At 63.8% G+C, this 50,718-nt stretch carries 46 protein-coding genes, 1 tRNA gene and 4 pseudogenes (1 of these 51 cut by a window edge); 27 read left to right on the forward strand and 24 right to left on the reverse strand.

The window, feature by feature from the left end; genetic code table 11:
- From XI05_RS02480 to XI05_RS02495, 4 genes are all read left to right on the forward strand, one after another.
- Positions 1-265, forward strand: partial view of a DUF1501 domain-containing protein gene (locus XI05_RS02480; protein WP_271498388.1) — the end only. Its footprint begins 986 nt before the window's first position; only the last 265 of its 1,251 coding nucleotides appear in the window; its start codon lies off the left edge, out of view; its stop codon occupies positions 263-265.
- Between the two features lie 175 nt (positions 266-440).
- Positions 441-1,610, forward strand: coding sequence for a serine hydrolase domain-containing protein (locus XI05_RS02485; protein WP_271498389.1), 1,170 nt, complete (start codon positions 441-443; stop codon positions 1,608-1,610).
- A gap of 168 nt (positions 1,611-1,778) precedes the next feature.
- Entirely contained in the window at positions 1,779-2,291 is a 513-nt protein-coding gene (locus XI05_RS02490; protein ID WP_271498390.1) for a septal ring lytic transglycosylase RlpA family protein, read from the forward strand.
- A gap of 100 nt (positions 2,292-2,391) precedes the next feature.
- On the forward strand, positions 2,392-2,547 hold the full coding sequence (locus tag XI05_RS02495; RefSeq protein ID WP_172787410.1) for a hypothetical protein: 156 nt from the start codon (positions 2,392-2,394) through the stop codon (positions 2,545-2,547).
- A gap of 269 nt (positions 2,548-2,816) precedes the next feature.
- Here XI05_RS02495 and XI05_RS02500 read toward each other — a convergent pair whose 3' ends face one another.
- The 3 genes from XI05_RS02500 to XI05_RS02510 all read right to left on the reverse strand — a co-directional run bounded on the left by XI05_RS02500 (position 2,817) and on the right by XI05_RS02510 (position 4,586).
- Positions 2,817-3,122: a hypothetical protein gene (locus XI05_RS02500; protein WP_172787409.1), complete on the reverse strand. Its 306-nt coding sequence runs from the start codon at positions 3,120-3,122 to the stop codon at positions 2,817-2,819.
- Positions 3,123-3,206: 84 nt separating this feature from the next.
- Positions 3,207-3,479 carry a hypothetical protein gene (locus XI05_RS02505; RefSeq protein WP_172787408.1) on the reverse strand — a complete coding sequence of 91 codons (273 nt, stop codon included), beginning with the start codon at positions 3,477-3,479 and terminating at the stop codon, positions 3,207-3,209.
- 141 nt (positions 3,480-3,620) lie between these two features.
- The gene (locus XI05_RS02510) at positions 3,621-4,586 is read right to left on the reverse strand and encodes a LysR substrate-binding domain-containing protein (protein ID WP_271498391.1); all 966 of its coding nucleotides are present in this window, start codon (positions 4,584-4,586) and stop codon (positions 3,621-3,623) included.
- 60 nt (positions 4,587-4,646) lie between these two features.
- Here XI05_RS02510 and XI05_RS02515 point away from each other — a divergent pair, with 60 nt between their 5' ends.
- Complete coding sequence (locus XI05_RS02515) at positions 4,647-6,035, forward strand: MFS transporter (protein ID WP_271498392.1); 1,389 nt, start codon at positions 4,647-4,649, stop codon at positions 6,033-6,035.
- Positions 6,036-6,121: 86 nt separating this feature from the next.
- Here the strand turns inward: XI05_RS02515 and XI05_RS02520 are convergent, their stop codons facing one another.
- Positions 6,122-8,806 (reverse strand): flavin-containing monooxygenase, encoded by a 2,685-nt coding sequence (locus tag XI05_RS02520; protein WP_271498393.1) that lies wholly within the window; start codon positions 8,804-8,806, stop codon positions 6,122-6,124.
- 191 nt (positions 8,807-8,997) lie between these two features.
- Here XI05_RS02520 and XI05_RS02525 point away from each other — a divergent pair, with 191 nt between their 5' ends.
- The gene (locus XI05_RS02525; protein WP_333939811.1) at positions 8,998-9,246 is read left to right on the forward strand and encodes a hypothetical protein; all 249 of its coding nucleotides are present in this window, start codon (positions 8,998-9,000) and stop codon (positions 9,244-9,246) included.
- A 76-nt stretch (positions 9,247-9,322) separates the two neighbouring features.
- Positions 9,323-10,804 (forward strand): carboxylesterase/lipase family protein, encoded by a 1,482-nt coding sequence (locus tag XI05_RS02530; RefSeq protein WP_271498395.1) that lies wholly within the window; start codon positions 9,323-9,325, stop codon positions 10,802-10,804.
- A gap of 6 nt (positions 10,805-10,810) precedes the next feature.
- Here the strand turns inward: XI05_RS02530 and XI05_RS02535 are convergent, their stop codons facing one another.
- On the reverse strand, positions 10,811-10,990 hold the full coding sequence (locus XI05_RS02535; protein ID WP_172787402.1) for a hypothetical protein: 180 nt from the start codon (positions 10,988-10,990) through the stop codon (positions 10,811-10,813).
- A gap of 156 nt (positions 10,991-11,146) precedes the next feature.
- On the opposite strand from XI05_RS02535, the gene XI05_RS02540 reads away from it, so the two are divergent.
- Positions 11,147-11,941, forward strand: a complete 795-nt coding sequence (locus XI05_RS02540; RefSeq protein ID WP_271498396.1) for a DODA-type extradiol aromatic ring-opening family dioxygenase — start codon at positions 11,147-11,149, stop codon at positions 11,939-11,941.
- A gap of 111 nt (positions 11,942-12,052) precedes the next feature.
- On the opposite strand, the gene XI05_RS02545 is transcribed toward XI05_RS02540, so the two are convergent.
- The 3 genes from XI05_RS02545 to glgC are packed head-to-tail and all read right to left on the reverse strand — an operon-like array spanning position 12,053 to position 15,068.
- Positions 12,053-12,313 (reverse strand): SemiSWEET transporter, encoded by a 261-nt coding sequence (locus tag XI05_RS02545; protein ID WP_271498397.1) that lies wholly within the window; start codon positions 12,311-12,313, stop codon positions 12,053-12,055.
- Between the two features lie 38 nt (positions 12,314-12,351).
- Positions 12,352-13,809 carry a glycogen synthase GlgA gene (glgA, locus tag XI05_RS02550; RefSeq protein ID WP_271498398.1) on the reverse strand — a complete coding sequence of 486 codons (1,458 nt, stop codon included), beginning with the start codon at positions 13,807-13,809 and terminating at the stop codon, positions 12,352-12,354.
- A complete protein-coding gene (gene glgC, locus XI05_RS02555; RefSeq protein WP_271498399.1) occupies positions 13,806-15,068 on the reverse strand; it encodes a glucose-1-phosphate adenylyltransferase in 1,263 nt (420 codons plus the stop codon). Before glgC ends, glgA begins: the two co-directional genes overlap by 4 nt.
- A 341-nt stretch (positions 15,069-15,409) precedes the next feature.
- Between glgC and XI05_RS02560 the strand changes: the two genes are divergently transcribed.
- Complete coding sequence (locus XI05_RS02560) at positions 15,410-15,850, forward strand: hypothetical protein (RefSeq protein ID WP_271498400.1); 441 nt, start codon at positions 15,410-15,412, stop codon at positions 15,848-15,850.
- 123 nt (positions 15,851-15,973) lie between these two features.
- On the opposite strand, the gene XI05_RS02565 is transcribed toward XI05_RS02560, so the two are convergent.
- Complete coding sequence (locus XI05_RS02565) at positions 15,974-16,954, reverse strand: ABC transporter substrate-binding protein (RefSeq protein ID WP_271498401.1); 981 nt, start codon at positions 16,952-16,954, stop codon at positions 15,974-15,976.
- A gap of 475 nt (positions 16,955-17,429) precedes the next feature.
- On the opposite strand from XI05_RS02565, the gene XI05_RS02570 reads away from it, so the two are divergent.
- The 9 genes from XI05_RS02570 to XI05_RS02610 all read left to right on the forward strand — a co-directional run bounded on the left by XI05_RS02570 (position 17,430) and on the right by XI05_RS02610 (position 26,367).
- The gene (locus XI05_RS02570; RefSeq protein WP_271498402.1) at positions 17,430-18,530 is read left to right on the forward strand and encodes an ABC transporter substrate-binding protein; all 1,101 of its coding nucleotides are present in this window, start codon (positions 17,430-17,432) and stop codon (positions 18,528-18,530) included.
- A complete protein-coding gene (locus tag XI05_RS02575) occupies positions 18,508-19,530 on the forward strand; it encodes an ABC transporter permease (RefSeq protein ID WP_271498403.1) in 1,023 nt (340 codons plus the stop codon). The genes XI05_RS02570 and XI05_RS02575 overlap by 23 nt, the downstream gene beginning before the upstream one ends.
- Positions 19,524-20,321 (forward strand): ABC transporter ATP-binding protein, encoded by a 798-nt coding sequence (locus XI05_RS02580; protein ID WP_271498404.1) that lies wholly within the window; start codon positions 19,524-19,526, stop codon positions 20,319-20,321. The genes XI05_RS02575 and XI05_RS02580 overlap by 7 nt, the downstream gene beginning before the upstream one ends.
- The gene (locus tag XI05_RS02585; RefSeq protein ID WP_271498405.1) at positions 20,315-21,487 is read left to right on the forward strand and encodes an acyl-CoA dehydrogenase family protein; all 1,173 of its coding nucleotides are present in this window, start codon (positions 20,315-20,317) and stop codon (positions 21,485-21,487) included. Before XI05_RS02580 ends, XI05_RS02585 begins: the two co-directional genes overlap by 7 nt.
- A gap of 20 nt (positions 21,488-21,507) precedes the next feature.
- Complete coding sequence (locus XI05_RS02590; RefSeq protein ID WP_271498406.1) at positions 21,508-22,608, forward strand: LLM class flavin-dependent oxidoreductase; 1,101 nt, start codon at positions 21,508-21,510, stop codon at positions 22,606-22,608.
- Positions 22,605-23,543: an ABC transporter substrate-binding protein gene (locus XI05_RS02595; RefSeq protein WP_271498407.1), complete on the forward strand. Its 939-nt coding sequence runs from the start codon at positions 22,605-22,607 to the stop codon at positions 23,541-23,543. Before XI05_RS02590 ends, XI05_RS02595 begins: the two co-directional genes overlap by 4 nt.
- 347 nt (positions 23,544-23,890) lie before the next feature.
- Positions 23,891-24,736 (forward strand): CmcJ/NvfI family oxidoreductase, encoded by an 846-nt coding sequence (locus XI05_RS02600; protein WP_271498408.1) that lies wholly within the window; start codon positions 23,891-23,893, stop codon positions 24,734-24,736.
- A 101-nt stretch (positions 24,737-24,837) separates the two neighbouring features.
- Complete coding sequence (locus XI05_RS02605; protein WP_271498409.1) at positions 24,838-25,152, forward strand: septal ring lytic transglycosylase RlpA family protein; 315 nt, start codon at positions 24,838-24,840, stop codon at positions 25,150-25,152.
- Between the two features lie 45 nt (positions 25,153-25,197).
- A complete protein-coding gene (locus XI05_RS02610) occupies positions 25,198-26,367 on the forward strand; it encodes a Gfo/Idh/MocA family protein (RefSeq protein ID WP_271498410.1) in 1,170 nt (389 codons plus the stop codon).
- 183 nt (positions 26,368-26,550) lie between these two features.
- Here XI05_RS02610 and XI05_RS02615 read toward each other — a convergent pair whose 3' ends face one another.
- The 4 genes from XI05_RS02615 to XI05_RS02630 form a co-directional block, all read right to left on the reverse strand.
- The gene (locus XI05_RS02615) at positions 26,551-27,861 is read right to left on the reverse strand and encodes an ABC transporter substrate-binding protein (RefSeq protein WP_271498411.1); all 1,311 of its coding nucleotides are present in this window, start codon (positions 27,859-27,861) and stop codon (positions 26,551-26,553) included.
- Between the two features lie 164 nt (positions 27,862-28,025).
- Complete coding sequence (gene uvrA / locus XI05_RS02620; RefSeq protein ID WP_271498412.1) at positions 28,026-30,536, reverse strand: excinuclease ABC subunit UvrA; 2,511 nt, start codon at positions 30,534-30,536, stop codon at positions 28,026-28,028.
- 146 nt (positions 30,537-30,682) lie between these two features.
- A complete protein-coding gene (locus XI05_RS02625) occupies positions 30,683-31,867 on the reverse strand; it encodes a hypothetical protein (RefSeq protein ID WP_271498413.1) in 1,185 nt (394 codons plus the stop codon).
- A gap of 219 nt (positions 31,868-32,086) precedes the next feature.
- Positions 32,087-33,319: an SMP-30/gluconolactonase/LRE family protein gene (locus XI05_RS02630; RefSeq protein ID WP_271498414.1), complete on the reverse strand. Its 1,233-nt coding sequence runs from the start codon at positions 33,317-33,319 to the stop codon at positions 32,087-32,089.
- Positions 33,320-33,499: 180 nt separating this feature from the next.
- Between XI05_RS02630 and XI05_RS02635 the strand changes: the two genes are divergently transcribed.
- The 5 genes from XI05_RS02635 (at position 33,500) to XI05_RS02655 (ending at position 38,181) form a co-directional block, all read left to right on the forward strand.
- Positions 33,500-33,769, forward strand: coding sequence for a hypothetical protein (locus XI05_RS02635; protein ID WP_271498433.1), 270 nt, complete (start codon positions 33,500-33,502; stop codon positions 33,767-33,769).
- Between the two features lie 480 nt (positions 33,770-34,249).
- A complete protein-coding gene (locus tag XI05_RS02640) occupies positions 34,250-35,812 on the forward strand; it encodes a 2-isopropylmalate synthase (RefSeq protein WP_271498415.1) in 1,563 nt (520 codons plus the stop codon).
- 317 nt (positions 35,813-36,129) lie between these two features.
- Positions 36,130-37,134 carry a TRAP transporter substrate-binding protein gene (locus XI05_RS02645; RefSeq protein WP_271498416.1) on the forward strand — a complete coding sequence of 335 codons (1,005 nt, stop codon included), beginning with the start codon at positions 36,130-36,132 and terminating at the stop codon, positions 37,132-37,134.
- A 196-nt stretch (positions 37,135-37,330) separates the two neighbouring features.
- Entirely contained in the window at positions 37,331-37,939 is a 609-nt protein-coding gene (locus XI05_RS02650; RefSeq protein WP_271498417.1) for a Spy/CpxP family protein refolding chaperone, read from the forward strand.
- Positions 37,940-38,105: 166 nt separating this feature from the next.
- Positions 38,106-38,181 (forward strand) — tRNA-Lys (locus XI05_RS02655).
- 192 nt (positions 38,182-38,373) lie between these two features.
- On the opposite strand, the pseudogene XI05_RS02660 reads toward XI05_RS02655, so the two are convergent.
- The 3 genes and pseudogenes from XI05_RS02660 to XI05_RS02665 all read right to left on the reverse strand — a co-directional run bounded on the left by XI05_RS02660 (position 38,374) and on the right by XI05_RS02665 (position 39,473).
- A pseudogene (locus XI05_RS02660) lies at positions 38,374-38,883 on the reverse strand (RraA family protein).
- Entirely contained in the window at positions 38,865-39,038 is a 174-nt protein-coding gene (locus tag XI05_RS39460) for a hypothetical protein (RefSeq protein WP_333939812.1), read from the reverse strand. Before XI05_RS39460 ends, XI05_RS02660 begins: the two are co-directional and overlap by 19 nt.
- A 21-nt stretch (positions 39,039-39,059) precedes the next feature.
- The gene (locus XI05_RS02665; protein WP_271498418.1) at positions 39,060-39,473 is read right to left on the reverse strand and encodes an aminotransferase class I/II-fold pyridoxal phosphate-dependent enzyme; all 414 of its coding nucleotides are present in this window, start codon (positions 39,471-39,473) and stop codon (positions 39,060-39,062) included.
- Positions 39,474-39,654: 181 nt separating this feature from the next.
- Here XI05_RS02665 and XI05_RS02670 point away from each other — a divergent pair.
- A pseudogene (locus XI05_RS02670) lies at positions 39,655-39,738 on the forward strand (co-chaperone GroES); the annotation flags it as partial.
- 204 nt (positions 39,739-39,942) lie between these two features.
- Here the strand turns inward: XI05_RS02670 and XI05_RS02675 are convergent.
- The 8 genes and pseudogenes from XI05_RS02675 to XI05_RS02715 all read right to left on the reverse strand — a co-directional run bounded on the left by XI05_RS02675 (position 39,943) and on the right by XI05_RS02715 (position 47,405).
- Complete coding sequence (locus tag XI05_RS02675; RefSeq protein ID WP_271498419.1) at positions 39,943-40,119, reverse strand: hypothetical protein; 177 nt, start codon at positions 40,117-40,119, stop codon at positions 39,943-39,945.
- 25 nt (positions 40,120-40,144) lie between these two features.
- Complete coding sequence (locus XI05_RS02680; RefSeq protein WP_271498420.1) at positions 40,145-40,669, reverse strand: hypothetical protein; 525 nt, start codon at positions 40,667-40,669, stop codon at positions 40,145-40,147.
- 66 nt (positions 40,670-40,735) lie between these two features.
- Positions 40,736-41,017, reverse strand: a complete 282-nt coding sequence (locus tag XI05_RS02685) for a hypothetical protein (RefSeq protein WP_271498421.1) — start codon at positions 41,015-41,017, stop codon at positions 40,736-40,738.
- Positions 41,018-42,236: 1,219 nt separating this feature from the next.
- Positions 42,237-42,401 (reverse strand): hypothetical protein, encoded by a 165-nt coding sequence (locus XI05_RS02695; RefSeq protein ID WP_271498435.1) that lies wholly within the window; start codon positions 42,399-42,401, stop codon positions 42,237-42,239.
- Between the two features lie 23 nt (positions 42,402-42,424).
- Positions 42,425-42,568 (reverse strand): annotated as a pseudogene (locus XI05_RS02700) (DNA ligase); the annotation flags it as partial.
- 865 nt (positions 42,569-43,433) lie between these two features.
- Positions 43,434-45,821 (reverse strand): peptidase domain-containing ABC transporter, encoded by a 2,388-nt coding sequence (locus XI05_RS02705; protein WP_271498423.1) that lies wholly within the window; start codon positions 45,819-45,821, stop codon positions 43,434-43,436.
- A 3-nt stretch (positions 45,822-45,824) separates the two neighbouring features.
- A complete protein-coding gene (locus XI05_RS02710; protein ID WP_271498425.1) occupies positions 45,825-47,075 on the reverse strand; it encodes an HlyD family secretion protein in 1,251 nt (416 codons plus the stop codon).
- Positions 47,076-47,207: 132 nt separating this feature from the next.
- A complete protein-coding gene (locus tag XI05_RS02715; protein ID WP_271498427.1) occupies positions 47,208-47,405 on the reverse strand; it encodes a hypothetical protein in 198 nt (65 codons plus the stop codon).
- A gap of 855 nt (positions 47,406-48,260) precedes the next feature.
- Here XI05_RS02715 and XI05_RS02720 point away from each other — a divergent pair.
- The 3 genes and pseudogenes from XI05_RS02720 to XI05_RS02730 form a co-directional block, all read left to right on the forward strand.
- Entirely contained in the window at positions 48,261-48,878 is a 618-nt protein-coding gene (locus XI05_RS02720) for a sigma-70 family RNA polymerase sigma factor (RefSeq protein ID WP_271498429.1), read from the forward strand.
- Between the two features lie 138 nt (positions 48,879-49,016).
- A complete protein-coding gene (locus XI05_RS02725) occupies positions 49,017-49,580 on the forward strand; it encodes a hypothetical protein (RefSeq protein WP_271498431.1) in 564 nt (187 codons plus the stop codon).
- A 73-nt stretch (positions 49,581-49,653) separates the two neighbouring features.
- Positions 49,654-50,718, forward strand: a pseudogene (locus XI05_RS02730) (hypothetical protein); the annotation flags it as partial.

Here is a 50,718-nt window from a genome sequence, read left to right on the forward strand (position 1 = left end):
CGGCACGCAGGGGACGGACCATGGCACGGGCACGGTTGCCTTCCTCATCGGCGGCGGGCTCGCCGGCGGCCGCGTGATCGCGGATTGGCCGGGCCTGAAGGCGGCGCAACTGCTCGACGATCGCGATCTCAAGCCGACCACGGATCTGCGTGCCGTGCTGAAGGGCCTGCTCAGGGATCATCTGCGTGTCGAGGAGAAGATCCTCGCCGAGACGGTCTTCCCCGATAGCGCCGAAATCAAACCGATGGGAGGCCTCGTGGCCTAAAGAGCGATGTGCACATTGACGCAACGCGAACTTGATTTTCTTGCCAGTCTGAAGACCAGCTGGCGACAGCTCTATTGGCGTGAATTCGCGCGCATCCTTCGAGAGAGCGCGCAGTCGGGCTACGCCAGCGCCGAAATTTGCTCGGCGCCGCGACAGGGGTGACGGGAGACTTCGAATGCGGCGGCGCCAATTCCTTTCACTCCTCGGCGGAGCCGCACTCGCGCCGCTCTCTGCGTTGCCGGTCTACGCGAACCCGCCGGAAGGCTGCAGTGGTCCGCTTGAGCGGGGCGACGGCTGGCCGGTCGGCTCCGTCAACGACAACAGTCTCGTCAATCGCGAGGCGCTGTGCGGGATGGCGGATCGCCTCGTCTCCAGCGATGCCAACATCCATGCCGTGCTGGTCGCCCGCAATGGCAGGCTGGCGTTCGAGAGCTACTTCAAGGGAGCCGACGAAATTCCCGACCCGATCTACGGCCGCCGTGTGGAAACTCTCGCCTTCGATGCCGACACGCTGCACAACGTGAAGTCGGTCTCGAAGAGCGCTGCGTCACTCGCCGTCGGGATCGCGATCGATCGCGGGCTGATCCGCAGCGTCGACGAACCGATCTTCAGCTTCTTCCCCGAACTGTCCGACCTGCGGTCCCCCGAAAAGGATCGTATCCGGTTGGTGCACGCGCTGACCATGTCGATGGGCCTGAAGTGGATCGAGGCGACTCCTGCAACGGGCGACTACGACAACGACGAGTCGCGCATGCATATGGCATGGGATCCGTGTCGTTACGTTCTCGGTCTTCCCGTGACGGCCGCGCCGGGGCAGGAATTCTTCTATAACACCGGCGCACTCACTCTGGTGTCGGCCATCATCCGCAAGGCGACCGGACGTCCTCTCGATGAATTCGCGCGTGAGGCGTTGTTCGAGCCTTTGGGAATCACCAGCACGACGTGGGGTCGGTACCGTGGAGACACCGATGCGGGAGGAGGGTTGCGACTGCGGCCGCGCGACATGGCGAAGATCGGCCAGCTGGTCCTTGCGGGCGGCCGCTGGAACGGCCGCGGGATCGTTTCCAAGGCCTGGATCGACGCCTCGACTGCTGAGACGATCAAGGGGACGGACAATCAATCCTACGGATATCTGTGGTGGCTCGGCCAAGCGCGCGTCAACGACCGGAAGATCAACTGGATCGGTGCACTGGGGCGCGGCGGGCAGTCGATCCGCATCGTGCCGGAGCTCGATCTCGTCGTCGCCGTGACGGCGGGCTACTACCAGGACTACAGCCCGCAAGCGTTTCGATTGCAGTTCGGCGTTTTCAGGGACGTCTTGCGCGCGATCCCGCCTCCGGCCTGAGCCGCAGCTGCCGACTCCGACGGCGGGTTCTGTCCCGATTCAGGGCAGTCACTGTGGTGGAATCGTCACAGCTGGCGCGAAACGGCCGCGGCCTCAGAGCCGCTTTTGTTCCGACAAGGTTCTGCCCTCATTCCCCACGGAAACTCGGGGTTGTTCGGAGGGCGCATCATGTCTCGCATTGCAAGTGCCGAAACTGCCCGGATGTCGCTGGCTAGCTCGGGCCGGCTATTGCTCGCGGTCCTGGGGGCCGCATCGCTCGCCGCCTGCGCGCAATCGCCGGTCGGCCGTCAGAAAGCCGATCTGGCCGGAACGACCCGGCAAGCCGCGGTGGAGCGCCCGCACAGGGTGGCGGCGCTGCATCCACGCCCGATCAGCCGGGCGCGCAGCTCCGAGGGTAAGCAGACGGCTTCGCACGGTGTCGCCAGCTTCTATTCGGATACGGAGACCGCGAGCGGCGAGAAGTTCGACAAGAACGAATTGACCGCGGCGCATCCGACCCTGCCTTTCGGCACCAAGCTGCGCGTCACCGAGACCTCCTCCGGCCGCTTCGTCACGGTCAGGGTCAACGACCGCGGACCCTTCGTGCGCGGACGCGTGGTCGACATCTCGCCTTCCGCCGCCGAGGCGCTCGGCATGGTCGACAAGGGCATCACCAATGTCAGGCTCGAGGTCGTGCGATAGGGCACGCGTTGCGAACGATGCGGCGCGCTTAACCGGCTGTTAGCGGCTTTTCGAGCACCATGGCTGTCCGCACAATTCGGGGCTTTGGGGGAGGCGGCGCTTGAACACGATCCAGCATCTCGAAGATCAGGCTGCGCGCGCCGAGCGGCTCGCCAAACGGATCACCGATACGCTGACGATCGAAAAGCTGCTGACCTTCGCGGGCGAACGCCGCCGCGAGATCGAGGTCATCGCCGGCAAGCACCGCCGCAACTAAGTCCCGCGTTCCATGCTCCGATCGCATCCGGCCTCGCTGGAAGGCGCGGAACTTCTCCTTTTTCCCGGCGTCATTCCGGTGATGCAAGAAGGAGGAGGACATCATGGGTTTTGGACGAGGTGCTTTGCTTTGGTTGCTTGGCGTGCCGCTGCCGATCGTTCTGCTGCTGGCATTGTTCTGGCACCACTGAGGTGACGACACGAAAAGCGCCGCGGAAGCGGCGCTTTTTTGTTGGGTGCGATGTGCAGCGTTTGAGGTGCGAAGCGCCCTCAGCTATGGCTCTCGACGAAGTCGCTGAGATAGTCGGGCAACTCTATGCCATAGATGTCGCAGCGTGCCTTTATCGCGCCGGCGACCTCGGTCGAGATGTCCTTGATCCAGTGTTCGAGCGTGTTGAACGAGATCACCTTGACGGGATCGTTGAAGCAGCCGGCGACGAACTCGCCGATGGTGGCTTCGAGATCGCTGCGCTCGATGCGGATTTCAGTCGCAATGTCGAGACGGTCGACGACGACGAAGAGGGTTTGGTCCGCGCCATAGGGCACGACGGGAGATGCAACGCCAGCTTCAAGCATGTGAGGCGCTCACGAGTTGACTTCCGATCTCCGACAACGGGAAAAACCGGAAGAAGGTTCCTACGCACGTGCTTGTGAAGGCCGTCAGAGAAATTCCCGCCAGCGTGATAGCTCGATGACGTGTTCGGGGGAGAGAACGGCGGTAACCAGCGGCGGCTGCGGCGCCGTGCGGATCTCATAGAGATGCCGGGTCGCCGCCGGCTTTTGCATGAAGGCCGAGATGCATTGGTCGAGCGTCCCCTCGCTCACCTGGTAGGGCTCGCGGTCCGGTCGGCGCTGGTTGCCGAGTGACGGCCATTTATGCAGCGCCGCAAGCGCGCCGAAATCGACTTTTGACTCCGCAACAACGTCCCCCATCGGCCTGCCTCACGCAAAAGACGACCCCAGCACACGTGCTCGCGTGCCGGGGCCCATACACCTGTCGCTGCATCTCAATGCCACCAGCCCCAACGCGGCATCCGGGAAAAGGTTCCCGGCTCATCGGCTACGGCGCGGGGCTCAAGCGCTCGGGATCTTCGGAATTTGCAATATCCAGCCGACAAACGCCATTACGCGGGGATCTTTGGCCATTGCCGCGGGCCAGCGCACGATTTGAGCCTTGCTCGACGGCAAGTCCCACGATTGCGGAAGCACCCGTACCAGCCTGCCGTCCTTGAGCGCATCCTGGACCAGCAGCGAACGCGCGAGCACGATCCCGTTGCCGGCCAGGGCCGCGGCTATGGCGGTGGCTATCGTTGCAAAGCGTATCTCGGCGGGTGGCGGGCGGCCGAGGCCCAATCGTTCGAACCAGGAGGTCCACGACCATTCGACCCCGCGGTCTTCGCCGATCCGGCCCTTGTGCAGGAGCGGCAACGATTTGAGGCGCGTCACGTCGGTCAGTGGTTGCTGGCCAGGCAGCAGGCGTGGGTGGCAGACGGGGTAAACATGCTCGCGAACCAGCAAACGCTGCGTGGACGTTGGCCTCAAGCCCGCTGCTGGTTGCCACACCACCGCGACGTCAAGATCGGTCGACCTCGCATGTGCGTCGGCTTCACGTACGGCCAGCTCGACCGGTATGCCGGGATGTGCTTGCGCAAAATCGGGCAAGCGGCGCACGAGCCAATAGTCGGCAAGCGCTGCACCGACGCCGACTTTCAAGGCCGGAGGCGGAGCGGCGGCGCGACAAAGCGCACGAAAATCCGCCATCCTGTCGAGCAAACCGGCCAGCTCGTTCGAGAGGGCAATACCGGCGGGCGTGGCGCACAAGCCGCTCGGCTGCCGAATGAGGAGGGGCGTCCCGACGAAGTCCTCGAGCTTGCGGAGCCGATGGCTGACCGCGCTCTGCGTGAGCCCGAGCTCCGCGGAGGCGCGCGTGACGCTCGCATGTCTCAAGGCTGCCTCGAACGCAATCAGACCGTCGAAGGGAGGAAATGAACGCATTGCATCATCATGAAACATTTTCATGACGATGTGAATGCATTGCATTGGCGCAGGCCTCGCCCCGGCATGCATATCGGTACCTGACGCTTTCACGATGGGGCAACGATGATCACGCCTGAACCCCACATGCAGTCCCCACGTCGTTGGCACGACCTGCTGCCAGCGATGGTGCTCGGCATGGCGGCCTTTCTGACGCAATTCGACGTAACCGCGGTTGTTGTCGCGATGCCGGCCATGGCCGCCGAACTCGGTTTCGGCGGCGCTGCCTATGCCTGGGCGATGGATGCCTACAGCCTGGCATTTACCGGTGGGCTGCTCGCCGCGGGCGCGCTGGCCGACAAGTATGGACGCCGACGCGCTCTGCTTGGCGGCAACGTCGTGTTCCTGGTCGGATCGATCATTTGCGGCTTCGCGGCGGGCGGTCCGATGCTGTGGGGCGCGCGGGCAATTCAAGGCCTCGGCGCGTCGTTCGTTATCACCGGAGGCATTGCGCTGCTTGCGAGTGCCTATGTCCGGCCCGACGAGCGCGCCCGTGCCTTTGCGTTCATGGGCGTGCTCTCAGGCATCGCCATGGCGCTCGGTCCAGCGCTCGGGGGACTTGTCTCGGCCTGGTTCGGATGGCGCTGGATCTTCCTGGCCAATATCCCGCTTTGTCTGCTCACGCTTCTGGCCGTTCCGCGGCTGGTCGTAGAATCGCGTGATCCTGCCGGCCGCCCGCTGGACTGGAGCGGCGTCGTGCTTCTTACGTTTGCGCTGGGTATTGCGATCGAGAGCCTGCTGAGTGGAGGTGCAATGCCGGCCCGGATTGCAGCGGGCCTCGGGCTGAGCGCCTGTCTGCTCGCCATCTTCGTGATGCAGCAGCGGCGCCGGGCCGTGCCGATTTTCGACCCCGCTGTGTTCATTCGGCCGGTCATGGTCGGCATTTCCTCGCTGCTGATTGCTGTTTCCGTTGGATACTGGGCGGTTCTCGTCTATCTGCCTCCGTTCCTGAGCGCAGCGTTCGGTTGGTCAGGCCCGACCGTTGGCTTTGCAATGCTCTTCGCGACGTTGCCGATGCTTCTGCTGCCGCCCTATGGTGCTCGTCTCGCAACACGCTGGGGCTGGCGCCGGCTGTTCGCGACGGCGATGCTGGCGCTGCTGGCAGGCGATCTCATTCTGGTCCTGGCGGCGAGCGGCTGGCTCGCGAACGCGCAAGTCGTTCTCGCTGCGACGGCAACCGGAATGCTGTTGGCCGGGATTGGCGCAGTGCTGGCGCATCCGCAACTGTCGAGCGCTGTCGTTGCGTTGGTGCCTCCGGACCAAACGGGCATGGCCTCGGCGGTCACCGTGGTCATGCGGCAGGCCGGATTTGCGCTCGGCATCGCAATGCTCGGTGCGATCCTATCGGACGAAGCTACGGCTGCCGGTTACGCGTGGCCCTGGCTTGTTGCAGCGATTGGATCAGCAGGCGGCTTCATCGCCGCATCGATGTTGCTGCCTGACCATCAGCCGTAGCTGTATCTGGCAGATACAGCCCGGCTGCCGCGATGACATCAATCGCCACGCGGCCGGGAGAAGGGTCCCGGCCGCGCCGTTTCCGTTCAGCTCGCGGCGGCCGCGATCCTGCGCCCCGGGCTGTCATGCTCCTGGCTGCTCTCGCCGCGGCGGACCTCCGGCGGCAGCCCGGCAAAGCGCCGCAAGGCCTCCGCCATCTGCACCCGGCCCGACACGCCTGTGATCACCACGTCCACCATCGCAAAGGACGAGTGGAAGTGGCCGCGCGCCTTGAGCTGCTCGACCGGGACGCCGGCGGCCGCCATTGCCTCGGCATAGGCGATACCCTCGTCGCGCAGCGGATCGAACTCGCAGGTGACCACGAGGGCCGGCGGCAGGCCGGCGACCTTGCCGCGCAGCGGCGAGACCCGCGGATCGGTGCGGTCCGCCGGCGAGCAATACAGGTCCCAGAACCAGTACATCAGCGAGCGCGTCAGGAAGTAGGCGGTCCCATTTTCGTTGTAAGAGGGCCGATCGAAGCTGCAGTCGGTGACCGGACAGACCAGAAGCTGGCCGGCGATGGCAGGCCCGCCGCGGTCGCGCGCGAGCTGGCAGGTGACGGCTGCGATGTTGCCGCCGGCGCTCCAGCCGGCAACCAGCACCGGGCCCGGCTTGCCGCCGAGCTCGGCGGCGTGCTCGGCGATCCAGCGCGTGGCCGCATAGCCGTCTTCCGCCGCGGTCGGGAAGCGATGCTCCGGCGCGTGGCGATAGCCGACGCTGACGAACATCATGCCGGTCCGCCGCACCATGTCGCGGCAGAACGGCTCGTCCGACTGCTCGTCGCCGAGCACCCAGCCTCCGCCATGGAAATAGACCACGACAGGATGCGGTCCCGGCGTGGCCGGCTTGTAGACACGGTAGGGCAACGTACCGTCGGCGACGGGCAGGGTACCGTCGACGATCTCGCCGATTGGCCGCCCCGCAGGCCGGCCCTTGTTGAACTCGTTGACGAAGGCACGGGCGCCTTCCGCGCCCATCGACTCGATCGGCGGCAGGTTGAGCGAGGCGAGCAGGTTCAGCACCAGCCGCACGTCCGGCTGCAGGCGCACCACCTCGCCGTCATTGCATTGCGAAGCACCATCGGGGCCGGTGAGCTTGAAGCCGAGCATGCCGCGGCCGACGACCTCGTCGCAGATGCTGCGATAGGGGCCGACGCCGCCGGTATAAGGCATCAGCCCCTGCACCTTGCCGGGCACGTTGGCGCCGGTGTACCAGGTGTTGGCGAGCCGGTGCAGCGTCAGCGTCGAGCAGTCGGCCATGTGCCGGCCCCAGCCCTCCTGCGCCGTCGCAGTCGGCTCCATCGTGGTGAGGCCGGCATCGCGCAGCGCGGCAAGGCGATCGACCACCCAGTCGACATGCTGCTCGATCGACACCGCCATGTTCGACAGCACCGACGGGCTGCCGGGGCCGGTGATCATGAAGAAGTTCGGAAAGCCCTCGACCGTGAGGCCGAGATAGGTCTGCGGCCCCTGCGCCCAGACATCGGACAGCGACTTGCCGCCGCGGCCGGTGATCGGATGCACGGCACGGATCGCGCCGGTCATCGCATCGAAGCCGGTTGCGAACACGATGACGTCGAGGTCGAAGCTGCGGCCGCTCGTGGAGATGCCGCTCGCGGTGATCGCCTTGATCGGCTCCTTGCGCAGATTGACCAGCGTGACGTTCGGCCGGTTGTAGGTCGCGTAATAGTTGGTGTCGAGGCAGGGGCGTTTCGCACCGAACGGATGGTCGTCAGGCATCAGGGCCGCGGCGGTCTCGGGGTCCTTGACGGCGGCGCGGATCTTCTCGCGGATCAGGTCCTGGACGATCTTGTTGCCGTCGAGGTCCACGGCCTGGTCGGCCCAGAGCTGCGTCAGGATGTGGACGAGGTCGCCGGCGGCCCAGGCGCGCTCGAACCGCTCGCGACGCTCGGCATCGCTGAGCTGCCAGCTCACGACCGTCTGCTGCGGGTAGGGCACGCCGGCCATCGACTGCCGTGCCTGCTCGCGATAGGCCGCGCGGTCGCTCTGCAGCAGGCTCATGCGGTCCGCGGGCGCCGGGCCGTTATGCGCCGGCAATGCGAAATTCGGTGTGCGCTGGAAAACGGTCAGATGCGCGGCCTGCTCGGCGATCAGCGGAATCGACTGGATCGCCGAGGAGCCCGTGCCGATCACGGCGACGCGTTTTCCTGTGAGATCGACGCCGTCATGCGGCCAGCGTCCGGTGAAATAGACCTCGCCCTTGAAGTCCTTGACGCCGTCGATCTCCGGCGGCTTTGGCGCGGAGAGACAACCGGTCGCCATGATGTAATGGCGGCACGAGACCGGCGCGCCATTGTCGGTGGTGATGAGCCAGCGCTCCGCCGCTTCGTCCCATCTGGCTTCGGTGACCTTGGTCTTGAAACGGATATTGCGGCGCAGATCGTAGCGATCGGCGACGAAGCCGAGGTAGCGCAGGATCTCGGGCTGGGTCGCGTACTTTTCAGACCAGGTCCAGGCGGTCTCGAGCTCCGGATCGAATGTGTAGCTGTAGTCGATGGTCTGGATGTCGCAGCGCGCGCCCGGATAGCGGTTCCAATACCAGGTGCCGCCGACATCGCCGGCCTCGTCGAGCCCGACCGCCGAGAACCCTGCCTTGCGCAGGCGATGGAGAAGATAGAGGCCGGCAAATCCGGCGCCGACCACGGCGACATCGACCTTTTGAGCGGTTCCGCGCTCATCGGAGGCACGTGTGGCGACCATTGCGTCAGGCATGGTGTTCCTCCCGTAGGTTTTGTTTTGGCGGCAGGCTATCGCCGCAGGCTCAGCTTGTCATCAGAGCAAGTGCAATCTTAGGGTGGTCGTTTGCGGCGGCTTCGTGACCGCGCGAATGTTGCGGCACCACACGCACCGCGATGCACAATGGCCGTGATAGCCCGGGGTAATCAGCCATCATCCTTCTGTGTATGCTTGCGCTTACAAGCCACGCGTACCGCCCGGGCGTCATGACAGAGTTGAGTGAGCGAACCAAAGCGAACATGGACGTCGTTCTCGAGCAGACATGCCGGCAACTGCCGCATGGCGGCGATCACGACAGCCGCAGGTTCATCGCCGAGCGCCTGATCGAGGCGGCGCAATCCGGCCACTCCACGCTGGGCGAGCTCGGCATCGTCGCGCGCCGCGCGCTCTCGGAGCTGATCGGCAAAGGCGGTTAGGCGCAGGCGCGAGGCTTGCCTCGCCGACGGCTCCGGACATAACCTGCCGGAATCCTTCATCGAGATCGTTTCGAAGATGCGGGCCCTGCTTGCATTCGTTGCGGCTATCGCAGTCCTGTGTGGCCTCGGCGCGGCCGTCGCCCAGTCGGTCGGACAATTTCCATTCGCGCTGACGCGGGAAGGGCAGATGCTCGGCGCGGTGGAGGGCGAGGTGGCCTCGTTCAGGGGGCTGGCTTACGCGGCGCCGCCGGTCGGGGCGCTGCGCTGGCAACCGCCGCAGCCGACGACCGAAAGCTCGGAGATGCGCACCGCCTACGACTACGGCGCGCCGTGCCTTCAGCCGGCCTTGCCGGCGGCGAGCGAAGATTGCCTGACGCTGAACGTGTTCCGTCCTTTCGGGGTCGATGGCCCATTGCCGGTCATGGTGTTCATCCATGGCGGCGCGTTCGCCACGGGGACCGCGAACGATCCGCTGTTCGATGGCGCCAAGCTGGCGCAGGCGGGCCTCATTGTCGTCACCGTGAATTATCGCCTCGGCGCGCTCGGCTGGCTCACGTATCCCGCGCTGTCGGACGCCGGCTCCGGAAATTTCGGCCTGATGGACCAGGTCGCCGCGCTGCATTGGGTGCACGACAACATCGCGGCCTTCGGCGGTGATCCGGGCAACGTCACCCTGTTTGGCAGCGATGCAGGGGCGACATCGATCGCGCTGCTGATGCTGTCGGCGCCAGCGCGCGATCTCTTTCACAAGGCCATTCTGCAATCGGTGCCAGGCCGCGCGCGGCTGGGTTCGGCAGAAGAGGCCGAGGCGATCGGCCGGCTCTTCGTGGCCGCGCTCGGGCCGAAGACGGATCTGCACGCAGTCGAGCCGCGGCGCCTGCTGGCTGCCGAACAGCAATTGCTTGAGAAATCACCGCGCAGCTTTGCACCGATGATGGATGGACGTCTCCTGACCGAGGACCTCGCCGCAGGTTTTGCGGCCGGACGCCAAAGCCGCATTCCCTTGATCATCGGCTCGAACGACGACGAGACCGGCTCGCAGAACGAGACCGCGATCAAGGAGGAGCTTGCGCCGGGCACGAGTAGCGAGGAATTGCGCAAGCTCTATCCCGATCTCACCAGACCGTCGGATCTCGCGGCAAAAGTCTACACCGACAAGGTCTTCTCCGAGCCGGTGCGGCTGCTGGCCCGCCTGCACGCGGCAAGCGGCGCGCCGACCTTTCGTTACCGCTTCGCCTATATGCCGGAAGCGCGCCGCGCCAATCCGGACGCCGGCCACGGGCGCGAGCTGCAGTTCATCTTCGGCGCGGAAGGCGTGCCCGGTGCGGGCATCCTGTCGCGGCGCGACCGCGAGGTCGCAAGCCGCTTGCGCGCCTACTGGATCAATTTCGCCAGAAGCGGCGATCCCAATGGCCCTGACCTCAATGGTCCCGTCCTGCCGCGCTGGGACGCGGCGGGCGGCGATCGCCTGCTGCTGATCACGAACGACGGCATCGCGAGCGGCGACGATCCGATCGCGGAGCGTCTCGACCGGCTGGCAAATGAGGGCAGGAGATGATCGGATTTAAGCCGCGAGCTCGACGCGCGGCGCCGGGCTGAGCCGGTCTTCCTCCAGGTAATCTATCGCGCCGTCCTTCTCGACGGCATAGAATTGCAGGCCATCCCGCGACTTGAAGGCGGCGCGGACGACACCGCGGCGGCCCTTATCACTGTTGACGACGTCCCCCAGCGCAAACTTCCTCATCGCACGTCTCACTTGTCTTCAAGCCGACTGCTTCGGCCCCGCCGGGGATTCTGGGCGGCAAATCGTTAACGACTTGCTAACCATGCTGCTTTGCCTATGCTCACCGCCAATCGTGCGGACCGTAAGCACGCGCCTGTTGTCAACGAGACGAGCCCGATGACGCGATTTCCGACCCTGTTCCTGTCGCATGGCGGCGGCCCCTGGCCTTTCATGGAGGACAGGCGGGTGCAATATGCCAAGACCGCCGAGGCGTTCGCGAACTTGCCGCAGCTTCTGCCCGAGAGGCCGAAGGCCGTGCTGGTCATCACCGGTCACTGGGAAGCCGACGCGTTCACTGTGTCGACCTCGCCGCACCCGCCGATGGTCTACGACTATTACGGTTTCCCCGAGCATACCTACCAACTCAAATATCCCGCGCCGGGCAAGCCCGAGCTTGCCGCGCAAGTGAAGGCTCTGCTCACGCATGCCGGCCTCGATTGCCGCGAAGATCCCGATCAGGGTTTTGATCACGGCACGTTCGTTCCGCTCGGGCTGATGTATCCGAACGCCGACATGCCGATCGTGCTGCTGTCGCTGAAGTCCAGCTATGACGCCGCCGAGCACGTCAAGGTGGGGCAGGCGATCGCATCCTTGCGCGACGAAGGCATCCTGATCGTCGGCAGCGGGCTGACCTATCACAACATGCGCGGCTTCAACCGTCCGGAGTCCAAGCCCGTCTCGTATGATTTCGAAGCCTATCTGAACGAGGCGATCAGCAACCCCGATGCGGCGCGCCGCAACGCGATGCTGGTCGATTGGGAGAATGCGCCGAGCGCACGCCTTGCGCATCCGCGCGAGGATCATCTGCTGCCGCTGATGGTGGCGGCCGGTGCGGCCGGATGCGACGTCGGACGCCGCGTCTTCGTCGACGAGGTCGCGCAGGTGGCGATGGCGTCGTATGTGTTTGGGTGACTCGTAGGGTGGATTGCGCGAAGCGCAGTCCGCTGGCGTAATCCACCGTCGTGCCGCAGCAAAGGTGGCGGATTACGCCTTCGGCTGATCCGCCCTACGCGTCGCGCAGCCTCACCCGTATCGCAGCTTCATCACCAGGATGCCGCCGGCGAGCAGCATGGTGACGGCGTTCGCGGCGACCAGCGGGGCGTCACCCGAGAGCAGGCCGTAGATCAGCCAGAGCGCGAGGCCCAGCATCAGGACCAGGAACATGCCGAGCGAGATGTCGCCGGTGGAACGGGTCTTCCAGACCTTGATGACTTGCGGCGCATAGGCCGCAGTGGTGCAGGTGGCAGCGGCAAAGCCGAGCAGCTTGATGGCAAGGGATTCCATGCCGGCCCCTATAGCATGGATTCGATGACGGACATCTGCTAGGCGCGATGGGATGCCATGAGATTGCGGTAGAGCGCGGCATATTCGCCCGCCCGGTTGCGCCAGGAGACGTCGGTGGCAAGGCCGCTGCGTTGCAGCCGGCGCCAGGTCAGCTTGTCGTGGAAGGCAATGTTGGCCTTGCGCAGCGTGCCGGCGAGGGCGTCCGCCTTCACGGGGCCAAACTTGAAGCCGGTGGCATCGTGGCCGGACGTGTCGGCCTCCCCGATATCGACGATGGTGTCTTCGAGGCCGCCGACGCGGGAGACGATCGGCACCGCGCCATAGCGCAGCGCGCAGAGCTGGGTCAGGCCGCACGGCTCGAAGCGCGACGGCACGATCAGCGCGTCCGAACCGGCCTGGATCAGATGCGCCAGGATCTCGTCATAGCCGATCACGACGCCGATCCGGCCGGGATTGGCGCGGGCCGCGGCCTGATAGCGATCCTGCAGATCGCGGTCGCCGCTGCCGAGCAGGGCGAGCTGCATGCCTTCGCGCAGGATGGTCGGGATGGCTTCCAGCAGGAGATCGAGCCCCTTCTGCCAGGACAGCCGGCTGATGACGCCGAGCAGCGGCGCTTCGTCAGAGGTATCGAGGTTGAACTGCTGTTGCAGCACCGCCTTGTTGGCGGCCCGAAACGTCAGGTCCTCGGCGCCGAAGCGATAGGCGATGTGCGGATCGGCTTGCGGATTCCAGACCTCGGTGTCGATGCCGTTGAGGATGCCGCTCAGCACGTCCGATCGTTCACGGAGCAGACCGCCGAGCCCCATGCCGCCTTCGTCGCTCTGGATTTCCTTCGCGTAGGTCGGCGATACCGTGGTGATGCGATCGGCAAGTCGCAAGCCGGCCTTCAAGAAGCTGATGCCGCCAAAATATTCCAGTTCGTTGACGTTGAAGGCGTGCCAGGGCAGGCCGATCGATCCGATCAGCTCAGGGGCGAACTTGCCCTGATAGGCCATGTTGTGAATGGTCATCACGGTGCCGGGCCGCGGACGATTGTCGTAATGCAAATAGGCCGGCGCAAGCCCCGCCTGCCAATCGTGGGCGTGCACCACGTCGGGCACGAAGGCCGGCACGAGGCCGAGGCCGATATCGGCCGCCACGCGCGACAGCGCGGCGAAGCGCACGCCGTTGTCCGCCCAGTCGACGCCGTCGCTTGTGACATAGGGGTTGCCCGGCCGTGCATAGAGATGCGGCACGTCCAGCACGAACAGGTCGAGCCCGGCATGCGAGCCCGCCAGCAGCCGTCCGGGGCCGCCGAAATAATCCGGCCAGCGCTGCAGCTCCTCCGTGCCCGAGATCAGGCGCATCACCTCGGGATAGCCCGGCAGCAAGGTGCGCATCTCGACGCCATGCGTCTTCAGCGCAACCGGCAGCGCGCCGGCGACATCTGCGAGGCCACCGGTCTTGACGAGGGGATAGACTTCAGAGGCGACCGCGAGGACGCGAACAGGCATCATGTATTGAGCCTGTCGATCATCGGCTGCGTGATCAGCGAGATGCCCTGCTCGGTGGTGCGAAAGCGCTTTCCGTCGACCTCGGGATCCTCGCCGACGACGAGCCCTTCCGGGATCTCGACGCCGCGGTCGATCACGACGTTCCTCAAGCGGGCGCCGCGGCCGACACTCACGTAAGGCATGATGACGGCGTTCTCGACGTTGGCGTAGGAATTGATGCGCACGCCGGTGAACAGCAGCGAGCGGCGCAGCGAGGCGCCGGAGATGATGCAGCCGCCTGAGACCAGCGAGCTCACCGCCTGGCCGCGCCGGCTCTCCTCGTCGTGGACGAATTTCGCCGGCGGGGTAATCTCCGCATACGACCAGATCGGCCAGGCGCGGTCGAACAGGTCGAGCTCGGGCACCACGTCGGTGAGGTCGATATTGGCGGCCCAATAGGCGTCGACCGTGCCGACGTCGCGCCAATAGGCGCGGGTGTCGCTGCCGGAACGAACGCAGGAGGTCGAGTACTGGTGCGCCATCGCGCGGCCGTTCTTGACGAGGTAGGGAATGATGTCCTTGCCGAAATCGTGGTTCGAGTTCGGATCCTCTGCGTCGCGCTTGAGCTGGTCGAACAGGAACTTCGCGTCGAACACGTAGATGCCCATGCTGGCGAGCGAGACGTCCGGCTTGCCCGGCATCGGCGGCGGATCTTTCGGCTTCTCCAGGAACTCCTGAATCCAGCCGTTCTCATCGACATGCATGATGCCGAAGCCGGAGGATTCCGTCCGCGGCATTTCGAGGCAGCCGACGGTGACGTCGGCGCCGCTCTCGACATGCTGGCGCAGCATCACCTCGTAGTCCATTTTGTAGATGTGGTCCCCGGCCAGCACCACGATGAAGCGGCAGGCGTGGGATTCGATGATGTCGATGTTCTGGTACACCGCGTCTGCCGTGCCGACATACCACATGGTCTCGGAGACGCGCTGGCTGGCGGGGAGGATGTCAAAACTCTCGTTGCGTTCGGGGCGGAAGAAGTTCCAGCCCATCTGAAGGTGCCGGATCAGGCTGTGCGCCTTGTATTGGGTCGCCACCGCGATGCGGCGGATGCCGGAGTTCACCGCGTTCGACAGCGCGAAATCGATGATGCGGGACTTGCCGCCGAAGTAGACCGCCGGCTTGGCGCGGCGGTCGGTCAGCTCCAGCAGACGGCTGCCGCGTCCTCCGGCCAAGACAAATGCCAGCGCTTGACGGGCAAGCGGCTCGGGTCTCGCGGCACTCATGTGATCCTCCCACAACTCTGGCGCTCGCCAGAAGCCTCCCCGGCCGCGCACCTTGGAACCGATAGTAATGGTACGAATAGTAAATCGTGAAGGTGGTTGTTGGTTGCGAATGCACGGGAAGCTTAATGCTTTGCCGGGCGATCGGGCCTCAACCACCGTCGTGCGGGTGTCACAGGCGACGACGTCGCCCGGCACCGGGTTGATCAGAACGGAGGCAAGCGTCTTGTGCGGTGCACGCAAGCTCCAGGCTTTGAAATTCTACGCTTTGACTTGGCGCAAGGATGCCCGATCATGGCGCTGCGATCCTTTTCCAAGCGAAAGGACAGACAGGGAGTAAGACGATGAGGATCTGGAAGACGGCAATTGCCTGTTCGCTGGCCGGCGCGGTCGTGGCGGCCCAGATCGGGCAGGCCAATGCGGCCCCGATGCCGACCAATGTCGCGGCGATGAAGGCTGCGGCCGGCGACAACGTCGCGCAGGTGCATTGGCGTGGCGGCGGATGGGGCTGGGGTCTTGGCGGTCTCGCGGCCGGCGCGATCATCGGCAGCGCCATCGCCGCGGGGTCTCCTTACGGCTATTACGGCTACGGCGGCCCCTATTACGGCGGCTACGGCTACGGATATCCGGGCTACGGCTATGGTTACGCCCCGGCCTATTACGGCGGCTACGGCTACGCCCCGGTCTATCCGCGATATTATCGGCCCTATCGCCCGTACTACAGCTATGGCTACTACCGGCCGTACCGCGTCTATCGCCGCCACTATTACCGCGGATATTGGTGAGACCGCACGGCTAGAACGTGAGCCACACGATCAGGCTCATGCACGCAGCATGCATGAGCACGATCGCGGCGAGATGCAATGGGCCGGGCTTGAGGCGAAGCCGGTGCATCCCACCGCCTCCGCCTAATTCGATCCCGCGGCCGCAGCCGTGAAGCTGCGGTCGACGGCTTTGCTGACGTCGAGCTTCTTCGGCAGGATGCGGTAACGCGTCGAGCGGTCCGAGGCTTCCTGCACCTCCTTGACCACGTTCTCGTCGATCACGATCGGGCTGGTGCGCTGCGCGGTGTAGGCCGACAGCAGCACGTCCTCCGGCAGTTTGGTCAATTCGGCCGTGTTCCTGGCGTATTCGGCAACATGGTCCAGCGACCACAGCCGCGCCTTGTTCAAGCGCTGCACGAGATCCTGCACCGCCGCGCGCTTGGTGGCGATGGCGTTGTCGGAGGCGACGATGAAGGTGATGGTCGGCGTCAGCCCTTCGCCGTCGGCGATGACGCGGGCCTTGTCCTTCAACCTCGCGAACGAGACGTAGGGCTCCCACACCGCCCAGGCGTCGATCGAGCCGGCGAGCAGCGCGATCTTGGCATCGACCGGGCCGAGCGGCGCGAAGGTCGCGTCCTCCAGCTTGATCGCTGCCTTCTCCAGCGTCGCGTCGATCAGGAACTGGCCCCAGCCGCCGCGTGTGCCGGCGAGCCGCTTGCCCTTGAGGTCGGCGGCCGATTTGATCGGCGAATCCTGGCGCACCAGGATGGCCTGCGTCTTCGCCTCCGAGCGCGTGCCGCCGACCGCCTTGATCGGCGCGCCGGCGGCGTAGACCGACAGGAACGAGAGATCGCCGGTGTAGCCGACGTCGAGCGCGCCGGCATTGAGCGCTTCAAGGATCGGCGCGGCCGCCGGGAATTCCGACCACTCGATCTTGTAGGGCAGGTCCTTCGCATAGCCGGAGATTTCGAGCAGCGAGCGATTGCCGCCTTTCTGGTCGCCGACGCGCAGCACGATGGTGTCGGCGGCGAGCGATGCGGCAGCTGACGATAGCATGATGGCGGCGGCGAGCAGCGATGTGGCGAGCCGGCGCGTGATGGAATGGTCGTGAGAGTTGATGCTCATTGGATCCGTCTTGTTGCGTCGCTCACGATGCGTGAGCGGACGATGCAGCGAGACGCTCGAGTCTATGAGCGCGCGGTACGCCGTCAATGAAATGGCCAACCGTATTGTGCGTGCTTCAGGCAATGACGTTTCAGCGGGACGTCGCTTTCGAGAATGCGCAGCGTGCGCGGCCGAAGCTGCACAGGGCTGCGGCAGCCGATGGGGTCGCGGTTTACCTTGCGTGCCGATGCATCCGCGAAAATCCTTTCATCGCTGCCGCATGCGCGGGTGGAGAGAATGACCTCCCTTCGCGCAACATTCGAAAATCCATTTCATTGACGATGCAGCGAACGCGCCGCATGATTTGCGCATCGCATCAACGCGGCGCGGGAAGCGCCGACGGAACAATTTTCTCTCAACGCAGCTCCGCACGGAACATGCGCAACGCGACCCGTTGCGCACACGGCGGAGCCGTGCCAGCAGGAGCCAGGGGCAGATGACCAACGACAACGAGCGCAGCGGATCGAAACTCGACCGGCGCCACCTGCTTCAGGCAGGGCTCGCCGCCGCCTTCGCGGCGCCGCTCGGCGCGCTGGGCGCGCAGGCTTTTGCGCCGCGCGGCATCGCGCCGGGGATCGACCTTTCCGAGTTTCCGCTGTGCCGCACGGCCTCCGACGCGCCCGCGCTCACCGGCGCGCCGCGCAAGCTGAAGCTGTCGTGGAATGCCGGCGCCGTCTGTCTCGCGCCGGTGCCGGTCGCGATCGAGCACGGCTTCTTCCAGAAGCACAATCTCGACGTCGAGCTCGTCAACTATTCCGGTTCGACCGACCAGCTGCTCGAGGCCATCGCGACGGGCAAGAGCGATGCCGGTCTCGGCATGGCGCTGCGCTGGCTGAAGCCGCTGGAGCAGGGGTTCGACGTCAAGATCGCCGCCGGCACCCATGGCGGCTGCATGCGCGTGCTGTCGCGCACGGATTCCGGCGTCTCGAAGCTTGCCGACCTCAAGGGCAAGATCGTCGCGGTCGGCGATCTCGCAGGGCCCGACAAGAACTTCTTCTCGATCCAGCTGGCCAAGCTCGGCATCGATCCGGTCAAGGACGTTGATTGGCGCGCTTATCCCGGCAACCTGCTCAATGTCGCGGTGGAGAAGGGCGAGGTGCAGGCGTTCCTGTCGTCCGACCCGCTCGCCTATCTCTGGCTCAAGGACACGCAATACAAGGAGGTCGCTTCCAATCTCGACGGGGAGTACGGCGAGAAGAGCTGCTGCATCCTCGGCCTGCGCGGCTCGCTTGTGCGCGAGGAGCCTCAAGTCGCGCGCGCCATCACCCAGGCGCTGCTCGATGCGGCGATGTTCACCGCGCAGAATGCGACGGTCGCGGCGAAATCGTTCCAGCCCTATGCGCCCAAGGCGGCGACGCTGGCCGATATCGAGGGCATGGTGCGCTACCACACCCACCATCATCATCCCGTCGGCGACATCCTGAAGCGCGAGCTCAAGGCCTATGCCGACGATCTCAAGAGCGTGCAGGTGTTCAAGCAGAGCACCGACACCGCCAAATTCGCGGAGCGCATCTATGTCGACGTATTCGCTGTCTGACGGCCTCGCCTCCGGCGCGCCGCGCACCTCGCGCGCGCCGCTGCTGGCGAGCTGGATCCGGGAATCCGGCGTCGGCGCTCTCGCCAGCATCGCCTGGATCGCCTTCGGGCTATCCTGCCTGTGGTGGCAGGATGTCGGCGACTGGTCGCGCACGCATTCGCTCGGCATTGCCGCCTTCATCATCGCGGCGATCGCGCTGTTCGGCACCGTCGGGGCCGACTATCTGGGAGCGGCGGGGCAGGCATTGCACAAGCGCGCGCCGTGGCTGGTCGCGCTCGGGGTGTTCCTGACGGTCTGGGAGGTTGCGACGGCAAAATTCGCCTGGCTGCCGCTGCCGTTCTTTCCGCCGCCGCAGGCGATCATCGAGGTCTATACCGACGATCTGCCGAAGCTGCTCGACAGCGTGTTCGCGTCCGTGAAGCTCCAGCTCGGCGGCTATCTGGTCGGCGCCACGATCGGCTTTTTGACCGGCGTCTCGATCGGCTGGTCGCGCGCGGTCGGCTATTGGGTGCATCCGGTGCTGCGCTTCATCGGCCCGCTGCCGGCGACCGCCTGGCTGCCGATCGCCTTCTTCACCTTCCCGTCGAGCTGGAGCGCCTCGACTTTCCTGATCGCGCTGGCGACGGGGTTTCCCGTGACGGTGCTGACCTGGTCCGGCGTCGCGAGCGTCAGCAACGCCTATTATGACGTCGCGCGCACGCTGGGAGCAAAGCCGTCATTCCTGGTGCTGAAGGTCGCGATTCCGGCGGCGCTGCCGCACGTCTTCGTCGGCCTGTTCATGGGGCTCGGCGCGTCCTTTGCCGTGCTCGTCGTTGCCGAGATGATCGGCGTCAAGGCCGGGCTCGGCTGGTACCTGCAATGGGCGCAGGGCTGGGCCGCCTACGCCAACATGTACGCGGCGCTGATCGTGATGTCGCTGCTCTGCTCCGGCGCGATCACCCTGCTGTTTGCGATCCGCGATCGTCTCCTGGTCTGGCAGAAGGGGACCGTCAAATGGTAGCCACGGCTCTTGCCGAAGCGGTTACGCATCCAGCCGCCGGCGCCGCGCTCGACATCGAGCAGGTCAGCCACGCCTTCGACATCGACGGGACCGAGTTGCCGGTGCTGAGCGATGTTTCGATTTCGGTCGAGCCCGGCGAGTTCGTCGCGCTGCTCGGCCCGTCCGGCTGCGGCAAGTCGACCCTGCTCCGGCTCGTTGCCGGGCTCGACAAGCCGAAGGCAGGAAGGCTGCGGGAGGACGAGGCGCGCATCAGGAGCCCGCATCCGTCGCGCGTCGTCGTGTTTCAGGATCCGACCCTGTTTCCCTGGCGGTCGGTCTGGGACAACGTCGCCCTGGGCCTCGAGGCCCAGGGCATCCTTAGGAGCCAGCGCCAGCGCGTCGATGACGCGCTCGATCTCGTCGGGCTTTCGTCGTTCCGCAACGCCTATCCGCACCAGCTCTCCGGCGGCATGGCGCAGCGCGTCGCGCTGGCGCGGGCGCTGGTCAACGATCCCAAGATCCTGATCCTGGACGAGCCCCTGGGAAAACTGGACTCGCTGACCCGCATCACCATGCAGGCCGAGCTCGTCGCGCTATGGCAGCGCAAGGGGTTTACCACGCTGCTGGTGACGCATGATGCGGAGGAGGCGCTGGTGCTCGCCAACCGCGTCATCGTGTTCAGCGAGCGTCCCGCGCGGGTGAAGGCCGACATCCGCGTCGACCGTGCGTATCCGCGCCATCGCGGCGATCCGTATCTTGCGGATTTGCGCCGCCAGATTCTCGGCCTCCTGGGATTAGATGCCACATGGTGACTTCTGTAGCCAAGGGGCGCACGGCCCATAGCGAACCCGATTACATCGCGCGCGCCGAGGCGCTGGCCGAGAACTTCGCCGCGCGCGCGGCCGAGCATGACCGCACCGGCAGCTTCCCCTTCGTGAATTTTCGCGAGCTGTCGGAGGCGGGCTTGCTGTCGCTGATTGTGCCGGCGGTCCATGGCGGCGCCGGTGCCGGCGCGCGGTATGCCGCGCGCGTGCTCGGCATCCTCGGCAAGGCCGATCCGTCGACCGCGCTGGTGCTGTCGATGCATTACATCAATCATCTCGTGATGGCGCGCAGCCCGAATTGGCCGGCGCGGCTGTCGCGCAGGCTCGCGCGCGAGAGCGTCGAGGGCCTTGCACTCATCAACGCGCTGCGCGTGGAGCCGGAGCTCGGCTCGCCCGCACGTGGCGGCCTGCCGGCGACGATCGCGCGGCGCACCGAAACCGGCTGGCGCCTTTCCGGCCACAAGATCTATTCGACGGGATCGCCGATCCTGAAATGGTACCTGGTCTGGGCGCGCACCGACGAGGCCGAGCCGCGGGTCGGTCAGTTCCTGGTGCCCGCGGGCCTGCCGGGCACCCGCATCGTCGAGACCTGGGACCATCACGGCCTGCGCGCCAGCGGCAGCCACGACGTCATCTTCGAGGACGTCGTGATCCCGCTCGATGCCGAAGTCGACGTGCGCAAGCCGGCGGACTGGCGCACGCTCGACGTCACGCAGGCGACCGTCCACACCGTCTTCGTCGCCGCGATCTATGACGGCGTTGCGCGTGCCGCGCGCGACTGGCTGATCACGTTCCTGAAGCAGCGGGTGCCTGCCAGCCTCGGCGCGCCGCTGGCGACCTTGCCGCGCGCGCAGGAGATCCTCGGCGCGATCGAGGCGCGGCTTGCGGTCAACGCGCGGCTGATCGACACGTTCGCCCGAGACTTCGATGACGGCGTCCAGCTCGCCGCGAGCGAGTCCAACGTCATCAAGCTCACCGTGACCAACAATGCCGTTGCCGTGGTCGAGGATGCGCTGTCGCTCACCGGCAATCACGGCCTGTCCCGCGCCAATCCGCTGGAGCGGCATTATCGTGACGTGCTGTGCGGCCGCGTGCACACGCCGCAGGACGATTCCACGCGCATCGGCCTCGGCCGCCTCGCACTCGGCCTCTAGGAATCAACAGGGAGACGATCATGTCGATCGAGTTCATCGGCTTCATCAGCAACAACAATTCGTCGGAAACCGTCGTCCGCCAGGGGCCGGTCCTCAACCCCACCCACATCGAGACGGTGGCGAAGGCGCACGAGAATGCCGGCTTCGACCGGGCGCTGCTGGCGTTCCATTCGACGTCGCCCGACGCGCTCCAGGTCGCCCAGCACGTGCTGAGCCACACTGAGCGCCTCAACGTGCTGATCGCGCAGCGGCCCGGCTTCACCGCGCCGACATTGCTGGCGCGGCAGTTCGCCGTGCTCGACCAGTTTTCCCGCGGTCGCGTCGCGCTCCATGTCATCACCGGTGGCAACGCCACCGAACTGCGGCAGGACGGCAACACGCTCGACGACAAGGACGAGCGCTATGCCCGCACCTCCGAGTTCCTTGACGTGCTCAAGCTGGAATGGACCAGCGACAAGCCGTTCACCTACAGGGGCAAATATTACCAGGTCGAGAACGCGTTCTCGCAGGTGAAGCCCTATCGTCCCGAAGGCATCCGCGTCTATTTCGGCGGCGCCTCGGATGCGGCGATCGACGTCGCCGGCAAGCACGCCGATACCTTTGCGCTGTGGGGCGAATCCTATGCCCAGGTGCGCGACGTGACCTCGCGCGTCCATAACGCGGCGGTGCGGCAGGGGCGGCCGACGCCGCGCTTCAGCCTGTCGGTGCGGCCGATCATTGCGCCGACCGAGAAGCAGGCCTGGGAGAAGGCCGAGGAGATCCTGGCGCGCGCCACGGCGCTGCAGGACAAGACCGGCTATCGCAAGCCCGCCGACGGCCATGCCACGGCCGGCGCCCGGCGACTGCTCGCGCTCGCCGACCAGGGCAGCCGGATCGACAAGCGGCTCTGGACCGAGATCGCAAAGCTCACCGGCGCCAACAGCAACACCACGGCGCTGGTCGGTACGCCCGAGCAGGTCGCGGAGGTCTTCGGCGATTATTACGATCTCGGCATCAGCCATTTCCTGATCCGCGGCTTCGATCCGCTGATCGATGCCATCGACTACGGCCGCGAGCTGATCCCGCTGACACGCGAGCTGGTCGCCAAGCGCCAGGCCATTCGCGGCGAGGCCGCGGAATGATCCGCCTCATGTTGGCCGGCGCGCTGCTGTTCGCTTCGCTTGAAGTTGCAGCCGCGCAAACCACCTTGCGCGTCGGGGATCAGAAGGGCAATGCGCAGGCCGTGATGGAAGCGGCCGGCGTGCTCAAGGACGTCCCCTACAAGATCGAGTGGAAGGAATTTCCGGCGGCGGCGCCGCTGCTGGAGGCGCTCAGTGCCGGCGCGATCGAGACCGGTCTCGTCGGCGATGCGCCCTTCACTTTCGCCGCCGCCTCGGGCGCGCCGGTGAAGGCGATCGCGGCTATCCGGCAGACGCGCGAGGGGCTCGCCATCCTCGTGCCCGAGAACTCGCCGATCAAGAGCTTTGCCGATCTCCGCGGCAAAAAAATCGCGACCGGTCGCGGCTCGATCGGCCACCAGCTGATCCTCGCCGCGCTGGAGAAGAACGGCTGGAGCGCGAGCGACGTGCAGATCGCGTTCCTGGCGCCGTCCGACGCCAAGATCGCCTACACGCAAGGCTCGGTCGATGCATGGTCGTCCTGGGAGCCGTATGTCAGCCAGGAGGAGGTGCTGTTCAGGTCGCGGCGCATCATCACCTCGGAAGGGCTCACACCAGGGCTGAGCTTCCAGGTGGCGCGGCCCGACGTGATCAGGGACAAGCGCACCGAGCTGACGGACTTCATCCGCCGCCTCACCGCGGCGCGGGCGTGGTCGCTGAACAATGTCGACAGCTACGCCGCGACCTGGGGCAGGCTGATGAACATCCCGACGGCCGTGCCGCAGAACTGGCTGTCGCGCGCAAAAATCCGCATCGCGCCGATCGATGACGGCGTGATCGCCGACGAGCAGGCGACGATCGACCTCTATTTCCGCTGGGGACTGATCAAGCAGAAGCTCGATGCCGCGGAGATCGTCGATCGCTCGTTCACGGATGCTATCGCCAAGGCGGGGTTGTAGCAAAAGGGCACGCTCTCGTGTCCCGGACCCGGTGCAGCTCCGTCGTCATTCCGGGGCGCGACGAAGTCGCGAGCCCGGAATCCATTCATCGACAGACATTGCGGCTCGATGGCTTCCGGGCTCGCCCTTCGGGCGCCCCGGAATGACGACTGTGGGTGTAAGAGCTCACGAGCAACTCAAGCATCCGTGAAGCGGAAGAGCACGTTCCGGCGCAATCGCCTTCTTCGAAATATTCCTTCTGCATTCTCTCCGCGCGACAACAGCTCCATTGCTATTTGCACCGCACCTCTTGTGCTGTGGTGCACTCGCGCAAAGATCAATCCGACGACCACATCGGGAGACCGGCCATGGGCCTGCAAGAAACAAAAATCGAATCGCTTCCCTTCGTCACTGCCGAACTCAACTATCTCGCACCAATCGACGGCAAGCCGCGCACTTACGCGTTCGATCCGCCGCCGGGGGAGCCGAAAAGCACCTCGCTGCCGGAGCCGCGTCAGGTCCCGATCTTCGATGCGCGGCTGATCGCGCAGAATTTCTCGCTGGATCGCGAGGGCTTTGCGCTGGTGCGTCACCCGACGCAGGTGAAGGATTTTTACAACGACGAGGAAATCCGCAGCGTTTACTATCCAGCGGTCGAAGCGTTCCTGCGCGCGACGCTGAAGGCCGACCGCGTCTTCATCTTCGACCACACCGTGCGCAAGCGTGTCGAAGGCGCGCCTGATATCCGTGACGGCGGGCCGCGCCAGCCGGCCACGCGCGTCCATGTCGACCAGACCGCAATCTCCGGTGCCAACCGCGTGCGCGAGCATCTGCCCGATGAGGCCGAGGAACTGCTGAAGGGCCGCGTGCAGGTGATCAATCTGTGGCGGCCGATCCGCGGCCCCTTGCGCGATTCACCGCTCGCCATGGCCGACGGCACGACGGTGGCGCCGGAAGACCTCGTCGCCTCCGACCTGATCTATCCCAACCGCCGCGGCGAGACCTATTCGGTGAAATACAATCCGAACCACCGCTGGTTCTATTTCCCGGAGATGACGCCGGACGAGGCGCTGCTGCTGAAGTGCTACGATTCCGCAACCGACGGCCGCACCCGCTTCGGGCCACACACCGCGTTCGTCGATCCGACCACGCCGGCCGATGCGGCGCTCCGCGAAAGCATCGAGGTCCGCACGCTGGTGTTCCACCGGCAGTAACAAAGTGTGATGGCATTGCCGGGCATCGCCCGGCAATGTTCCTGGAACTTTGAGGAACAAGGCGACGTTTGCAGGGCCGGGCAGGGAACCGGGAGGGTGCCGTGCAAGCGCAGACGACGCTATTGGTAGCTCTGGCCAGCTTTTTGCTTTTTGCCTTTTCTGTTGCCCACGCTGAAACCGGGCTTGCTTCTTACTACGGATACGCAAGGGCCGGCAAAGGCGGCGAGCTGACGTGCGCCCACCGCACGCGCCCGTTCGGCACCGTGCTCAGGGTGTCCTACAGCGGACGCACGATCCAGTGCCGCGTCAATGATCGCGGCCCGTTCATCCGCGGCCGCATCGTCGATCTCTCGGTGCCCGCCGCCCGCGCGCTCGGCATGATGAGCGCCGGCGTGGTGCGCGTCTCGGTGGATTAGGCCTCCAGGCGCGCTATAGTGCCGCCCATTGCAAAAGGGGGCGCTATGGCCAGGATCAGGGTGGGACTCGTCGGCTGCGGCTTCGTGTCGGAGCTGCACATGTATGCGTTCCGGCGCGTCTATGGCGTTGACGTCGAGGTCGCGGCGGTCGCTGCCCGCGGCGACAAGGTTGTCGTGTTCGCCCGCCATCACAACATCCCGCGTGTTTACCGCAGCTTCGCCGAGCTGATCGCAGACCGCGATCTCGATGTCGTCGACATCTGCACCCCGCCCAATCTTCATGCCGAGATGATCGTCGCCGCCATGCAGGCCGGCAAGCATGTCATCTGCGAGAAGCCGTTCGCCGGCTATTTCGGCCGCGAAGGCGATCAGCAGCCGATCGGCAAGCACGTGCCGAAGGCGCTGATGTATGAACGCGTGATCGAGGAGATGGACAGGACGCGCGCCGCGATCGAGCGCACGGACAAGCTCTTCATGTATGCCGAGGACTGGATCTATGCGCCGGCCGTGACCAAGACCGCCGAGATCATCAAGGCGACCAAGGACAAGATCCTGTTCATGAAGGGCGAGGAGAGCCATTCCGGCTCGCACGCCGCGCATGCTGCGCAATGGGCGATGACGGGCGGCGGCTCTCTGATCCGCATGGGCTGTCATCCGCTCTCCGCCGTGCTGTATCTGAAGCAGGTCGAAGCCAAGGCGCGCGGCGAGCGCATCCGTGTCGCCAGCGTCACCGGCGACGTCGGCAACGTCACCGCCGGGCTGAAGCCGGAGGAGCGCAGCTACATCAAGGCCAATCCCGTCGACGTCGAGGATTGGGGTACGCTCACCGCAACCTTCTCCGACGGCACCAAGGCCACCGTGTTCTCCGGCGACATGATCATGGGCGGGGTGCGCAATCTGATCGAGACGTATACGAGCGGCGGCTCCCTGTTCGCCAACATCACGCCGAACAATCATCTGATGAGCTATCAGACCAGCGAGGAGAAGCTCGCGAGCGTCTACATCACCGAGAAGGTCGATCGCAAAACCGGCTGGCAATATGTCTGCCTCGAGGAGGAATGGACGCGCGGCTATTTGCAGGAGATCCAGGACTTCATGGAATGCGTCGCGGCCGGACGCCAGCCGCTGTCGGACCTCGCGCTGGCCTATGAGACGATCAGGGTGAATTACGCGGGATATTGGGCGGCGGAGGAGGGGAGACGGGTGGTGTTGTAGGGGGAGATCGTCGCCGCGACGGGACCCGCGCTCCCTCGCCCCGCTTGCGGGGAGAGGGTTGGGGTGAGGGGGAGTCTCCGCGAGGACGGTGACAGAGGAGTTCGCGGAGAGTCCCCCTCACCCGGAATTTGCTGCGCAAATTCCGGCCTCTCCCCGCGAGCGGGGAGAGGCGAAGAACCCCCCTCACGCCCCGTAGGTAGAGCCCTTCGGCAGCGGGAATACCGGGTCCTGCGTACGAATGTTCGTCGGCCACACCACGGAGATGTGCTCGCCGGCGTTCTGCATCACGACCGGCGTCGAGCGTTCGTTCTGGCCGGAGAGCGGCGTGCCCGGCGGGAAGAACTTCACGCCGTAGCCCTGGATCGTGCCGCCGGCGGGGATGTCGACGTCGAGCGCCGCTTTCCGGATCGCCTCGGGCTCGAAGCTGCCGTACTTCTCCTTGGCGACCGGCAGCACGTGGTTGAGCAGCACCCAGGTCTGGTTGAAGCCCATCGAGCAGTGTGGCGGCACGTCGGTGGCGCCGGTCTTGGCCTGGTAGCGACTGACCATGGTCTTGATCAGATCGCCCATTCCGGGCGCGAGCTTGGCGGGATCGAGCAGCTGCGCCGGCACCGGGTCGATGTTGCAGAAATTGTCGATGTCGGCCCCGAAAGTGGCGCGCAGCTTGTCGAGCTGGCTGTAGCCGGCGCCGGCTCCGAACAGCATCTTGAAGCGCAATCCGCTCTCGCGCGCCTGGCGCAGGAACAGGGTGATGTCGGGGTTGTAGCCCGCATGCGAGATCACGTCGGCCTTGGCACGCTTGATCTTCGTCACCAGCACCGACAGGTCGGGCGCGGACGCCGAATAGCCCTCGCGCAGCACGACCTGGATTCCGGCCTCCTTGGCGTAAGTCTCGTCGGCAGAAGCAACGCCGACGCCATAGGGGCCGTCCTCGTGGATCAACGCGACCTTGACCTCCTTCGGGTCCATGCCGAGCTTGGCTTTGGCATGCTCGGTGAGGAAGCTTGCAAAGGCTTGGCCGTATTGATCCGAATGGATCTGCGCGCGAAACACGTATTGCAGGTTCTTGTCCTTGAACACGGCGGTCGAGACCGCGGTCGTGATCCAGAGAATCTTCTTCTGCTGCTCGACCTTGGCCGCGAGCGGCACCGCATGCGAGCTCGCATAGACGCCGTTGAGGATGTCGATCTTTTCCTGATTGATCAGGCGTTCGGCCTCGTTGATCGCAACGTCGGGCTTGCTCTGCGAATCCGCGGCGACCGGAGCAACCTTGTATTTGCCGCCGACACCGCCTTTCTCGTTGACGAGATCGATGGCGATCTGCGCCCCGATCGACGAGGCGACCGAGCCGCCGGCGGCGAAGGGGCCGGTGAGGTCGTAGACCAGGCCGATGCGTAAATTCTCGGCTTGTGCCTGGGCGCGTGTCCAATCGAGGCTGAGTGCGGCGGCGGCAGCCGCCGAGGTCTTCAGCAGCTGCCTGCGTGAAGTCGGCATCCTATCCTCCCTCAAAACCGTCGTTCGATCTTGTTGTTGTCGCGAAGTATGGGGAGCGGGACGGAGGAAAGTCAACATCGCGAAAGTCGAGGTCCGCCGCTCGCGGCATAGAACGCAATTGCGAGATGACCGCGAGGCGACCGTGCCGACGATCGCTGCGCGCGCTATTGCGCCAGGCGCCGCGCCAGATAAGGCGCGGTCTTTCCGCCGGCCTTGGCGACCTGCTCGGGCGTCCCCGATGCGACGACACGGCCGCCTTCGTCACCGGCGCCAGGCCCAAGATCGATGATCCAGTCGCTGTGCGCCACGACGTCCATGTCATGCTCGACCACGATCACGCTGTTGCCGCCGTCCACGATGCGTGCGAGCTGCGCGATCAGGCGCTCGACGTCGCGCGGGTGAAGGCCGGTGGTCGGCTCGTCCAGGACATAGAGCGTGTGGCCGCGTTGCGGACGCATCAGCTCGGTCGCGAGCTTGATGCGTTGGGCTTCGCCGCCCGACAGCTCGGTCGCGGACTGGCCGAGGCGGATATAGCCGAGCCCGACCTCGCGCACGACCGACAGCGACCGGTTCAGCGCGGAATCGCCCTCGAAGAACTCGAAGGCCTCGTCGACGCGCATCGCCAGCACGTCCGCGATGGATTTGCCGTTGATCTTCACCTCCAGCGTCTTGTCGTTGTAGCGCGCACCCTTGCAGGTCGGGCAGGGCGCGTAGACGCTGGGCAGGAACAACAACTCGACGCAGACGAAGCCCTCGCCCTCGCAGGTCGCACAGCGGCCCTTGGCGACGTTGAAGGAGAAGCGGCCGGCGTCGTAGCGGCGCGACTTTGCCTGCGGCGTCGCCGCGAACAGTTTTCGCACGTGATCGAACAGACCGGTATAGGTCGCAAGGTTGGAGCGCGGCGTGCGGCCGATCGGCTTCTGGTCGACGACGACGAGGCGGTTGACGTGGTCGAGGCCGGCTACGATCTTGCCGCCCAGCGTCTCGACGGTCGGCGCCAGGCTGTCGTCGTCGGCGTCGGTGGCAAGCGAATGGCCGAGATGCGCGGCCACGGTCTCGACGAGGAATTGGCTGATCAGGCTGGATTTGCCGGAGCCCGACACACCGGTGATGCTGGCGATGATTCCGAGCGGAATGTCGACGTCGAGGCCGCGCAGATTGTTGCGGGTCACGCCCCTGAGCTTCAGATGTCCTTCCGGCTCGCGGCGGACCGTCGGCAGCTTCTTGCGGGGATGCGCGAGATAATGCGCGGTCCGCGATTGCGCGATCGCGCCGAGCCCCGCCGGGGGCCCGCTGTAGAGAATGAGCCCGCCGCCGTCGCCGGCGTCCGGGCCGACATCCACCAGCCAGTCCGCGTGCCTGATCACTTCTATCTCATGCTCGACCACGAAGATGGAGTTGCCGGCACCTTTCAGCCGGTCCAGTGCGCGCCGCAGCGCCTCAGTGTCGGCGGGATGCAGGCCGGCCGACGGCTCGTCGAGCACATAGACGACGCCGAACAGGTTGGAGCGGACTTGCGTCGCCAGACGCAGCCGCTGCAATTCGCCCGGTGACAGCGTCGGCGTGCTGCGTTCGCAGGCGAGATAGCCGAGGCCGAGATCGAGCAGGACGGCGAGGCGCGCCGACAGATCCTCGCAGATGCGCCTCGCGACGACCGTCTTCTCCGATTTGTCCGACGAAGCTCTCGCAAATGGCTTGATCACCTCGTGCAACTGCTTGAGCGGCAGGTGCGACATCTCGGCGATGTTGAATCCTGCGAACCTCACCTTGAGCGCCTCGGGCTTCAGCCTTGTGCCGTGGCAGGTCGGGCAGTCCCGCGTGATCATGAATTGCGCGACGCGGCGCTTCATCATCGCGCTCTCGGACTTGGCGTAGGTCTGCATCACGTAGCGCTTGGCGCCGGTGAAGGTGCCCTGATAGCTCGGTTCCTCCTTGCGGCGTAGCGCCCGTTTGACCTCAGCGGCATCGTAGCCGGCATAGACAGGAACGGTCGGCTGCTCCTCGGTGAACAGGATCCAGTCGCGGTCCTTCTTGGGCAATTCGCGCCAGGGCTTGTCGACGTCGTAGCCCAGCGTCGTCAGGATGTCCCGGAGGTTCTGGCCCTGCCAGGCACTCGGCCAGGCCGCGACAGCGCGCTCGCGGATCGTCTTGGTGTCGTCGGGTACCATCGACTTCTCGGTGACGTCGAGCATCCGGCCGATGCCGTGGCAGGTCGGGCAGGCGCCCTCCGGCGTGTTGGGCGAGAACGCCTCCGCATAGAGCATCGCTTGGCCGCGCGGATAGTCGCCGGCGCGGGAATAGAGCATCCGGAGCAGGTTCGAGATGGTGCTGACGCTGCCGACCGAGGACCGCGTCGTCGGCGCCCCGCGCTGCTGCTGCAGCGCCACCGCCGGCGGCAGGCCTTCGATGTCGTCGACCTCGGGGATCTGCATCTGGTGGAACAGGCGCCGCGCATAGGGCGACACCGATTCCAGATAGCGCCGCTGCGCCTCGGCATAGATCGTGCCGAAGGCGAGCGAGGATTTCCCGGAGCCCGACACGCCCGTGAACACGACGAGGACGTTGCGCGGAATGCGGACGTCGACATTCCTAAGGTTGTGCTCGCGCGCCCCCCGGACCCGGACGAACCCGTCATCCTGCGTCAGGCTTTCGGTCTGCTTTGGTCGATCGTCCATCTCGCGCCTCTCACCCAAACAGAGGTAACGGCAAGATCGCAGGATAGGTCCTCCCATGCCAGCGTGGCGCCTGCGGTCTGCACGAAGAGAAGGCCCGCCGCGGGGATCGCGGCGGGAGCGATGCGAGGCCGCGGTCTCACCGCGCGTCAGATGATGAAATCCGTGGCCTTGAGATCGGCGGCGTGGATTCCGTTCAGCGTGATCGTGTCATCGGTCGTCAGGTGGATCACGGCGTTGCCGGAGCCGTCGTTGCCGATCAGGCTCTTCAACGCACTCCATCCCGCCAAGCCGTAATCTTGCAGGTCGATGACGTCGTGCTCCGCTGCGGTGCTGCCCGCAGCCGCGTTGCCCTGATCGAAATCGTTGATCACGTCCTCGCCCGAAACCGTGTTGAAGACGAACAGATCGTTGTTCGGTCCGCCCCAGATCTGATCGTTGCCGCCGCCGCCGTTGAGGACGTCCCGGCCGCCTGCGATCGAGCCGCCCACGGCGGGGGCGTAGGTGCGCGCATCGCCATAGAGCCAATCGCCGCGATTGCTCCCGTAGAGGATGTCGTTGCCACCCTGTGCGTTGCCGGACATCTGCGAGGCATCGCCGACCAGCGCGATGGAGATCGAATCGGGATTGCCGTCGACGGTTGCGATCAGGACGTCGTCTCCGCCGCGGGTATTGTCGCTCATGTAACCGCCGTCGCCGAGAAGCGATGCGCCGCCGGACCGTGCGTCGACAGCGGCCGTATAGATCAGCATGTCACTACCGCCGCGCGCATTGCCGATCATGGATATCAAGGCATCACCGGACATCGACACGTTTCCAGAGAGGCCGGCCTGGACCACGCTGATGACGTCGTTGCCGCCTTGGGCGTTGTCGCTCATGAGCGATCCGGAATCGCCGCTGAACGCACCATACGATCGGTCGTCCATCTCTGCCGTGATGAGGTCATTGCCGCCCTTGGCTTCACCGGTCATGGCGATTTCGGCGTCCCCCGAGAGATAGACGCTTGCAAAGGTCGCGCGCGAGGCCTCGACATGCAGCACGTCGTTGCCGCCGTGGGCCTGGCCGGACATGATCTGCGCGTCCCCGTCGAGCTGTGTATAGTCCAGGCGGCCCTGGATGGTCGCGACGAGAAGGTCGTTGCCGCCATGCGATCTGCCCTCCAGGACCGCCTCGTCACCGACGAACAGCAGGCTGCTGGGCCCGTCATCGACCGTTGCGATCATGATGTCGTTGCCGCCATGGCCGTCGATTTGAAGTCCGGGGTCTCCGGACTCGGTCACGAGTTCCTGGCTTCCAACGCTGACGATGATCGTGTCGTTTGGCATGCGGCGCATTGCGCAACTCCCACTTCATGCCCGAGGCGGCTGGAGCTAGCGTCATGCTTTCACGCCGCGCCACGGTTCTGCTGCGCGACCTATCTTCGTTGCTATGATGGCGGAGATTTGCTCAGCGGTCGGAAAACGACGATCGGCGTGTCGTGGTATCGTCACAAAACGCAAATTGACTCCGCGCCGGCGCTTTACGCCGGCGCGCTCGCTCGTGGAGGGTGTCGCTCAGCCCGGCCCGGCGCCTTGCGTCGCCGTGTACACGGCGTAGAGCGATTGGCTCGCGGCCATGAACAGGCGGTTGCGCTTGGGGCCGCCGAAGCAGACGTTGCCGCAGACTTCCGGCAGGCGGATGCGCCCGAGCAGCTTGCCCTCCGGCGACCACACCGTCACGCCGCTATAACCCACGGCGCGTCCGGCATTGCTGGAGGCCCAGAGATTGCCGTTGACGTCGCAGCGCAGACCGTCCGGTCCGCATTTCACGCCGTCGATCACGCAATCGCTGAACTTCTTCAGGTTCGACAACTTGTTGTCGCTGCCGACGTCGAACACGAAGATCTCGCCCTTGCCGCCGGCGCCGGTGTCACCCGGTCCCTTGCCGGTCGAGGCGACGTAGAGCTTCTTGTAGTCGGGCGAGAAGCAGAGCCCGTTCGGGTCCGGCACCTGGTCCTCGGTGACGACGAGGTCGATGCGGCCGGAAGGATCGATGCGGTAGCAATTGGTCGGCAGCTCGCGCTTGCCCGGCACGAAGCCGGCCGGCTGACCGATCCGCGGATTGAGCTTGCCGCCCGTATTGCTCGGACCACCCGCGACGTCGGGCTCGCCTTCGTAGAGCTGGCCGCCATAGGGCGGATCGGTGAACCAATAGCTGCCGTCGGGATGTGCGGCGATGTCGTTCGGCGAGTTCAGCTTCTTGCCCTGATAGGACTCGGCGAGCACGGTGGCGGTACCGTCATGCTCGTAGCGCGTCACCCGCCGCGTCAGGTGCTCGCAGGAGAGCTGGCGGCCCTGGAAGTCGAAGGAGTTGCCGTTGGAGTTGTTGGAGGGCGAGCGGAATACGGTGACGCGGCCGTCATCCTCGGTCCAGCGCATCTGCCGGTTGTTGGGAATGTCGCTCCATAGGAGATAGCGGCCCTGCGCGCTCCACGCCGGGCCTTCGGCCCAGAGCAGGCCCGTATAGAGACGCTTGATCGCGGTGTTGGGCTGGGCGAGGTCGTTGAAGGACGGATCGACCGCGATGATGTCGGGGTCCCAGAAATAGGTCGTCGGCGCGCCGCCCGGGCCGAAATCGCGCGGCGGCGTCGTGATCGTCGTCGGCGGTGCGGCAGGCCCGGTCTGGGCCAGCGCGGGGCCCGCCAGCGTGGCCGCGGCGCCGAGCGCCAGTCCCCCGACAAGCGTTCGTCGTGAAAGCGCAGCATTCTGCGCACGCTGCTCCTGCTCAGGAGCCTCCTGGCGTGTCATCGTATCCTCCCGGTTATGTTCGGCCGGCCGGTTGATCCGGCCAAGCGAGGCGGAGGTTAGTCCGGTCCGCGTCCGGTTGCGAGGGGTTGACTTGAAACCGCTGTGTGATCGCAGGTCGCAATTTCGTCACCTTCGAGTGCGTTTGGAGTGCAGGGCGCGAGGGGGATAAAGCTGGAGCTCATTGTGCAAGCCGTCGTCCTGGTTGTCCTTGTCTCGTTCGCGTTTGCTGCTGGCTATTTCACGCGGGACCACGTCTCTCGAAAAAGGCGGGCGGAGGCGCGCCGCTGGCGCGAGTACACGGAGCCGGACTGGCTCTCAGCCAACGCGCCGGCCAACACCAACGAGATCTTGAAGGCCGGCACGGCTGCGCCGGTGGCGACCGGCGAGCTCGGCCAGATGCTGAACCGCTGGGAGAGTAGGGCGCGCGCCCGCCGCACCGGCACCGCGTAGGCGTCTCCCTCGCAAATCTTGCAGCCTGGATGAAGCGGAAGCGAAATCCAGGACCGTGTTCCCGCATTGCGCGTCGCTCCATGCGGGCCAGGCCCTCGTGCAGCGGCGGTCGAGCTATTAGGTCACGTATGTTGACCATCTTTTGGCGTTGCAGTTGCGGCCATTTCTCGTCTAGAAACGGGCGCATCGAGCCTCCCGGCAACCAACCGTCAACGGTTTTGCCCGAGGATTTGAGGCTCAAACGGGTCCGGCAATGCTGATTCGCGGCCAAATCGAGGGGATTTCGGGGGAGGTGGCTCAGGCCGCCGCCACGATCCCGGCCGTGTCGCTGCCCACCCTCCTTATTGGCGGCCTTCTTCTTACTTGCCCCTGAGGGCCGGCTGGGCGCACGCGCCTGGGCGCTCAGGGGTTGGTCGAGATCACCGGACACCTCAAGCGCCAAGGAATGAACGGCGCAAACGCTCAAAAGGAAATCTAGGAATGGCCACCGTGAACAAGTCCGAGAAGGACCGCGTCATCATTTTTGACACCACGCTGCGCGACGGCGAGCAGTGCCCCGGCGCCACCATGACCTTCGAGGAGAAGCTCGAGGTCGCCGAGCTTCTGGATGATATGGGCGTCGACGTCATCGAGGCCGGCTTCCCCATCACCTCGGAGGGCGACTTCCAGGCCGTCAGCGAGATTGCCCGCCGCTCCAAGAATTCGGTCATCGCCGGCCTCTCGCGCGCCCATCCCGCCGACATCGACCGCTGCGCCGAGGCGGTGAAGTTCGCGAAACGCGGCCGCGTCCACACCGTGATCGCGACCTCGCCGCTGCACATGCGGGTGAAGCTGAACAAGACCCCGGAGCAGGTGATCGAGACCTCGGTCGCCATGGTCGCGCGCGCCCGCAACCAGATCGACGACGTCGAATGGTCGGCCGAGGACGGCACTCGCAGCGAGATGGACTTTTTGTGCCGCATCGTCGAGGCCGTGATCAAGGCCGGCGCCACCACGGTGAACATCCCCGATACTGTCGGCTATACGGTGCCGGAGGAATACACCCACTTCATGAAGACGCTGATCGAGCGCGTGCCGAACTCGGACAAGGCGGTGTTCTCCGTGCACTGCCATAACGATCTCGGCATGGCAGTTGCCAACTCGCTGGCCGGCATCACCGGTGGTGCGCGCCAGGTCGAGTGCACCATCAACGGCATCGGCGAGCGCGCCGGCAACGCCGCGCTCGAAGAGATCGTGATGGCGATCAACGTGCGCAACGACAAATTCCCGTACTGGAACAAGATCGACACGACGCAGCTGACCCGCGCCTCCAAGGTGGTGTCGGCGGCGACCTCGTTTCCTGTCCAGTACAACAAGGCCATCGTCGGCCGGAACGCCTTCGCGCATGAGAGCGGCATTCACCAGGACGGCGTGCTGAAGGACGCTTCGACCTACGAGATCATGCGCCCCGAGATGGTTGGTCTGAAGCAGTCCTCGCTGGTGCTCGGCAAGCATTCCGGCCGCCACGCCTTCGTGCACAAGCTGGAGGAGATGGGCTACAAGCTCGGTCCGAACCAGCTGGAAGATGCGTTCACGCGGATGAAGGCGCTGGCCGACCGCAAGAAGGACATCTACGACGAGGACATCGAGGCGCTGGTCGATGAGGAGATGGCGGCCTCGCACGACCGCATCAAGCTGACCTCGCTGACCGTGATCGCCGGCACCCATGGTCCGCAGCGCGCGACCATGAAGCTCGACGTCGACGGCCAGATCAAGATCGAGGAAGCCGAGGGCAACGGCCCGGTCGATGCCGTATTCAACTGCATCAAGCGCCTGGTGCCGCACGAGGCCAAGCTCGAGCTGTATCAGGTCCACGCCGTCACCGAGGGCACCGACGCGCAGGCGGAAGTGTCGGTGCGGCTGTCGCAGGACGGCCGTTCGATGACGGCGCGCGCGGCGGATCCGGATACGCTGGTGGCTTCGGCCAAGGCCTATCTCGGTGCGCTCAACAAGATCGTCATGAAGCGCCAGCGCGACACGGTGACGACGGCCGCGGCGAGCTGACGAACGAAGCTGCGAGTTGTTGCACCTCTCCCGCTTGCGGGAGAGGTCGGCGCGTCCCGGGCGATGCGAAGCATAGTCCCGCGCGCCGGGTGAGGGTTCTCTCTTCCCAGGGATTGTCCCGTTGTGGAGACACCCTCTCCCCAACCCTCTCCCGCAAGCGGGAGAGGGGGCGCAGCGGTGCTCGCGGCGTGCACCATGAATGGCTGCCCTGCTAAGGGCCAATAGCGAGCGTGCAGGCGAGCCGCTATTGATGCAGCCGGCATAAGATTGGCTACCCGGCACCGCCGGGCGGCCCAAACAAACGACAGGGAGAAACTATGCGCACCTTGGCGATCGCTGCGTCCATCGCGGCTCTGGCACTTGGCTTGAGCGGGCCGGCACTGGCCCAATCACCGATCATCATCAAATTCAGCCACGTCGTCGCCACCGACACGCCGAAGGGCAAGGGCGCGGAGAAGTTCAAGGAGCTCGCCGAGAAGTACAGCGGCGGCAAGGTCAAGGTCGAGGTCTATCCGAACTCGACGCTCTACAAGGACAAGGAAGAGCTCGAGGCGCTGCAGCTCGGCAGCGTGCAGATGCTGGCGCCGTCCAACTCAAAATTCGGGCCGCTCGGCATCCGCGAGTTCGAGGTGTTCGATCTGCCCTACATCCTGCCCGACATCAAGACGCTGCGGAAGGTGACGGAAGGGCCGCTCGGCACGAAGCTGCTCAAGCTGCTGGATGCCAAGGGCATCACCGGCCTTGCCTATTGGGACAACGGCTTCAAGCAGATGAGCGCGAACAAGAAGCTGATCACGCCCGCGGACTACCAGGGCGTCAAATTCCGCATCCAATCCTCGCGCGTGATCCAGGCCCAGTTCAAGGCGCTCGGCTCGCTGCCGCAGGTGATGGCGTTCTCGGAAGTGTATCAGGCGCTGCAGACCGGCGTGGTCGACGGCCAGGAGAACACCTGGTCGAACATCTATACCCAGAAGATGCACGAGGTGCAGAAATACATCACCGAGAGCAATCACGGCTACATCGGCTACGTCGTGATCGTGAACAAGAAGTTCTGGGACGATCTGCCGGCCGACATCCGCGACCAGCTGTCGAAGGCGATGAAGGAGGCGACCGACTTCAGCAACGCGCAGTCGCAGAAGGAGAACGACGACGCGCTGGCCGAGATCAAGAAGAGCGGCAAGAGCGAGATCATCAAGCTCACGGCCGAGCAGGACGAGGCCATGCGCAAGGCGATGGAGCCGGTCTACAAGGATGCCGCCGGCCGCGTCGGCCAGGGGGTGATCGACGAGTTCCTGAAGGAAGCCAAGAGCACGACGAACTGACCGCCACGGGCGGCCAGGGAGGGGCTTCCGTGCACTGCACGGAAGCCCTTTTTGTTGCAAATCGTTTCAGTTTGCATCTGAACGGGCATTCACGGCTGTTACATCCCTGCCAGAGTGTGCATCCTGTCCAAGTTGTAAGTTGCGCGTCGGCCTCCTCGCGCTCATCCTCACGGGCATCCTTCCGGAGGAGGCCAAGATGAAGAAATTCACCATTGCCGCCATCGCCGTGCTCAGCATCGCCGGCTCGGGCGCGGTCTATGCCCAGTTTCATCGCCCGTGGATGGAGCACGTCCGCCACATCCGCATGAACCCCGAGGACCGGGCCGCTTTCGTCGACGCGCGGATCGCCGCTGTCCATGCCGGGCTGAAGCTGAACGCCGAACAGGAGAAGCTGTGGCCGCCGGTCGAGGCGGCCGTGCGGGAGTTCGCCAAGCTGCGCATCGACCGGGCCAATGCGCGGATGAATGCCGCACCCGGCGACGCGTCGAGGGATGCCGATAGACCGGAGGATCCGATCGCCCGCCTGCGCCAGCGCGCCGAGGACATGGGGGCCAGCTCCGCCGCCTTGAAGAAGATCGCCGATGCCGCCGATCCGCTCTACAAGACCCTCGACGAGGGCCAGAAACGGCGCCTCGCCGTGCTGACCCGGCACCGCGGCCCGTTCGGTGGCGGCGAGGACGGCCCGCGCCACCACCACTTCATGGACCGCATGGACCGCATGATGGATCGGGGCATGGACCACTTCCATCATGACCGCTTCGACCGTGACCGCGGTCCCGACCGGGACCGGGAGGGCCGGCTCTGAACGGACCGGCTCTCGCCCCGTGAACCCTGGCGAAGCCGCTGTAATCCAGCGGCTTTTCGCATCTCCGGAGCTAGCGACGAGACCTTGGAAAACTTGCGTCCGATCGCTTGCCAGACCCGGATCGCTTTGCTAAACGACCGGCCTCGCAAGGCTTTGACCGCCTTTCGGGCGCATAGCTCAGTTGGTAGAGCAGCTGACTCTTAATCAGCGGGTCCCAGGTTCGAGCCCTGGTGCGCCCACCAAGCAATATCAGTTACTTAAAGCGATTGCGCATCGGAACGGACCTTTTTAGTTGGGAAATCGCGCTACGATTGTTCGCGATTTCGTAAGCCGCCTTACGATTTGTTGCGATCAGTTGGGCGCTTGATGATGCGATGACAACTGGTTGCCGACGGCCAACGTCTGCTTTTCGAATTCGAAAGCGCCAGGGCCGCTTAGTTCGCGCAACGAGCCTCCAGCGCATCGACGAAGGCGCGATCCCATCGGCCCTCACGGATGGCGTGGATGGTACCGTGTTCCTTTTGCTCCTGGGCCAGCGCTTTCTCGATGACCGTTGCAGCCAGCGAGGGTGGGAATGCGAGGAGGCCGTCCTGATCCCCTACGATGATGTCGCCTGCATTCACGGGCATACCGCCGACGGTGATCGGGACATTGATCGCTCCGGGACCATCTTTGTAGGGACCACGATGAGTCACGCCGCGAGCGTACACGGGAAAAGTGCGCTGACGGATTTCCGCAACGTCGCGAATGGCGCCGTCGAGCACCATGCCTGCAATTCAGAGCGAGGCTGCGCCGAGCGTCATGATGCCGCCGACCAGTGCGTTGGAGATATCGCCGCCCGCATCGACAACCATCACGTCGCCGGGGCGACAGAAATCATAGGCCCGCAGGATGGCGAGGTTGTCGCCGCCCCGCGTCTTCACCGTCACAGCGGTGCCCACCATCGGCGCCGGCGATGATAGGGGATTAGCCCGATGCTGCCGCAATTGCGGTGCAGCTGCTCGCTGAGTAGGGCGACCGGAATGGTCCGCAGTTTTGCGATCACCGCAGGATCGACTTGCGGAGCCGAGGGGTTCTTGGCGATGCCGGCGTTTGACATGGGATGCTTTCGATCGGGATGTTAGCGGAGCTCGGAAACAGCGTGAGCGATGCGGTTGGTGCCATCGTCGAGCACATCGAGCGACGCTGCGATCGAGATGCGGAAGTATGGCGACAACCCATAGGCGCTGCCTTGAACCACGGCGACGCCAACGCTTTCGAGCAGGTGCATCGCGACGTCGCTGTCGGTTTCGAGGTGCGCACCGGCGGGAGTTTTTCGACCGATCAAACCGGCGCAATTGACGTAAAGATAGAATGCGCCGTCGGGCGGCAGGCAGCTCAAGCCCTCGATCTGGTTGAGCCGCGTCAGCATGCGGTCGCGGTGGGAACGGTAAATTGCGACGCTCTCGGAAACGAAGCTCTGATCACCGTTGAGCGCTTCGACAGGGCGGCTCTCGAGATTCGCGTGCCCAAGCCGATGCACCTCGCCCGCCAAGCAGGCGTGACAGGGACGGCGGCACATCGAAAGGATCCGGACAAGAACCTTGAAGTAGCGCAAAAATTTTCTGCAGGTCCTCTTGACTAGAAATCCGCGTATTCCTAGGTCGTTTTCCGCCCGGGGGCCGGTTCCGGACCCGGATTTTGGACATCGCTGACCTTACCCAAGGAGGATGTGCATGCATTTCCGCCCGTTGCACGACCGTGTGCTCGTGCGCCGCATCGACGCCGAGGAGAAGACCGCCGGTGGCATCATCATTCCCGTCAGGAAAGGCACATTGATCAGCTCAATGAAGACGCGTCCGTCCAGCGCGGGCTGAATGCCGCTGGCGATCTCGACCAGCTTTCGGGCGGCGTTTTCGGGGTCGGCTAAGGGGCGAGCAGAAGCATATTTCATGGTGGCGAGGGATACATTGAGTCGCCGTAGCTGACCAACCAAAGTGGGCGCCTTGGCATTCGCTGTGAAGTCATTTCGGCTCTTGCCTGCCATCCAATTCGCGAGCGGCCAAGCTAAGCTCCAGCTCTTTGAGCTGTTCGACCAAGTGTTCTACGATCTCCTCGTAATCAGATGGCGTGAGGGAATGCACGCCGCGCAACGTCAGTTGATTGTGGAGGATTGTCGCCATCATGGCTTTAACGCTCATGACCTCTCGCTAAAAAAGCTAATCGTCATAAAAACAATCGGAAGTAGGCGCCAAACACTACGGTTGCGCAATCTCGTAGAATTACGGCCATGACGGACCTTTGCAATGCAAATACTGCATGCTCGATAAGAACGCTTTGCCCGCGGGTGAACGCGACTGGATTGCGCCGATTGTGATCGAGGCGCGATTTGCAGGCGTAGCGAAAGCCGAATCGCGCTTCGGAGAGTAAAATTAGTTCTGCGCCATAATCATAATGACTCCGACGCAAAAATAGAAAATAGGGTGGAAAAAACAAAAACGTTGGGAGGAGTAGGTGGATACTGTGAGTCGCCTGCGCGCGATGGCATCGCTGTGCCGTCAGACTGCTGCGCATCACCCCGATAGAAGTTGGAAACTGCTCGCCGAAGCTGAGTATTGGGAGCATTTGGCCAACGATGCGCTGCGCGATCAGTCGTGCACATCTGCCTTCCCGCTCCCAGTAATCGGAGATGATGCGAACACCACGCAATCGGCGCCCGGTATGGCGGCATGAGCGTTTTCGGTTGCTCAAGTCCCCTTCGACGAGGGAAGCCAGCTCTCACTTTTGAAGGGCGTGGTGTTCTGGCTGGAGGAGGTCTCATGTTTCCTCGCGGGGTACGAGCGAGTCAGCGGTTGGAATAGCAGAGTGCATCACGAAAAAAGCTGAACTTTTTTGGCAGGGGTTGCGTTCGTGGATAGCGTAGAGCGGTGCTTCGCCGCTGTGACGGCAATCGGTTTCTTTGTGACCGTAGTCGGAATGATACTGCTGCAAACGTTGTGAGTTCTGCTTGGCCAGCTCGCGACGAAGGCTCCGCGCAGCGGCAACGCGCCTGCAGCTTACGAGCAAGTAAAGCCCGTCCCAGTTGGTGGCCTCTTGCATGATGCAATTCCAGCCAAGGCGGCGCGGCCGACAATCGGTTGGCTGTGCTGCGCATGAGAGCAAAAGCGGTCATCATTGTCCCGCGCGGTGCCGGCGCTCGCAATCACGCGAAACGTGGAACGCCCTATATTTAGTTAATTGTTCGGGAGGTTCGCGTGCGGACTGTCCTCCTAGTTCTTGGGCTATGGCTACTGCTCAACGTTTTGTTTGTTGTGATCACGATGCCCCCTCGCAGGCCACGCTTGCCGCCGAGACCAGTGCAGCCAACGTGGATCGAAGCATTGGATGCAATCAGGCGCTTTCTGAAAATGCGACGCCGTTGAAAAGTCAGACGATTGCGCTGTCATTTAAACCAGTCAAACACCGGACTTTCACTCGTCATTTTAATCTGCGAGACTTTCAGTCCGACACAAACAATGGCTTGCGAAGAACAAGCTCGAAGGAGGTTCGCAGTGGAGAAGGTGCGACACTTGCGCGCGATGGGTTCTCTGTGCCGTCAACAGGCCGCATACAACAGCATGAACAAATGGAAACTCCTCGCGGACGCGGAATGCTGGGAGCACTTGGCTGAGCTTGAGCTGTCGTCCCACTTCCAGGAATGCAACGTCGCCAGCTCAATCAGCTCGCTTGATCCGGCTGGGTGAGAAAACTCCTGCAACGCGAGATCGACCAATGGGCCAATTCTTCAAACATCGGGGTCGTGCAATGGCTAACCGTAGTCGGGCGTTGAACCGCGTTGTCCTGTGCCTGCGTTCTCAGGCGCTTCTTTCTCAGCTTACCGAACTTGAGACCCTTCGAGGCCGAGTGCGAGAGGCCGAGGAGAATACAGCTCTCGATCAATCGGCAGACCCGGTGAAGTCAACCATTCACTGATTGATGGCAGGTCCGCCCGCCGAGGCCGTCGGCGGGGGGCGTAGGCGCTTCAGGCCTCGCCTCGTGAGCGCATCGCGCTCTCGCTCTAGGGGCAGGCCTCTACTCGGCTGGTTTACATCTTCATCGCCGGATGCTGCCGGCTCTTCATCTTGATCCAGTGCTTGGTCCTGCCGCCTTGATAGGGCCGGCCCCGCCGCTTCGATACCAGCCCTTCAAGTCATAGCTTGCAGGCAGCGCGAAACAGATCCCGCGTTCGAACGGGTTGACGAAGAAGCCTTCAGGGAGCCGCGCGAGCGGGCGCTCCAAGTTCGTCTTTCGCATCGACAGGGGAAGCATGCGGAGGTTGTCACCGCCTTCGCGAGAATACGGAGGCGCAGAACTGCACTTCGTGATCGCGCTTGCGCGAGTGCAACGCGTTGAAATCCGAGATGCCATCCACGTCCAGCACCACCTCGCCATCGAGCACGAACTGCTGCTTCTGACGGAGCTGCGCGCGGCCTCGACGATCCATGGATAACGGCCGGTCCAATTGTTGCCGCCGCGCGTGATCAGGCGCACGCGGTCGCCATCGCGCTCCGAGCGGAGGCGATAGCCGTCGTATTTCGCTTCGTGGAGCCAATCCGAGCGGTCTGGGACCGAAGTGCCCTTCATCGGCAGACAAAACTCAAATGAATGCATGCGGGAAGAATAGGCATTCGCGGCTTGCTTGCGAGATTGGAACAGGGAAAGGGACACAATTCAAAACGTTAGGGCCGGCGCTACGGCCTCGGCGGCAGATCAGGAGAGATTTCGCTGGAAATCTCATGATGGCCCGGAGCACATGCTTCAAGCAGAGGCCGGATACATTAGGATTCAGAGGAGTCGCGGGAGCCCTTTCCTGGTTGCTGCCCGTGGTCGCGAAGTTGCTCGAGCCTACTTTCGAGCAGTTCCTTCTTAGCCGCTATCATTGCGGCCAGCACTGAATCGACGACTTGGTGCAGCGCCCACAACTCGTCAATGGACATGTCCTGAAGCTGCTCTCGATCAATCATTGCACGGGAACGCGTGTCTCGAACGGGATGCTTAGGCCTGGGTCTTAGGACGCTCCATCGTAGAGCTGGCCGGAACGCCACTTATGGGCAGCGAATACGCCTAGGCGTGGGCATCCTCTCTTGCTTTCGGCCACCCAGCGAACGAACTCGCCGGTAGCGGTTGCCATGTTATTCTATTCGGAAGCCGACAATCTGGATGCACGGACGCACAGATTTGGCATGCGCAACCGCATGCTGAAGCTGCGGCGGAGGGCTTTCGCAACTCAACTGATTTAAGGAGACCGGGCTGGTGATCTTCCATGGCGATACCGAGCTTGGCGGACCCAATTTGCTCCGCGCAGGCCTCATCTTCTCTGGCTATGGGGTTAGCGCCACTGCCCTCCCGGAACATGGCCATCACCGGATCAGCCTCGCATTCGGCCGGCGATGGCGCATACGAGCGCGTCGTCGAATGACATCGAAACGAGTGCGCCGTGCACGTCACCCGAAGATCCGGATGGCGCGAGCACAACTCAGCAGCGTGAGAAGTCGATCTTGGCCAGCGCTTCACCCGGGTCATCGGCTTTACCGCCGTCGTCGGACGGCTTGAAGTTGCAATCTTTCCGCGGCTGGTCGTCGTCCTTGTGTGGATCACAGTCGTCGTTGGCGTCCTTCAAGGCAGGATCCCGCTTCGCACAATCGCCCCTGGTATCACCGGGGCAGGTACCGTGGTCGTGCGCGGTCCCGGCAGCGCCTTCGGCGACAAAACCGGTGACGCCGACATCTCGCTCAGGCGCCGCTCCTTGTCTGCCGCTTGTCATTCCCACCCGAAATGGCTCCGTCGCCGCGCCAAGATGGATGATCAAATCTGCTCCATGAGTAATCTCGGGTCGGTGCGCTACGCTCACGCGCGTCATGTTTAGGTGCCGGAGATTTGCATTGATTTCTTTTTCCTTCTCGGTGTCGAGATGTGCAGTGCCCTCGTCCAGAAACAGGATCTTTGGTCGGCGATAGAGGGCGCGGGCAAGCAGTACTCGCTGTTTCTGCCCGCTGGATAGCGAGCTTCCCATGTCGCCGATGAGGCTGTTGTAGCTCATCGGCATTGCCATGATGTCGTCGTGGATGCCGGCAATCCGCGCGCAATCGATCATGCCTTGCAGATCGAATGTCGTATCAAAAAAGCAGATATTGTCGGCAATCGACCCCGACAACAATTGATCCTCCTGCATCACCGCGCCAATTTGCTCGCGATATGCACGCGGCCCGATCTGACCCAGCGGGAGGCCGTCGATCAGAACCTCTCCGCTCGTTGGCTCGAGCAAGCCAAGCATAATCTTGACAAGAGTTGACTTGCCGCAGCCCGAGGGTCCCATGATCGTCACGAATTGTCCGGGAGCAACGCACAGATTGACGTTGTTAAGAATCAGAGACTCTCCTTCTGCATACCGGAAGCAGACGTTGCGCAGTTCGATCGCGCCGCGAAGCTGTCGGATATACGACAGGTCTCGATCGTGCCCCCGCTCGAGCGGGGTGAGCGCAATGTCGGCGAGACGCTCCAGGTGCAGTCCGAGAATACGGACGTCCACCAGCTTCTCGATCAGCAGCGCTGTCCGCTCAGCGAACTGCAGCTTGTAGCTGACGAACGCGAATATCATGCCAACCGTGAGGAGGTTATCTAGTGCGAGACGAGCGGCGAGGTAGATCGTGATCACGTTCTCCAAGCCAAATATCGTATCGTTCATTGCTTTGAAGCTGATCCTCGCCCGACCTAGCCGCACGTTGGCATTAATATACGAGGCATAGCGGTTCAGCCATTGGCCCTCCCGTTCATTCTCTCGATTGAGCAACTTTAGGCTTTGCACCGCTCGCACGGTTTCGATGAAGGTGGAGTTCTCGTCTGCCTTACTATGAATGGCGGCTTCGCTCCGTTGCCGGAACATCCCGAAAAGAGCAAGCCGCAGAGCGGCGTACAACGCGAACGCCAGTAGGACGACAAGTCCGAGCTGGATGTTGTAGGTGAACATCAGCACCAGCATCAACACCGACATGAGACCGTCGATCAAGCCCGTGATCAATCCTTCCGCGAGCACGTTGCGGATTGGCTCGATCGAATTGAAGCGCGACAGGATGTCTCCGATGTGGCGTTTTTCGAAGAAGGAGAGTGGTAAGCGCACCAGATGATGAAACAGTCGCGCGCCGATTTGGAAGCTCAACGTGTTCTGCAGGACAAGAATAATGAACGAGCGGGTCGCGGTCGACGCGACCCGTATCAGGAGAAGGAGCGCGAATCCCAGCCCGAGTACGACCAGGAGATCGACATCCCCTCTGGCGATGACCTCGTCAACGGTGAGCTGCATATAGAACGGGGCGGCGAGAAGAAGAATTTCGATGACCACCGACAGAACTAATATTTGGGCGAGGGCACAGGTATTCCCGTTCATTCCGCTCCAGAATACCGAGAACGGCAATCTCACTCGCTCGTCTGTGCGGCGGAACTCTTCAGTGGGCGAGAGTTCGAGCGCGACCCCGGTGAGATGTCGCGATGCTTCAGGGAGGGGATACCACTTCTCGCCGGCGGCCGGATCGTGAACCACGATCCCCTTGTTCCTGCATGCTTTCAGAACAACGAAATGAGCCATGTCCCAGTGCAGAATAGCAGGCACACGCAATTGGCAGAGATGGCCGATCTCGATTCGCAGCGGCCGACATGCCAGCCCCAGGTAAGCTGCTATCTGCATGAGGTCGCGAAGAGTGACGCCCTTTAGGGATACTGGATGCCGCCGCCGCAGGCTGTTCAAGTCAGTTCGATGTCCATGATAAGATGCTACCATGGCGAGGCATGCGAGTCCGCATTCCGTCGCCTCCGTCTGCCGGATGACTGGGAGGGATCTGCGTCCGCTGAAATTCAAAAGTCCCTGCATGCGCTACATCCTTGCGCTTAAGACCGGATCGAGCAGCCACCTCATCAGGGATCGTTGCTCAAGGATCACGTCGGCCCTAAGCAGCATGTCCGGCTGAAGCGGCATCTTGCGGCCATAGGCGTCGATGTCGGGCCGCTCGAGAGCCGCAGTCACACGGTAAGCTGGTTCCTTGAGGGTGATTGGCCCGGTCGTTTCGTTGCCGGTCAGAATCGTGTGGGAGACTTTTGTCACGCTGCCGCGGTAGGTGCCGAATTTCTGGTAAGGAAATGCGTCGTAAAGGATCCTAACCTGCTGGCCGGGGCGCACAAAACCAAACGCGCGCGTCGGAAAGAACAACTCCGCCTGCAAGTGCGCATCGAGGGGAATGATTTCGAGCTGCATATGCCGTGGATCCGCGATCTGGCCCACAGTCGCCTGCAGCGTGGACACGCGCCCACTCGTTGGCGCCCTGATAACGTAAGCCTGCCGCCCATTCACCTCCGCCACGCGCTGTTCGATCGAGGAGAGTTCATTGCGCAGTCCTCGAATCCGCTCTGCGGCGACGGTTGGGAGTTGCTCCAGTGTATGCCGAGCGTCTGTCAATTGGGTGCGCCGCGCGGTGATCTGCTGATCCAGCGAGACCACGCTCTGCTTTTGCTCAAGGGCGGCCTGCTCGCGGCGCTTGAGCTCAATCGTTGGCAATGCGCCGCTCGCGATTAGCTTGGCGCCCGTTGATACGAAGCTCTCGGAAAGCTTCAGCCGCTCGTTCTGGATGTTCCGCTGGTCCTCGAGCTGGGCAATCTCTCCTGCAATCCCCTTGATCGTGGAAGCGAGGCGATCCTGTTCCGAGGCGGCGCGTCGATCTTCCGCATCGATCTGTCGCTCGACCACATTGCGTTGCTGCGTCAGCACTGCAAGTACGGTGGCATTGACGTCATCGCCACTGGCGGTGATTTGGGAAGTGACTACGGTCAGGAGCGGGTCACCCTCCGCAACCTCTTGCCCCTCCTTCACTTGCATCGCTTTGATGAAGCCTTGTTGTGGCACGAAGATCTTAGCTGTTCCGGAGGTCGGCGTGAGATACCCGGAGACGGTCTCCTTACGCGCGTATTGCGCGATGGAGAGAAAACACAAAATGAGTATGACGAGCGCAGCAAGGCTCCAGCTAAGGAGCGTGCTCGACAGCGGCTGCAGCAATACGACCTCACCCCAACTGTGGCGCTGATGCAGAAAGTCGACAGCTTCCTTGCGAAATAGAGCTGGCCGATTCGCCATGGACGCACCTTGCTGTGCTCACATCCATATCTATGCGCTGCGCGGAGTAGTTTTCTGCCACATCAAGACTGCAGGTGGATACCGGAGAACCGCTTCCCCTATAGAGAAGCGGTTCGCCGACGCATCTTGGCTTTACCCAACAAAGATTTGGGACTGGGACTGCTTGGAGAACAAGCCAACCTGAACCTGGTTTCCGCTGAGGACATTGATGTCGCCAGTTCGGATCAGTGATCCATCATGGCACCCACATCCGCCGGTGCCGGCGGCCACGAGGTCGAGCTCCTCATCAGACAGTTCGATAGGGTGAGCAAGATTGGTCATCTCTAGCATGTTGGTCTCCTTTCGATGTAAGTGGCGGAACATTGATGTAACGTTTGCCACGTCACCACTAGCTGCCAGATGCCAATCTGGATGCACGGTCGCGCAAATTTTTTGAGCGGTACGTGTTTGACGCTCGTCGCACTGTGACTTTCGCAGTGTCGTATGCGGGTCGGCAGTGGCGGCCTTTGTCACGGTGAGTGGACATTCCAATTTGCTGGATGTTCTGCGCGGGCTGAGATGCGACATGCCTCTTCCGAAGGATAGCGCGTCGGCATGCCAAGGGCGCGAGGTTGGTCCAGGAAGCGCCTCAGGTTATTTCGGTGACTGCACTCATCGCGATAGCTGCGCAGCTCGCAGCGCCCCTTGGGCGCGACAACACTCAGAGCCGTCGCAGCTGATCGCGTTGCCGGCAGGTTGGATGGAGGCGGGAATGTAAGGGATTGGGACTGGCTTTCTTGAAGGTACGTCGAATGACCCTCAATGACGTTACTCGGGTGGTCGGATCCGATGCGTGCTCTGAAGTGATGACCGAGACTTAGCGACGATGTTGAAGTGTCCCATTTCTCGGAGTCAGCTCGAGGAGTTATGTTGCTGCTCTCAGCGGCTCACCTGCCAGCGAGCCCGACTCGCTATAGTTCGCCTGCACCCTGACGACGACGTGGCCGTGGGGCGATTGGGAAAAAAGTTTGAAGACTTCCGGGAACGAAGTTGATGCTGCTGACTTGAGTTCGCCGATAGCCGATTTCGTATTTTTTTAAAAGAGATAATTTAAATGCGTTTTAATGCAGGGTATTAAATCCAGCAGTGGTGGCCCTGCGGGTGAAAGCAGTCGGGTTTTTTTGCCATTCAGGGGTGAGTTCGGCCATGCCCCATCAATGCGTCGCTTTAACGAAGGCCAAGCCTTGCTCCGACGCAGCGCGGCCCGACAACTATTTGAATCCCGAGACGGCGTTTAATTACGAAACCGCCCTGCTGGAGTGCGCCTCCGGATCGCAGTCGGCCGTCGGCAAGATCTACGCCCGGGAAAAGGAACAATTGCGCGCGATGGCGCACCGGATCGTACGCGACAGATCGCGTTCCGAGGACGTCATCCACGACGCATTCGCGCAGATTCTCCGATATGCGAAGGACTTCGATCCTGCGCGCGGCTCCGCCCGGGGCTGGATCTACGCCATCGTCCGCAACACGGCGCTCAAGATGCGGCAGAACGTGAGTCGCGAGCTCGCGCTCGAGGACGATGCTCTGAATGCCATCTGCGCGCGGGAACAGATCGTTCCGAATCCCGCGTCCTGTATCCCAGACAGCATGACGCTGCGAACGATGCTCGATCAACTCGAGCCACAGCGCCGCGCCAGCCTACTTCTGGCGATCGTCGATGGGCGCACGCACGAAGAGATTTCCGAATACCTCCGGGTTCCTATCGGAACCGTCAAGGCGTGGATCCGGAGAGAGCTCGTGGCCATGCGCCGGCAGCTCGAATGAGGTGTGAACTTAATTTTCGCCGGTGCATCCAAAGGCGTGCGTCGGCGACAGTACGGTGACGGCGTGGTGATTTGGGCAGGCACGCGCGCGTGATGCACGTGCCCGTGACGTTGCGAGGCGAAAGCGAGGAGCGAAGTCATGTCCATCCTGAGCAGCGTTACGAGCATTCTCGGGCTCATAAAGCTTGCGGGAACCGGCATCCCACCCGAGGAATGCACGTCAACCAAGCCCGAAGACTGTGGCGACGGCAAGCAGTCAAAGTGGAATGACGATCACAGCGGTAACGACGCGTATTCAAACGGGGACGGCAAGGACAATTATTCCACGCTTGGCGGCATCGGCGCCTACCTGAAAGACGGCAAGGGCGACTACCCAGAGCACGACGCCTGGAAGGATGCCAAGGCCGGCGAATACCAGCCCAAGGACCATTGCGACCTGGGGCCGGCTGACGATGGCAGCAGGGGCGATACTGATCGCAGTCCGGGTGACGCGCTGGCCAAGTTCGACTTCTCCCAAGGTGAGTTAGCGGGTGATTTCAGCTCGCACGGTCCCGACCATTCAGGTGACATACACGGCGCGCTCGCTTCGATGTCTTGCGACGATGCGCTTGAATACGCCATCGGTTTGATGGGCCCAACGGATCACTTCGACGTAGGGCATTTCGACACGGCGACGGATACGCCGCACGGCACGGACGCCTGACATGCCGAAGAGACCCGCCTGGCGGTGGATGCTGCCGGGCGAGAGTGGTTTTTGAACGAGAAAGGCGCCGATCATGCAGCAGGTAGAAAAGCGCGAACAGTTCGAACAAGAGCGGAAGATTTTTGAAGCCGGAGTGCAGCGTGCTGACAAGCGATCTGGCTCTTTCAGTTTCTTGACCTGGTCGTTCTTCATTGCGCCGCTGATTGCCTGCGAAGAGCTTCTTGCTGCCACATTCAAATCCGCGCTGGCCGAACAAGAAGACGCGACAGCGGCTCAGGCAGGTGCGGGGCCGCAACGGACGAACGACGAGCTGCCTGCGAGCGATCCCGCGAAGCCGGGTGCGGAGGATGAGAGGCCTAAAGGGCCGGCCGCTTCGCCGGAGACGCATGTGGCTCAGCTCGATCCGGCCAGCCTCCCGGCGGAGCCGCAGGAACACGCGCCCAGGCCGGGCACCGCTGGGGGCGAAGCAGTCGCCGTTGCGAGCTATGGGGGTGAGGGCGGAGGTGGTGAAGATGCAGTTTCTTTCAAGCACCAAGCTCACACCTGGGCCGATGCTAGTCGCGTCAGTTGCGTGAACTGGCCGTCGGCAGATTCCGACTTCGGAACCACCGAATCTTCTGGTGGCGCAACGCTCGAATCCATTTGGCTCAATGTGCTCTATGACTCGTATAGTCCGTCGGTCGTCAGCTCCTTTCCTGTGCTTGTAGATCTGGGCAATGAAGTGGTGGTAGGGATTACGCCGGTCGAGGCGGCAGTGCCGCCCGCACTCGCGACGATGACCGACACCGTGAGCACGCTGCCCAACAACGTGGCCGGCGCGATCGCGCCGCTCGAGGCGACGGCGCAGCCGACGCCCGCGACGTTGGCGGACACCGCGAGCACGCTGCCGGACGGCATGGTTGGTGCGCTTGCGCCAGTCGAAGCGGCGTTGCCGCCGGCACTCGCGACGGCGACCGACACCGTCAGCGCGCTGCCCAACGACGTGGTTGGCGCGATCGCGCCGGTCGAGGCGGCGGTGATGCCCGCACTCGCGACGGCGACCGACACCGTCAGCACGCTACCCAACGAGGTGATTGGCGCGATCGCGCCGGTCGAGGCGGCGGTGATGCCGGCACTCGCGACGGCGACCGACACCGTC

Origin of the sequence: Bradyrhizobium sp. CCBAU 11357, from assembly GCF_028128865.1 — a bacterium.
In the GTDB taxonomy this organism is placed as follows: domain Bacteria; phylum Pseudomonadota; class Alphaproteobacteria; order Rhizobiales; family Xanthobacteraceae; genus Bradyrhizobium.

Excerpts from the sequence above, each read along its gene's own strand:
- XI05_RS02485 (WP_271498389.1), top strand. The coding sequence starts at position 441 with ATGCGGCGGCGCCAATTCCTTTCACTCCTCGGCGGAGCCGCACTCGCG.
- XI05_RS02490 (WP_271498390.1), top strand. The coding sequence starts at position 1,779 with ATGTCTCGCATTGCAAGTGCCGAAACTGCCCGGATGTCGCTGGCTAGC.
- XI05_RS02500 (WP_172787409.1), bottom strand. The coding sequence starts at position 3,122 with ATGCTTGAAGCTGGCGTTGCATCTCCCGTCGTGCCCTATGGCGCGGAC.
- XI05_RS02505 (WP_172787408.1), bottom strand. The coding sequence starts at position 3,479 with ATGGGGGACGTTGTTGCGGAGTCAAAAGTCGATTTCGGCGCGCTTGCG.
- XI05_RS02510 (WP_271498391.1), bottom strand. The coding sequence starts at position 4,586 with ATGCAATGCATTCACATCGTCATGAAAATGTTTCATGATGATGCAATG.
- XI05_RS02515 (WP_271498392.1), top strand. The coding sequence starts at position 4,647 with ATGATCACGCCTGAACCCCACATGCAGTCCCCACGTCGTTGGCACGAC.
- XI05_RS02520 (WP_271498393.1), bottom strand. The coding sequence starts at position 8,806 with ATGCCTGACGCAATGGTCGCCACACGTGCCTCCGATGAGCGCGGAACC.
- XI05_RS02525 (WP_333939811.1), top strand. The coding sequence starts at position 8,998 with ATGCTTGCGCTTACAAGCCACGCGTACCGCCCGGGCGTCATGACAGAG.
- XI05_RS02530 (WP_271498395.1), top strand. The coding sequence starts at position 9,323 with ATGCGGGCCCTGCTTGCATTCGTTGCGGCTATCGCAGTCCTGTGTGGC.
- XI05_RS02535 (WP_172787402.1), bottom strand. The coding sequence starts at position 10,990 with ATGAGGAAGTTTGCGCTGGGGGACGTCGTCAACAGTGATAAGGGCCGC.
- XI05_RS02540 (WP_271498396.1), top strand. The coding sequence starts at position 11,147 with ATGACGCGATTTCCGACCCTGTTCCTGTCGCATGGCGGCGGCCCCTGG.
- XI05_RS02545 (WP_271498397.1), bottom strand. The coding sequence starts at position 12,313 with ATGGAATCCCTTGCCATCAAGCTGCTCGGCTTTGCCGCTGCCACCTGC.
- glgA (WP_271498398.1), bottom strand. The coding sequence starts at position 13,809 with ATGATGCCTGTTCGCGTCCTCGCGGTCGCCTCTGAAGTCTATCCCCTC.
- glgC (WP_271498399.1), bottom strand. The coding sequence starts at position 15,068 with ATGAGTGCCGCGAGACCCGAGCCGCTTGCCCGTCAAGCGCTGGCATTT.
- XI05_RS02560 (WP_271498400.1), top strand. The coding sequence starts at position 15,410 with ATGAGGATCTGGAAGACGGCAATTGCCTGTTCGCTGGCCGGCGCGGTC.
- XI05_RS02565 (WP_271498401.1), bottom strand. The coding sequence starts at position 16,954 with ATGAGCATCAACTCTCACGACCATTCCATCACGCGCCGGCTCGCCACA.
- XI05_RS02570 (WP_271498402.1), top strand. The coding sequence starts at position 17,430 with ATGACCAACGACAACGAGCGCAGCGGATCGAAACTCGACCGGCGCCAC.
- XI05_RS02575 (WP_271498403.1), top strand. The coding sequence starts at position 18,508 with ATGTCGACGTATTCGCTGTCTGACGGCCTCGCCTCCGGCGCGCCGCGC.
- XI05_RS02580 (WP_271498404.1), top strand. The coding sequence starts at position 19,524 with ATGGTAGCCACGGCTCTTGCCGAAGCGGTTACGCATCCAGCCGCCGGC.
- XI05_RS02585 (WP_271498405.1), top strand. The coding sequence starts at position 20,315 with ATGGTGACTTCTGTAGCCAAGGGGCGCACGGCCCATAGCGAACCCGAT.
- XI05_RS02590 (WP_271498406.1), top strand. The coding sequence starts at position 21,508 with ATGTCGATCGAGTTCATCGGCTTCATCAGCAACAACAATTCGTCGGAA.
- XI05_RS02595 (WP_271498407.1), top strand. The coding sequence starts at position 22,605 with ATGATCCGCCTCATGTTGGCCGGCGCGCTGCTGTTCGCTTCGCTTGAA.
- XI05_RS02600 (WP_271498408.1), top strand. The coding sequence starts at position 23,891 with ATGGGCCTGCAAGAAACAAAAATCGAATCGCTTCCCTTCGTCACTGCC.
- XI05_RS02610 (WP_271498410.1), top strand. The coding sequence starts at position 25,198 with ATGGCCAGGATCAGGGTGGGACTCGTCGGCTGCGGCTTCGTGTCGGAG.
- XI05_RS02615 (WP_271498411.1), bottom strand. The coding sequence starts at position 27,861 with ATGCCGACTTCACGCAGGCAGCTGCTGAAGACCTCGGCGGCTGCCGCC.
- uvrA (WP_271498412.1), bottom strand. The coding sequence starts at position 30,536 with ATGGACGATCGACCAAAGCAGACCGAAAGCCTGACGCAGGATGACGGG.
- XI05_RS02625 (WP_271498413.1), bottom strand. The coding sequence starts at position 31,867 with ATGCGCCGCATGCCAAACGACACGATCATCGTCAGCGTTGGAAGCCAG.
- XI05_RS02630 (WP_271498414.1), bottom strand. The coding sequence starts at position 33,319 with ATGACACGCCAGGAGGCTCCTGAGCAGGAGCAGCGTGCGCAGAATGCT.
- XI05_RS02640 (WP_271498415.1), top strand. The coding sequence starts at position 34,250 with ATGGCCACCGTGAACAAGTCCGAGAAGGACCGCGTCATCATTTTTGAC.
- XI05_RS02645 (WP_271498416.1), top strand. The coding sequence starts at position 36,130 with ATGCGCACCTTGGCGATCGCTGCGTCCATCGCGGCTCTGGCACTTGGC.
- XI05_RS02650 (WP_271498417.1), top strand. The coding sequence starts at position 37,331 with ATGAAGAAATTCACCATTGCCGCCATCGCCGTGCTCAGCATCGCCGGC.
- XI05_RS39460 (WP_333939812.1), bottom strand. The coding sequence starts at position 39,038 with ATGTCAAACGCCGGCATCGCCAAGAACCCCTCGGCTCCGCAAGTCGAT.
- XI05_RS02675 (WP_271498419.1), bottom strand. The coding sequence starts at position 40,119 with ATGAGCGTTAAAGCCATGATGGCGACAATCCTCCACAATCAACTGACG.
- XI05_RS02685 (WP_271498421.1), bottom strand. The coding sequence starts at position 41,017 with ATGCAAGAGGCCACCAACTGGGACGGGCTTTACTTGCTCGTAAGCTGC.
- XI05_RS02695 (WP_271498435.1), bottom strand. The coding sequence starts at position 42,401 with ATGGATCGTCGAGGCCGCGCGCAGCTCCGTCAGAAGCAGCAGTTCGTG.
- XI05_RS02705 (WP_271498423.1), bottom strand. The coding sequence starts at position 45,821 with ATGCAGGGACTTTTGAATTTCAGCGGACGCAGATCCCTCCCAGTCATC.
- XI05_RS02710 (WP_271498425.1), bottom strand. The coding sequence starts at position 47,075 with ATGGCGAATCGGCCAGCTCTATTTCGCAAGGAAGCTGTCGACTTTCTG.
- XI05_RS02715 (WP_271498427.1), bottom strand. The coding sequence starts at position 47,405 with ATGCTAGAGATGACCAATCTTGCTCACCCTATCGAACTGTCTGATGAG.
- XI05_RS02720 (WP_271498429.1), top strand. The coding sequence starts at position 48,261 with ATGCCCCATCAATGCGTCGCTTTAACGAAGGCCAAGCCTTGCTCCGAC.
- XI05_RS02725 (WP_271498431.1), top strand. The coding sequence starts at position 49,017 with ATGTCCATCCTGAGCAGCGTTACGAGCATTCTCGGGCTCATAAAGCTT.